Source organism: Lactobacillus sp. UMNPBX6 (assembly GCF_002553975.1).
Lineage (GTDB): Bacteria > Bacillota > Bacilli > Lactobacillales > Lactobacillaceae > Lactobacillus > Lactobacillus gallinarum.
In genome coordinates this window covers 1-57,171 of sequence record NZ_PCZD01000004.1, presented here as the reverse complement: position 1 = coordinate 57,171, position 57,171 = coordinate 1, and the positions used below count along the sequence as shown (strand labels likewise).

Below are 57,171 nucleotides of genomic sequence, written 5' to 3'. Positions count from 1 at the left end.
CATAAAAATCCTCCTTAGGATTTAAAACATACAACGTTGCTTATATTCCTATGATAGCGGATACATATAAATTAGTAAACTGATATGTTTTATAAATTTAATTCAAAAGCAATTCTTTCGGGATCGATCGGATCATCTACTTTTATCGTTCCTCTGATAGTAAAGCCGTTACTTTTAGCTAAATGCTGCATAACTGCATTTTTCTTAAAAGTATCAATCCTAAAGTTAGATATATTGTTTGTCACTTGTAATGAAATTAAATTAGAGAAAAAGTAATTTGCTAGATGCATCCCGCGATATTTGCTGCTAATAGCCATTCGGTGGATGGTTGCGTATTCATCTTGATCATTATGCCATTGACCATCTATTACTTGATAAGTGGGTTCAATTCCAGCAATCACAGCTGCATAACCTGCTATCTGGTGATCAACAACTAAAACCCACCCAACATTATTTTCTATGTCTTGAGTGATAGTTTGCTTATTAGGATATCCGCTTTGCCACTGCGTGCTACCAGCTTTCTTTAAAAATGCCTTAGCGTCATCGATGATTGGCATAATACTATCAATATCATTTATATTAGCTTTTCTGGAGTAAATAAGTGTCATATCTTTTCTTCCCCCTTTTTGCATATATTTTTAACAAACTATACAAAAATAAAATATGAAAGGCAAATTCACTACATAATCTCAAATCTGTCCATTATCTGAATCTGACATTTTGCCGTGAATGTGCTTAACTGCCTAACCCCTTTACCATATGATGTTTACATCAAGTTCTATACAGCATGTATAAGAGTAAACAATCTAATAAAAAATGAGGTAAACATTATATGAATAAAATTGATGAATTAGTAAACCATGTGAAAAAGGCAGATGCCATTATTGTTGGAGCCGGAAGTGGAATGTCTAATGCGGCAGGAATGGATTTTTGGTATTCTGCTAGTCCTCTATTCATAAAGCGTATGAAATACTTTTATGATAAATATCATTTTGAAGGTATCTTCAATGGCTTTTATACTCAATTTAATTCCAAAGAAGAGCATCGGGCTTTTATGCTTGAATCTTTAAAAATGATTCTCAAAATTCCGCCGCAGAAACTAACTTATGAATATCTCAAACAATTAATTGGCGATAAACCAGTGCATTTTGTGACTACTAATCAAGATACGCTTTTTAAAAAGTTCTTTCCGAGGGTGAATTGTTGATACCTAGTAAAATTGCTGAAAAATCAATTGGATATTCCTCTTCGATTAGTGTAGTTTTAGGAATTATCAACTGGCAAAAGTTAGGGCGCCAAAACACAAGGCCCTACTACTCCTAAAGCTGAACCTCAATTAACGCTTGAGCAAAAAGCAAAGCAGGATGAAGTTATGCAGCTGTTTTATCCTAATTACATGGTAGATAATGGCATTAGACCAGGTAGTCAAATTGATAAAGACCATCCTTCCCTTTTGCATACAGTTCAATATGGTCAATCCTGGATGTATTCTATTGGGGATGCTGCAGTAATTCATTGCTTTACTCAAAATGGACAATATTATAAAGTTAGATTAGGACCTGATAAAAGCAAAAATGAAATTCGTGGTTTTTATGCTGATCCAGGAACTTTTATTGCAATTGAAACTGCTGAAAATAATGGTGTAGGATTTTCATAAATATCTACCGAACTACCAGATGGTAGTGATGGCGCAATATATGTGCCAAGAAAAGATAAATTGCTGCAGCTATTCCCTGATCAAGGTGATATTATTGAACGATTTAGTATTAAAGAATAAGATTGTGAGTTAATAAGCTATGGTAGAAATCAAAAGAAGAAAAACAGATCGTAGAACACTTTATACAATTAGAGTAATTAAAGATACTTTTATTAAATTAGTTAAAGAAAAATCATATTCTAAAGTTACTATTACTCAAATTTGTCGTGAAGCTGATATTACTCGTTCTACTTTCTATTTACATTTCACATCAATAACTGTGTGTTAAATGCCGTTCTCAATGATGTCCTATTTTTAGTTCAGGAATCAGCTACAGGATTAGATACAGAGGACCACTATTCTTTTGATTATCTTAATAAAAATGAATCCTTAGTACCTGCTTGTCAACGGATCGGAGATTCAGATAAATATCAAAGTCTATTAATGGATCCTGATTTAAGTGAATACATTCTTGGTCGGATAGTTGCTCATGAGCGAGGTAAAGTCTTGCCTTTAATTATTAAGAAAACCGGGTTAAGTAAAGAAGATGCCGAAACATTATTTACGTATATTATTCATGGCTCTTTCGCTGTTAATCGTGCCAATCATTTCCAAAAGAATGAAAAATGGGCCCATGGTGTGCAAATGTTAAATCGTTTTACTAAAGCTGGATATGAGAAATTAGCTAAGAATGATTAAGTCAAATATATTTATTAAGACTTAAATAAAATAGACCAGTATCCTAATGTTAAGCAAAAAAAGAGACCGTAAAATAGTTTGTGTAAGGATGAATGATTCTTTAAATTAATTTCTTAAACTATTAGAAAAAGGAGTTCCTTTCTCGTATGATTGGTTTGAACAAAAAAACATACAGAAAGAAGAACTCCTTCATGAATGATTTTACCAAAAATATGGCACAAGCTCTATTCAATCAAGACATAATTCTTGTTGATGTAATTCTTTTACTAATTGATCACGATCAGTTTCATGATTATTGAGCTTAGCGCCCGTAATTTGCTTAGTAAATGAATCAATCCGGCGATTACTATCACGTAAATCATAGTAAGTAGTCACGACTTGATCGTAGTCCTTTAAATCTTTAACATCAAAATCTTTTGGATATGAATCTTCAAAACATATGAATTTAAGTGGCAAACGTAGCTTTAATTGTGGCTCTTGATCGGGCACGCCAACTTGCATCCCTAAAACAGGAAAAGTTAACTTAGGTAGATCAAGAGTTTTTAGCATTTGCAAAGGATGATCATTGATTGTACCAAGAGGCACATAACCTAAATCCATGCTTTCAACGGCATTAGCCACATTTTGAAAAGCAAGCAATGTATCTTCCATTGCTTGGAAGAAAATATCGGTTGTATGTACTCTACCGTCATCTTTGTTTAGTTGCTTTCTAATTTGCTGATTGCGGTAAAGATCGACAATAAAAATAAATAGGTCTCCTTCAGCACCAACATATTTTTGACCGCAAAGTTCCTGGATCTTTTGTTTTTTGGCTTCATCGGTGATGTGCAGTAGGGATGCGTTTTGCATGAACATGCTAGTAGCTGTGCGGCTGAAGACGGTGTATAAAGTTTCTAGTTGTTCATGATTTAAGGTGATATCCTTAAATTTTCGAATAGACTTGTGATTGAGTTGAGTATCAATGGTGGAGTTATGAATCATAATTAAGCTTCTTTATAACTAATTGTAAGTCTACTATATTGTAACAGAAGACAAAGAAAAACGAGCAACGACTTTCATTATTATTAATGATTATCGTTACTCGTTTTTTCGCAGTTATGGAATTATATAATATGTTGGTTAATTAAAGATTTTCTTTAAAGAATTCATCAAATTTATCAAATGGGATTTTATCCATTTGGTCATATAAGTCAACGTGAGTTGCATTAGGCACAATGACCAGTTCTTTTGGATCCTTTAATCGGTTATAAGCTTCTTCAGCCATGTAACGTGAGTGGGCTTTTTCACCAGTTACGATTAACTTAGGTTACTTGATAGTTTCAATTCTTTGCTGTAGTGGGAAGTTGTAGTAGCCCCATGGAGTAAGAGCATCCCAAGCACCATTTGAGTTAACTGAACGTGGGTGAAATGCACGGCCAACATAGTAGTCAAAGAATCGCAATTGCTAGAGCATTTTTATGCAATCCTAAGATTTTAATGTTAGACGAAGCTACAGCTAGCTTGGATTCTGAATCAGAAGCAATGGTCCAAAAGGCGCTGAGTGGATTAATGAAAAATCGGATGACTTTGGTCATAGCACACCGGTTAAGCACGATTGTTGATGCAGATCGTATCTACTTTATCGATCATGGCACTGTTTCGGGATATGGTAAGCATGATGATTTAATCAAATCTACCCCACTCTATGCGGAATATGTTAAAAATCAATTTAAGAAATAAATAAAAGCAATCAAATCTCTTTTTTAAGTGAGACTTGATTGCTTTTTTTATCTTTAATTATGTTTACGCTTCTTAAACCCAAGACTAGACAATATACCGGTGCCTAAGCTTAAAAGAATTCCAACAATTAAATTAGTATTTCTGTTCTCTGAATTACCAGTTTGTGGCAATTCAATTTTGGTATTAGTTGCTATAATTTTATTCTTTTCAGGCGTATTAATTGCTGAATTTACCTTGTAATGCTTTTTAGGTGCAGTAGGTTGCTTTTCAGATTTTGGCTGAATAGTCTTACGGGTAGATTTTTCGTTATTGGACTTACCTTTTGGTTTTGATTCAGCATCAGGCTTAACTGTTATGTCAGAATCTTCGGTGTTTAATTCGGGTTTTGGTGGAATAGTTTCATCAGGCTCATCTGTGTCAGGAGTATCTGGCACTTCAGGAACATTCGGTTCTTCTGGAATCTTAAATTTTGGCTTGCCCGTAGTAATGGGATCGCCGCTGATACCAATCGGAAATTCAGGTTTATCAGAAGTGATAGGATCACCACTTACGCCAATGTATCCTTCCGGTTTATCAGTAGTAGAAGGCGTACCACTTTGGCTTATTCTTTGCTTTTTCGTCCTGTCTTGATTCTTACGTTGTTGTAGTAATCGATGTATTTGTGAATAGCTTTCTCAAGCTCATTTAAGTCCTTGTATTTATGTTCTTGGCCGTAGAACATCTCCCGCTTAAGAATGCCGAAGAAGCCTTCTATTAAACCGTCATCGAGAGAATTACCCAACCTGGACATACTCTGATCGATCCCTCTGTTAGCCAGAGCAGCTCGATATGCTTGGTGCTGATATTGTCAGCCACGGTCTGAGTGGAAAATAAGCCCGTTAAGAGCCGGGTGCTTCTCAAATGCGTCATTTAGCATGGTCATCACTTGCTTAAGGTCTGGGTGCCTAGAAATGTTGTAGGAGATGATTTCTTGGGTACAACCATCGATAATTGGAGAAAGGTAGAGCTTTTGATCTCTAAGATGGAATTCAGTCACGTCGGTAAACCAATGTCTGTTGGGAATAATTGCGTAGAAATTGCGCTTGATTAAGTGTCTGGCTTGATTTTGCCTTGAACGCCGTAATAGCTGCTGTATTTACGTTTCTTGCGGATTGAGATAGCGAATAAGCCCATCTTTTGCATGAGCCTCTGCACCTTCTTATGGTTGACCTCATAGTCTTCCCGGCGAAGCTGTCCGTAGATTCGCCGGTACCCATAGCGCTGGCTGTGTTCTAGAAAGATCTCTTTGATTCTATCCATCAGCTTCTGGTTACCAGAATCCTTATCAAGCTTATGGGTTTGGTAGTAGTAGTTACTTCTTGAGATATGAGGCAATCCAGGGTTGGCATTGATAACGTCGATAATGTACTTAACGCTAAGCCGCAATTCTTGCCTTAATTCATTGATTGCACGAGCTAATTCTTCTTTTCTTGGCTCTTACGTTTTTGAATTAAGGCCTCCAATTTTTTATGTATGCAAGCTCGACTGTAAGCCTCTTTACCTGTTCTTCCAGTTCTTTGATCCATTGTTTGTCCTTGCTTTTGGGCATTCTTGGGTTGATCTACCTTTCTTCTTGGTAATGACAGTATACCCGTTTTCTTTAAAAGAGCGAAGCCAATTCGCAAGAATGCCTGTATTTGTAAGTCCTAAGTCTAGAGAAACCTGTCTAAGTGCTTCACCACCTAGCAGAACTCTATCAATGGCAGCAAGCTTGAAATCAGCAGTATATTTCTGTTGAGGGCGATCCAGAATATCTTCACCATGTTTTTGAATCAAGCCCACTAAATACTGGATTCCTCCACGCCCCATCCCATATTTCCGGCTAAGGTAGGTGCCTCTTCTGTAATCATTTACCCATTCGTGGTAGATAGCAAGTTTGATTTCTTTAGTGTATTTAGTCATGAAAATAACCCCCGAAATTAGAACACTAATTTCGGGGGTCATATCATTTAAGGGGCTTTTTTATCTATAAAATAAAGTTTAGAAAAGTCTCTATCGTGCCACTTTCATACATGATGTATAGTCCAAGTGGAATGAATACTAAGGGCACAATGATTCGCGTGTATTTTTCAATTGTCTCGGATATTAACGGAATAGAGGATAGCACCTGACTAAGCTTGCAAAAGATAATTACGCCGATTGCGAACACAAGCAACGCCACGAGGGTCTGTGCCCAATCTAACGAAGCAAAATAAGGTATATAGATACCTAAATTATCTCCGCCAGACGCAATTGTCAGCAATGTAACTGTCCAAAACAGTTGATTTGCCTTACTTTGTTCTAATCTTTCAATAGTTTCTTCCTCTTCTTCTTCCTCACCTTCTCCAACAATTGCAAAGCGAATCCCTAAATAGATAGGGATTCGCTTTGCAATCCAACCATCCATGCTTTAGGCACGAAATTGACGACATAAGCAGCAACTAAACTCACCCCTACAAGTAAGCCCGTGCCTAGATATTGCCCCGCATAAATATGCTATTTCTGTTTATTCTGTGATAGCTGTGCAAATAAAATAATCAAAACAATTAAATAATCTATACTGGTGGAAATATAAACACCAATAGCAGATATGATTGTCTGTCCCATAAAAAAACTCCTGTATTAGTCAGTAATAAATCAGCAGATTTTAGGGGAGCACAGACACATTAATTTAGCTATCGCTAGTGGGTAATGCCGCACGTAAGAAAGCATTTTATCCTCCTCAAAACGTAGTTACAAAATAGTTTCTAACTGGAATTCGGTGATTACTTCCAAGTAAAGTATAACCCACTATACTTTGCAAGGTAAAGTGTGGGCTCTACGAGGTAGTAGCGTTCTCCCTTCCTACTGGGGAGAACTGCTATTTTTCTGCGCCTATTACCCGGCTAGAAGAACCTCCGACGGGCTATTGCATAGCGAGCGCATCTCATGCAGAACTCTACCCGAGCGGGGCAGGCTAGTGTTAGCTTAACCACAAGAAAATGAATTAACTATTTAGAATGCATTTTTTTCAAGAGAAAAAAGACCAAACTACCAGCTGGTCTTTCTCCTCTATTTTTTTGAAATACACTTTATTAAAACAGTCATATGTGTCGTAAATATGGAGAAGCCAGCATATATAAAAAAGAGTGCCATGTGACACTCTTTTTGAGCTATTTAATATCAACAACACCGACAAATTCAACATCATCAATTGCAGTTAAGTAAAAACTATCAGTTGGTCCAAGTATTGCAAGTTGACCATTTTTGATTGTACATTCTTGATCTGGTGTGGTCAGTTTCACCGTCCCTTTTAAGGGAATGAGAACTATATTTCCAGGTACAGGGTGAAATTCTCCGTTGTTTGTCACTGTATTTTTCTTTAGTATACGAGGACCAACCCGTCTTTGACCATTTTCGTAAAGGTGTTCACGGACCTCATCACCGCGACTACCAGTTAATATTTTTATATAATATATACCCACAAGTTAATTGACTTTTTTACGTGGCTTTTCAGTATTATTGGAATTTTGTTGAGTGTTGTTTCCACAGCAGCCCATACTACCAGAGCCACCGTGCATACCCTTGTGCATAAATAGCATCATGAGTGGGTGTGCTAGAAGAAGAAGGGCTATCAGAATCCATTGTGACATAGTTTCACTTCCTTTCGCTTTGTTTCTATAATAAGTTTTTGTCATCACTTAATTATACGTTTTTTATCTTTTTACCAGTCAATCCCATCGCATTAATTGCCACGATAATTGACGACATCGCCATGGCCACAGCACCAACGGCTGGGTCTAGAGTGATTCCCATAAATGACAACACACCGGCAGCGAGTGGAATTGCGACAATATTGTAGCCTGCTCCCCACCAGAGATTTTGAACCATTTTCCGATTTGTGATTTTAGCCAAATCAAGAAAATGTAAAATATCGCTGGGTTCTGATTTAACCAACACAACATCAGCGGAATCAATGGCAACATCGGTTCCGGCACCAATTGCAATTCCAATATCGGCTGCGGAAAGACTTGGTGCGTCATTTACGCCGTCACCAACCATGATGACGTGATTGCCCTTTGCTTGATAATCAGCAATAATCTTTTGCTTATCATCTGGTAATAGGCCTGCATGGAATTCAGTCAATCCTAGTAAGTTAGCAACGTGTTCCGCGGCTTTTGGATTATCGCCAGTGAGCATTACGGGGGTAATTCCTCGCCTCTGAAGACCACTAATTAATTCCATAGCACTCGCTTTGATGGTGTCGCCTTCAGCAACCATTCCTTGAACTTGGGTGCCCTGCAATAGGAAGCTGACGGAATTACCCTTAGCAGCCCATTTATCAGCAGCGGCTTTGTCAAACCTGATCCCTTGCTTCGTTAAATAGTTACCATTAACAATCATATAGTCAGTGCCATCAATATTACCGGAAATACCAACACCCGGAATATTTTGAGACTTTTCAGCCGCAACGACTTCAATGTCCTTCGCTTGGGCTTCAGCAATGATTGCTTGGGCCAGCGGATGAGTCGAATTATTTTCAAGGGCGGCCAGTCGGCTTAATAACGTTGTTTCGTCAATCCCATTATTTGGAATCAATGCATTCACCGTAAATTTACCTTCTGTTAACGTGCCAGTTTTATCCAAGAGAACGTGGCTAACATGTTGACTTGCTTCAATGGCTTGGCGATTTCGAACTAATAGCCCATTTTGAGCGCCAATCGTAGTAGAACGAGAAACCACTAATGGAATCGCTAATCCTAATGCATGCGGGCAAGCAATCACGAAGACGGTCACCATGATCGTCATTGCAGTCGCCAATCCCTGGGGTAACCAGGCAAAGAAAGCAATAATCCCAACACTAAGTGCCGCGTAAAATAGATACTTGGCAACTAAATCAGCTTTATCTTCTGCTTTAGATTTAGCTTGCTGGGCATTTCGAACCATTTTCATTACTTGAGAAAGATAGCCGGAGTCACCAGTACCACTAATTTTAACCGTTAGCGTCCCGTTATTGTTGATTGTACCACCAATGACCTTATCGCCAACGTTCTTGGTAACGGCAGCAGATTCACCGGTTACCAGTGCTTCATTCACGGTCGACTCCCCAGCCGTAATAACACCATCGGCTGGAATACTCTCACCTGAACGCACTTGGAAAGCTTGACCAACTTTTAAATCAGATACTGGCACTTCTTTTGTTTCACCATTATCTGTAACTAGATGAGCCGTCTTAGGCAACAGAGCCGCCATCTTTTGTAATGCATTCCCAGCCCCCATCAATGCATTCATTTCAATCCAGTGTCCTAGAAGCATAATTAAAATCAGGGTTGCAAGTTCGAACGAAAAATCCATTACAGGATTTGCCGGGTTCAAGAAGTTGTTGGCAATAAATGCGTACAAACTGTAGAAATACGAAACGGAAATTCCAAGGGTTACTAGCGTCATCATTTCAGGAGATTTATTCTGAATTTCCGCTTTAGCTCCCTTTAAAAAGGGCATTCCGCCATAAAAGTAAAGTGCCGTATCAAACAAAACGATGATAATGCCAACAATTAGCGGTGAACTGAAACTAAGGATGGAAACGTTTAAACCCATGATTGGTGCTAACAGTAAAACTGGAATCGCTAAGACAACGGAGACCCAAAATTTAACTTTCAAATTCCCCATATGCATCATTGAGCCACCGTGCATCATCATGTCGGTCCCAGCCATATCCATATCACCGTGATTCATGTTCATTTGGCTGTGATCCGTTTCGGTCATATCGTGATCCATATGACTCATATTTGATTCATTATTTTCCATATTCTTAGCACTCATGTTTTTCATGTTCATATGTTCCTCTTTATTTTCCATGATTATCGACCCTCCTAAAAATAAGTGTGCGTAGCAAAGCGGTTAGAAGCCTAAATATAAGTTCCTTGTGTGGAAATCCCCGGGCTCGGGATTTTTGTGCAGCAATCCTAAACGTAAACAGAACACCACAGTCTTAACACGTTTGATCACCTGGCAAGCAGTTACACTGAACTTCCTCGGACGCTGTTTTGGCCTTTTCAGCTAGAATCGCCTGTAAGTTCGCAATATCCGCCCGTGAGAGTTCCCTTGACTGAATAACGCCGGCAATTGTTGAACCAGCCCGCATCGCACACATATGGTCAAACAAATCATCTGCCGCTACGGCCATTGATTCCTTCTCGCCAACAACCGGCTTATACGTGAATGGTCGACTGCCGCCATGCTGCGCAACCGCCCGTTTTTGAATCAACCTGTGAAGTAGCGTTTTGGTTGTTGAAGCTGACCAGCCTTCTAATTCGTTCATAGTATCAATTAGTTCACGACTAGTCGCGTGTCCCATTGTCCAAATTACTTTCATAACCATCCATTCAGAATCGGTGATGGTTACATTCTTTGCATCCTTCAATTGGCTTCCTCCATTAATTGAATTCTAAGTTTACGTTTGTAGACTCCTAACATTTATTAGTTTACAATTGTAGTCACAATAATGCAACCTTTCTGCCAGAAAATACTAGGAATTTTTCACTATAATGAATACTTGCTAGAAAATAGTTCTTTATATCAAGAACTTAAAAGATATTACCGTGGGAAAGATTAACATATTTTGTATTCATAAATTGAAAGTAATGATGTAGAATATAAAGCTTTAATGTCATTAGGTACATTAACAGGAGCCGTCATTGTGAAATTGAAGTTATTGTCGGCCTCGTCGTTAATATTAATGACCGCCACTCCGTTATTAACTTTTTGCAAATTGTTGTCGATTCTCAAGTCATATTCTAATGCCCCAGGATTTTTATCATCAGCAATAGTATTATCAACTGCAAATGCATCGCTTGCTCCCTTAATACCTGATGCAATGTGGACTTGTTGAGCAGTACTAATGGTCCAGTTACCATTACCTAAGACATAAACATTGTCAGATTTTCCTTCAGTTTGAGTGCTCTTCCAATCTGAATAATCTTTGGCTGGTGTCTCAAGCATCTTAATATGAGGACTGTACATGTAAATCGCCCATTTATGAGACAGCCAAAGGTAAGTTATTAATATGAACATCATTGTTATGAACAGCGGTAGTATCAAAGATATAGCCTGTACCAGTGTAATCAAGCTTCACTACTTCTTGGTCATCAACCGTAAAGTGAGTAATCTTTGGTTGTTGTTCCGCAGGTTGTTTCCAACTACGATCAAAATTACCATTATAAACGGTACCTTCTGGCAAAACATAATAGAAAATTGGTTCAAGCACGCTATGAGAAGTGGCATTTCTATCTGCATTACTGTAAACTGAAAGAAATCCTGCATCGTTATCACCAGGCATGCGCTTATGTTATTCATAATAAGTTCCCACACTAGTTTTAGGCTCTGCTAAATTTTGTCTAGCATATAAAGGACTTGCAAATACCCAACTATTTTCATTGCCTTTAATTAGGCCACTATAAACAAAACCAATTTTGGAATCGAATTCGTAACCGTCTTTGATTGGTGTGCCAGCCTTTAATGTCTTATTAACTGTACCGTAGGCTTTAATTCGATTATCACCGTTAAAAATAGCACCAGCAGAAATCACGTTAGGTGTAATGACAACCTTGGCAATACTTTGATTATCCGTGGCTTCAATACTTTGACCGGCTTGAATAGTCTCAGAGTTTGTTTGACCATCGGTATAAGTTATTGTATAGGCATGGTGTCAGGTAAATTAACTGGATCGTATGGAGTATCTAAGTGATTAATATTTAAACCATCAGGAAAAGTAAGCGTAATTTTAGCAGTAGTAATATCTTGATTGGTTGTATTTTAAAAACCAAAAAAGTTAACCAGCTTGGAAGGGTCAACATCTTGTGGAATTTGATGTGAGTCCGCATAAACATCCGCAGATAGTGTGATTTCTGGTACTTCATTGTTTGGCTTACTACCTAGTAAAGTTTCAGTCCAAGGTTGATCTAAATCTCTAATAAGAAACCGTCTGCCTTTATGATAGTTTGATCGATATGAATTGTTTTATCTGCCTTGATTACAGTATCGTCAACTGACTGAGCAACAGCATAGTGACCTACAATTCTATAACCAAAACTACCATTGTTCCAATGTTGACGACCACTACGCTTTGGCACATGAATAACAATAGTGCCACCGGGTCCAACAGCTTGAGTAATAGTTGTTTGATCGCCAAAATCATTAATCGTGTAAGTTTTATCTTGGTTCAACACAAAACTATCAGGTACAGGAATTGTAATAATGGTATTAGTGTTCACTGTAGAATTAACTTTTTTGCTAGAATAATCAAGACCTTTGGCTACGCCGTCTGTTTCATTAATGTCAAGTTCATAGGTATAGTCAGTATTTGGCAAAGCTCGTACAGAATCAGCTATAGGACTTGTACGCTTAAATGTAGGATTCATTTCTGGACTAACAACTTGTGTCAAGTTCAATTCTTTAGTTTCGGAATTTCCAGCTTCATCTTTTTTAGTGATGGTTATTTTCTTGAGTACATCACCAATAAATTCCATTGGTGTATCCTGACTGCCATAATTATTACTTGGATTTAAAGTAAATTGTTGGTGAATTGTACCGGCATTATCATCAGTAAATGTGTTAGTGATGATGCATTTATCTTCATCATTAGCGATCGTAGTTGTACCACCAGACTGAATATTTTGTCCATCAGTACCAATACCATAAGTTCCTTTAGGAATTACAATTTGATATTGATCGCCCTTTTTTGGATTAGAAACGTTGAAATCAACAGCAATTGCTGTGGTATCACCAGTCGCACCTATTGTATTGCGACTAATTGATAATGTAGCACCGCCATTTCTGAAAGTTACTGATTTAGCGGTTGACTCAGTTTTTGATTCTAATAATTGTTTAGTTGCATCTACTGATGATGCCTTTGAAGTAGTGATCGTTTCTTGTTTAGGATCTTTTTCTACATTAATCTTGGCAGTATCATTTTGGCTAATTTGTGTTGGTTGAGTAGTAGTCTCTTCCTTGTCAGTAGTTTGTGTAACCTGTTCTGCTTCTGTATTATTTGTTTCTTTTTTAATAATTTGATTATCGTATGTAAGAGTATTATCTAATGTCTTATCAGAACTGTGACTGTCAGTATTTACATCTAAATTATCTGTTGAAGTTTGAGAGCTTGTTTCTTTAACAGTTACTTGAGTAGCATTATTGTCTACAGCAGCTGAAACTGTTTCAGTTTTAATCCCTATGAAAAACGCACCAATAATTGCGGAAACCAACGCACCTGATGCTAATTTTCTAAAGCTGTAGTGTTGTTCAATTTCTTGGTTTAAGTGTAAGTTCTTCTTTTTCAGTCTCATTGTTATCAATCCCTTAATACAAATAAAACATCATTTATTTTTTTGATGATGGTATTAAAAAAGAGAACCTCGTTTTCGAAGTTCTCTTTTAACTTATTTCAAAATAATGTCGGTTGGCTTAATATCCTTTCCAAAGTATGGTGCAAGTTCTGTTTGATAATCTTTTACAAAGAAGCCTTCCTGAGTTAACTTAGTTATTTCTTGATTGGTCCATTTTAATAATGAGAGATTGCCCTTCTTTACAGCTGGAGACACATACTGGCGTGACCCAATACTTTTAATGCCGACTACATACTTCGGATTTTTCTTAACCCAAGCATAAAGATATGAATTATCATCAGCTAAGGCTGCACCACGGCCATTTTTTAGCGCGTTGAACTGCTGCGTCTTAGAGTCAAATTTTAATAAGTCAACACCAGATTGTTTAGCAAAATAGTTTTCGGCTGTCGTACCCTTAGTGACAATCAATTTTTTACCCTTTAATTCTTGGGCACTTTTGATTGGCGCGTTTTTAGGCGAAATTACACCCACTGACACCTTCATATAAGGCTTGGCAAAATCAACTACATCCTTACGTTCAGGCGTTACTGTAAAGTTAGCTAAAACTATATCCGCTTTGTTTGAATTCAAAGTATCTACACGATTATTGGCATTTACTTGAATAAAACGAATTTTAACGTTTAAATCTTTAGCTATTCTACGCGCTAAGTAAACATCATACCCTACTCTTTTGCCTTGGTCATTTACCCAACCGTATGGTGGTAAGTCTCCAAAAACTGCAACTCTGATATAGCCACGGCGTTTAATTTCTGAAATACCGTTTTCATTGCTCCAACGGCTGCCAGCAGTACCGCTATTTAAATTAGGTTGTGTGAAGCCAAAATAAGCAGCACTCACTACCACTATCAGAGCAACGATGCCCATAATAATATTAAAAATATTTTTCTTTTTCATTGGCTTTATCCTTAATAATCCATACTGTCTAGGAAATCTTTTGCTCTTTGCGTTTGAGGATGATTAAAGAATTCTTTTCCTGGTGTATCTTCTAAAATATGGCCATCTTCCAAAAAGAGTACTTCATCTGCAATTCGGGAAGCAAAATTCATTTGGTGAGTAACGATAATCATTGTCATGTGATCACGTTTAGAAAGGAGCTCAACGATTTCCTCAATTCCGCGTACCATTTCGGGATCGAGGGATGCGGTGATTTCATCCAAAAGCATGATTTCAGGTTTCATTGCCAATGCACGAACTATGGCTACTCGTTGTTTTTGACCACCTGATAATTCTCTAGGATAAGCATTTAGATATTGCTCTAATCCAACTTGCTTTAGTAATTTAATTGCTTCTTCTTTAACTTCATTTTCATCACGTTTTTGTACCTTTACTGGAGCAAGTAAGACGTTTTCTATCACGGTTAGATTTGGAAAGAGATCGTAACTTTGGAAAACCATACCGATTTTTTGTCGCAAGATTTGCCATTCTTTAGGACTAGGATCAATCTTCTTCTCGTGGAAATAGATTGATCCATTTTTATAATCTTCTAATCCATTCAAAGTTCTAAGTAAGGTACTTTTACCAGAACCAGATGGTCCAAGTAATGTTAATACTTCACCCTTTTTCAGTGAAAAATTAATGTTATGTAAAACTTGTCGTTCATCATAAAACTTATTTAAATGCTCAACTTTTAAAATTTCTTCAGTCATAATAGTCACCTATTTTCTTTCATTAGTTAATTTCTTAGCCCAAGCTGATAATGGGTAATCGAGAACGAAATATAAAATAAAGATCAAACCGTAAACCCAGAAAACTCCAGTTGGATATTGTTGGTTATTTGCTTCGATAATTTGCTGGGCAACATTGATTACTTCCATAGTGCTGATAACCAGTAAAAGTGAAGTTGTCTTAATTACTCTCGTTGCTAAATTAATCGTAGCGGGTAGTTCAAGTTTAATTGCCTGAGGAAGCAGAACATATCTAAACAGCTGAATTTTACTTAAACCTAGTGCTAAACCAGATTCTCGTTGACTCTTAGGAACTGATTCAATTGCTCCGCGAACAATATCGCTAAATTCGGCAGCTACCCATAGTGAAAATGCTAAAACTGCCATCCAGGTTGCTGGCCAATTAACATGAAAAGTTCGCGGCAAAATATAGTAAACCAGGTAAAGTAAAACGATCGTAGGTACTATTCGGAAGAATTCTAGATAAACTCGCAGAATAAAACGAATGAATTTATTAGATAAAGTTCGCAGAATACCGAAAATAATACCAATTGCTAAACCGATTATTAATGAAATAGCTGCGATCCAAATTGAGGTCCAAAGACCAGCCATTAAACGGGCGAAGTTACTTCCTTCAAATAAAACATTAATTCCCGAATGCACCATAACGAACTCTCCTTTCAAGCCAAGTTAATAAAAGAATTACTGGGATCAAGATAATTGCGTATGCAATAACCAGCATTAATAAATATTCATTAGAACGGTAATACATTCCAATTAAATCTAAGGCCGTGTTGGTTAATTCAGGAATCGCAATTACTGAGAAAATTGATGTTTCTTTAATTAAAAAGATAATATTAGCTGTTAAGGCAGGCATGCTTAAGGCAAAGCCTTGCGGAAAAACAACATAGCGAGCTAATTGAAAACGACTCATCCCCAATGCTTTTCCGCTATTAATTTGACTCGTAGAAATTCCATTAAAGCCACCGGTAAATCCCTCAGCCATGTATGCTCCACCTAAGAAAATTAAACCGATAATGCCGCAAGCTTCTGCGGACATTTTTATTTCGATAACTGGAAAAGCGTAGTACAGGAAAAATAATTGAATTAAAAGTGGTGTGTTTCGTGCTAGTTCAACATATGCTGTCATGACTTGACTGAGTACTGGTACTTTAAAATATTGCGTTAGGCTAGCAATTATTCCAACAATAATTGAACCTATTATTCCAATTAGCGATAGCCAAATTGTGAGTCCAAATGCATGGACAAATACTGGCAACGCTTGTTGTATGATTGACCAATTCATAAGATCTTACCCTCCCAAAGACCAAACAAAAAAGGATCCACGAACCAATTCAGTTCGTAGATCCTTAAAATAGCTAAATTAAAAAACCAAGTTAACTATAAATATATCGAAGTACGTCATGCTGAATTAGCGTATGCAAAAAAGTATTGTCTTTTGGACAACATACACAGTTATGACATATAGCTTGTAAATTCAACATGTTGGTACTCCTTTCTTACTTTTAGTAACTTCCATTGACTATTAGTGTAAACTCATGCTTATTTATTGTCAATTGATTTTTTAAATAATAGTTGGATTTGTCTCAATTTTCTTTTTAAGACTCCTCGTTTTTCGAGTAAAATAAATTTACGGGATAAAGTTTCTGGTGTAGTTCCTAAATAAAGTGCTAAATCTTTCATTTTTAATGGTAGTATAAATGATTTATGTCCTACTTTTTTGGCATAAGTCTGCAAATAATTAAGTAGTTTATCCTCTACTTTAGGAAGACTTAATAATTGTATTTGTTTCTGCAAGGCACGTACTTTAATGATGTTTTGTTCTAGGAGCTTTATGCTTAATTCCGGTTGTTTTTTCATCAAAGCTAAAAAGTCATTGCGATTCAGTAAACAAATTTCACTATCTTCTGTGGCTTCAACGTAGGTATTGGTATTAGCCTCACCAAATAACCAATTTTCACCAGCATAATCTCCAGTTTTCAAGACTTGAATAACATTCTCATGTCCCTCTTTGTTCAAGGTATAAAGACGAGCGCTACCATGAGCAAGAATTATTAAATTACTATTTGAAGTGGGATCCAAGACTAACTCATTTTTTCGATAATTTTGGTGATGAACTAGCTCTTCTATTTGCATTTGTTCATCTATAGGCAATGCATTAAATAGTGGGACTAACTGAACACATAACTCTGCCATTTAAAGACTTCCTTTATTTAAAAATCGTCATCATCATCGTCTTCTTCAGTATACAATCCTTCACGCAAATCGTGATTCAAAAAGTTTTGTGATTGGCGAATTTGTTCTTTAATCCATGATAATAATTCTACTAAGTTCGCACTTAATTCTGGCCAATTTTCATTTTGGGCTAGAGTAATAGCCTTAGTAATAAAAAGAATTTGCGTATCAAAGTCTTTTACTAATGTAAATAATTGATCGTTACCCTTTTCGTATTTTGTAGCTCCATTTTCTTCGAGCATAGTATATTCTTTAAATTGGTCGATGGTTGTAGGAATACTTTCGCCATTATTTACCAAAATTTGGTTTAATTTGTTGAACTCTGTTTGTTCGTATTCAATCCATTTAGGAGCATATTGACATAAAAATAAACTAGCATTACCTTTGGTAAAGAATTTAGCTTGGCTAATTTTTAAGGAGTGAATTAATAAGTTAGCAATGATATAACCATTGCTCCGACCGTGGGAGTGTGATGGTCTATTTAACTTTGCTTTAGTTCTGATTGGTATGCTTCTTCTGAATTCATTTAATTAATCTCCTTTTCTTTAATGTCCATAACTTCATAACCCATTTTTTCGATAGCATTCTTCACATCATCTGTGTTGGTCTTGTTTGAATCCATTACAAACTTTAATTTGCCAGCGTTGAACAAAACCTTAATTTGATCAGTGCCATTAACGTTTTCAACAGCTTTTTCAATTTTGGTTAAACAAGATGGACAAGTCATGCCACCTAACTTCATCATTACTTTTTGCATAAATATCTTCCTTTCATCATTACATATTAAATTCTAAATCTTTTTTCTTCTTAGAAACTTGACGGTCATCAAATTTTTAATAATTTTTAATTAAGCGCATCCCATTTAAGATAACGACTAAAATACTAAATTCATGGATAAACATGCCACTAGCCATTTCAACATAACCCGCAAACAATCCAACGAACAATAGCAGTACGGTTAATAATGCAATTGCAATGTTTTCATTCATGTTCAAGACAGTTCGCTTAGAAATTGCTAAGGCATAGTCAATTTTACGTAAGTCATTTTTCACCAAAACAATATCTGCCACGTCAATTGCTACATCGGTACCACTACCGATAGCAATAGCAACGTCAGCATTAGCTAGGGCAGGACTATCATTGACTCCGTCACCAATAAAAGCTATATGATGACCATTTGCTTGTTCGTTTTTAATAAATTGCGCTTTATCTGCAGGTAACATTTGTCCATGTACTTCATCAATTGGCAACTCTGCCGCAATTTGTTTTGCTGTTTCTTGATTATCGCCTAAGAGCATCACTAGTTTTTTAATCCCAAGTTGTTTTAATTTAAGCAATGCAGCTTTAGATTCTGGTCGAAGTCGGTCCTTAATGCCAAAGACTGCTAACATACTTTGATCAGTGTTAGAAAAAATGACAATAGAGTTACCTAAATTGCTTAATTTATTAACTACTTTAGTTAGTTTTGCATTAACAAAAGTATGCTCTTCAATTAATGCTAAATTACCTAAATAGTATTTATCGTTTTCTAAAGTAGTAGAAATTCCTTTTCCTTTAATTGTATTAGTAGTAATATGATCTATCTTTTCATCAGCTAATTTAGCAATTGCTTTTGCTAATGGGTGGTTACTTCGAGCTTCAATACTTACAGCTAAATTAATAATTTCTCTTCTATCACCATTTAGAATATGAATTTCATGTTTTCCTCCTATTCCAGCTTAAGCCCAGCGCTTTCAACGGCCTTTTGTAAAACTTGCATTACTTCGTCACTATGGTTGAGCATTTTTTTGCATTTGGACATGTCATGTTTTTCTATCATCCGGTTAAATTCTTTAAACTCCTCAAACATTCGATGAGGATATACTTTCTTATCAATATGTTGTAGTTTTTCACTGTTATGGTAAATATCAAATGAATCCATGACATTAGCTGGTCCATTAACTACAATTGTTTCATTTTCTCCTTCGATAGTTGAAGTTACAGGTGCTCCTGAATCTTTTGCTGCAATTGATAAAATCACCATAATCCAGTAGCAAAATACCAGATGTATCAACATCACGTTGAATATTGGCTAAATATTCAACTGATTTTGGCATCCCGAAAAGTCCCACTATAAAGTGAATATTATAAATGTTCAGATCCATCAGAGCACCACCACCCTTTTTAGGGTCAAATACTGGTAAAATTTTTCCCTCTTTAAAAGCATTGTAACGGTGAAAATTATTGTGAGTAATTCATGGACACAATTCTAATTAGACCTAGAATCAGGCAATCTATCTTTTAATCCTTGATAGTTTGTTAAATATTGATTGGTAATTGCTTCAGCTAGAATTAGATCTTTTTCTAATGCCAACTGTTTTAATTTCTTAAATTCATCGTATTTAACAGTGAATGGCTTTTCACAAATCACATTTTTATTAGCTAATAATGCTTGTTTGACAAATGAGTAGTGCAGGAAGTTAGGTACGGCTACATATACTGTATCAGCATTTGTTTCCCTTAAAGCAGTTGCATAATCAGTATAAATATTTTGAATATTATATTGTTTAGCTAATTCTTTCATAGTAGTTAAATCGTTTTCTGTACCAGCAATTCCAGTTAATTCCACTTTTGACAAATCCTTAGTTATTTGAAGCCAATCTTGTACAATAAAGCCGGCACCAGCAATTAAAAGTTTCATTTTTAGTATGATCAATATTCAAAAATTAAGCAAACAAAAAACTACAGAACCTATCTGCATAAGTCTGTAGTTCTATTATTTTAAAGCATATTATGTTTTTTCATTCTTTCCTCGAAAATGCCGTTAACAAGTTTAGTCATTTTTTGCTTTTGTTCATCACTAGGATCCTTTTCAAAAGCAGCATATAAATCAGGATATTCTTTAGCGATTAATTTACAAGTATTATTAGTTGCATGTTTACGAAAAATAGCAGGAATTTTTTTTAAGTATTCAGGTTTCACTAAAGTAATGATTTTTTCGTTAGTTGTCATTTCTTTCAACTCCTATAATTTAACTAAAGCTATTTTAGCTGAAGAAATTAGCTTTTACAAGCTTACTAAAAGTTAGTTTACATAATTTTAAATATTATTAGTTCTTGTAATCTTCACCATAGATATATCGATGCAATTTTAAATATTGCTCACTTAGTCTTTTTTCATTGGCGTTATCTTTAGGATAGTAATATCTTTTTCCTTCCAAACCTTGAGGCATGTAATTTTGCTTTGCAATCTGATGTGGTTCAGCAAATGGGCTTTTAATCAAACCACCACCGGTAATTTCTTCAGAATGCTTATAATGCATGTCACGTAACCCTCGAGGCATGGGGTGTTGACTAGGATGTTCAGTGTCTTTGTCTAACTTATCCCAAATTTCATCAAAAGAACCAGACTTTGGTGAAATGCACATCAACATAGTGGCAAATATCAAAGGATACTTCGCTTTAGGCATCCCCACCTTTTCCGCCTGATTAGCAGCCGTGACTATTTGAGTAACCTGTTGCGGATTGGCCAAACCAATATAAGTATATGGAATTTCTCTTAACCGGCGGACAACAGATGGCAAGTCTCCATTTTTCAATAAAACTGCTAAATAATAAAGTGCAGCATCTGTATCTGAACCAGCCATAGAGTCTGAATAGGCAGCTAAATAGTCGTAATGTTTAGTTGCCTTTTTGTCATAGCTAAAATTCTGTCCTTTAGCAAAGTTTTTAACATCTTGAACAGTTAATTCTTCAGGATTAATTGCATGAACTGTTTCTAATATATTTAACGCAACACGTAGATCACCATCTGCTGCAATAGCCATTAATTTCAATGCATCCGTTTCAATCTGTTCATCTTTCAATTTGAGAACTTCTGTTGTGGCACGTTTTAAAACTATCTCAATATCTTGATCGCTTAATGCTTTAAATTCAAAAATCTGACAACGAGAACGTACAGCTGGAACTATTGACATAATCGGATTTTCAGTTGTAGCGCCGACAAGCAGAATATGACCATTTTCTAAATATGGCAAAAGAAAATCCTGTAGGTTTTTAGTCATTCGATGAATCTCGTCAATAAGCAAAACAAAGGGCTGATAAGGATAAGTTTTGATAAATTGATCTAATTTAGCTTTATTGTCGATTGAGGCATTAAATTTTGCTAAAGGATAATCAAATTGCTTAGCTATGATTTGGGCTAAACTAGATTTTCCAGTACCTGGTGGTCCCCATAAAATTAGAGAAATATTGACTTTTTGTTCAATAATTCGACGAAGAGGTTTTCCTTTACCAAGAAAATCTTGTTGGCCTACCATATCATTCAGTGTTTGCGGTCGCATTTTATCTGCCAGAGGTGTTCTGAAAGACATTATTTCCACCACAATTTAATTAAAGCTTGTGTGCCATCATTACCTAGTTTTTTGTCATCAACTAAAACTTCATATAAATGTTTTGCCTCTTTGGTTGAAGGTAAGTCTAAGTTCATCTTTTCTGCTTCTTCGAGAGCAATACGTAAGTCTTTCAAAAAATGTTTGGCAAAAAAGCCAGGGGTATAGTCACCTTTTAGTATACGTGGACCATAAGATCCTAGACTAAAGTTTTCTGCAGCACCAGATTGTAGTGTTTGACAAACCTGTTCCAAGTTAAGTCCAGCAGCTTTTGCATAAACAAGCATCTCCGTCATACCAGTCATAGTTCCGGCAATCATAATTTGGTTAGCCATCTTAGCATGTTGACCGCTACCGTAGGGACCGAAGTAATTCAATTTACTTGAAAAGGTCATGAAGATATCACGTAATTGATCAAGATCTTCTTCATGTCCACCAATCATGACTGTTAATGTCCCCTTTTTGGCGCCAATATCACCACCAGAAACAGGTGCATCAAAAATATGAATCCTCTTATCTTCACCAGTTTGACCAATCTTTTGGGCTAAGCTTGGTTTACTGGTGGTCATGTCAATGATGTACTGCCCTGCTTGGGCTGTTTCGAAAATCCCATTTTCTCCAAAATAAATGTTCTCAACATCTTGTGGAAAGCCTACCATCGTGAATAAAACATCTACCTGATTAGTTAATTCGGCAGGATTGTCTGCCCACTTGGCTCCATTATCCAAGACAGGTTGAGCGTGAGCCTTAGTTCTGTTGTAAACTGTGACGTCATAATTATTCTTTAGCAAATTATTAATAATGCCAGTCACCATTACGCCAGTACCAATAAATCCAATTTTCATTACTGTATTCTCCTTTAATTTTTATAATAATTAACTAACCAAATAATGAAGTTAATAATAATCGTTAATATCCAAATTGATGATAAAACTGCTCCAATAATAATTAAAACAAAGGCCAATTGCTCATTTCCGTTTTTAGAATATAGAATAACTCCCCAAGCTGAAAAAGCCACACTAGCAATAATTATGATCCATTCAAGAATATGATACGATGTAGAATCTGTCTTCATCTGGACATAATCATCACGTTCATCATCATCGTCAATAGTACCAATATCTTTCATTAGATAGTAATTACCCAAGGTTACCAAAATCAAAATTACTAACCAAACTAAATCTTTGATAGTGTGACCTCGCCCATTAAAAATATCATTATATAAATCAACCATGTCTATAATAGTTATGATCAGAAAGAATACTGTATTTATAGCGTATTTATTTTTTCTCTTTTTATCATTCTTCTTCATTTTCAACAAACTCCTTCAAGCAAAATAAAGTTTCAATATCTGTCCCAAATAATTTAGCCAGTTTATAAGCTAAAACAATGGAAGGCTTATATTTCCCTTTCTCCACTGAAATAATTGTGCGCTCTGTCACGCGCACCTTTTCGGCAACCTCCCGTTGTGTCATTTTATTTTCTTTTCGATATTGTTTAACTAGATTTGGAATTTTGATCCCTCCCTAAAACATGAAACCTACTTCATGTAGTTTACTTCACATTGTAACAATTTTTGCCCAATTTGCAATAAAATAGAAGTAACGAAATGAGGTTTTATGATGACAAAAATTAATTTAATGAAAAACGCCCGAAAATCTCCGTATTTTAATGCGGGGATGGATAGGGCTTGCCGCCAGAAATGGCATTGTAGATCTGGTCATTAATGTATTTTTCTACTACTTCTTTAGACATATTCCCCACCGTGCCAAAGTAATAGCTGGGTGACCATAAATGTCCGCCCCACATCTTGTTTTGCTTAATTTCAGGATGATTCTTGAAGAATAAAAAAGCACTTCTTCCTTTGAGTGCTTTGACTACGCTTGAACCTGATTTTGATGGTCTAAAGCTGATAAGCAAATGAATATGTTCAGGCATTATTTCCATTTTTTCAATTTTGATTTGATTATCTTCAGCTATTTGCTTGAGCAAGTCTCGCATTTCTTGAGCCAAGTCTTGGTTAGTAAAGATTTGATTGCGGTATTTAGTACACCAAATTAGATGATAGTGTGCATTATAGACGTAGTGTTTTTCATAGCCTGCGTCTTTTATTTTGTCTCTTTTATAATTCATAGTCCAATATCCTTTTATCTATTACATATCTGTTTACTATGGATTATAAGATATACATAGGCTATAATCAAATTACAATAATACGAGGAGGTGAAATCATGAAGAGAATGAGCAGCTTAGCCTATCATTTTGGCGTTAAGCTTCGCTTTTATCCTAGTTCTAAGCAAAAGAAAATCATTAAGTTGAACTATGATGCGCAGCGCTTTGTCTACAACTCTTATATAGGACGCAATCGAAGTAATTATCATGCTAAGCACTATTTAGCTGTTAGACAATATCAAGCAATGCCTTTTGCCTTTTCTACTCTTAATAGCTATGAAGCCCAACTGGCAGAAAAAGTAGTCGCCAATAACGAGTTATTGGCTAAGCCAAGGAATATCCGCGATACTTATAGCTTTTTACGCGTTAAAGAAATTGATAGCCTCGCTATTGCCAACGCTATTCAGAACTACCAGAAAGCTTGGAATAACTATCGCAAGATTGGTCATGGAATTCCGACTTTTCACAAAAAACGCAGTGGCTGGTCATACCAAACCAACTGTCAGTATCCTAAGCAAAAAGAAGCTTTTCTTGATAATGGGACGGCTAGGTTTATTGATGCTAAGCATATTAAATTGCCTAAGCTAGGCGTTGTCCGCATTGCTGGCTTAAGAAAACTAATCAAAGAGCGTCTGGTTAATCATATCCCAACTAGAATCGGCACAGTGACGATAAAAAAGACCGCTGATGACCAATTCTACTTGTCTATGCAGTTAGGCAGCGATATTGCCTTTGTCAAGGAATTGCCTAAATCACAAAGTCAAATTGGCATTGACCTTAACCTTGATAATTTCTTAACAGCATCTAACGGAGCAATGGTTGCTAATCCACGATTTTATTGCAAAACCAAAAAGAAGCTTGCCCATGCCCAACGCGTCTTGTCTCGCAGACAGCGCCGGGCTAAAAAAGAAGGACGCAATTTGCGGCTAGCAAAAAACTATCAAAAGCAGCGTTTAGTTGTAGCTAAACTGCACGACAAGATCAGAAGACAGCGTAATGACTTCTTGCAAGTACTCTCAACTGCACTAATCAAAAACCACGATTTAGTAGTTGCCGAGGAACTAAGAAGCAGAAATCTGTTAAAGAATCATGCCTTATCTCAAGCTATTTCAGATGTTGGTTGGCGTAGTTTCCTGAACATGCTGGCTTATAAATCCAAGCTATATGGCAAAGAGTTCATTACTATCGACCCCAAGTACACTACGCAGAGATGCCATCAATGTGGCACGATCATGGGGCATAATGGCTATCGCAAACTTAAGCTGGCTGATCGTGAATGGGTTTGCCCAATGTGTCAGACTCACCATATTCGTGATTGGAATGCAGCGATCAATATTATTGAGAAGGCACAAGGCATTTGGAGCAATCCAATAATCAAAAAGAAAAAAGTAGCCTAAAAAGGCAGTAGTCCGTTGGCAACTCACGGACTCAAAAGGCTTTGGTAATTAGGCGACCTCTATCGCTAATAGTTGCGAGATTATTAGTGACAAGCCGAGCCTGTATCTAAGCAAGTTTGTGTTCTGGTTAGTGCAAGCTAACGAGCCACCAAGCCCCAGAATTTATTCTGGGGTAGTTGACATCGTAATAAATTGTGCGTTTTAACCGAGAACTTAATTCTCCGAACGTATCATTTTCTTGTTTAACAAAGATATATTGTTTTGCAATTCTTTTTAGTAAAACAGTAGTATCTTTAAACGTCGCAGTATTTTGATCAAACCAGCTGCTTAAATAATCGTTGGCTAAAGTTCGATCATTTTCATAATCAGTCTTAGATAATAGTTCTTCTAGGAAATGTTTAACTTGATCAGGTACACTCTCAAACAGTAGAATTCTGCTTTCAAATTCAGGTAACTTTTCCTTTAAATCATGGAAAAATTCATTTCTAGTTTCAATTCCAGAAGTAACCACAAAAATCTTGGGTTTTAACTCAAGGTCTGGACTTTTTTGTAAAATCTCAGCGATTTTTTGAATCACTGCATGTGTTTTACCTAATCCAGTTGTTTGTTCAATTACTGATAGATACGTCCCTTCTTTTTGAGATAAAAGATAGTCTAATGCCTTTTTAGTAGAATTGGATTCGACTTTCATTTTTTCTTCTCCTTAATTTAAATATATAAATTGGAGGTCCTCCTTGTTTAATCGCACATGTGTTCACGTGCCATTATATCAAACACCTGTTCAAATGCAAAAATTTTTATAAAAAAACGATTATGTGATATACCACATAATCGCTATTGCTATAAATACTTCGATCCTTCTGTAATCGATAGTTTAGCCATTCTATCATAATTTTCAGCAATAAATTGTCTTACCCATTCTGAATTTGTCTTAGAGTAATCACGTAAGGCCCATCCTATTGCTTTGTTAATGAAAAACTCTTGACTGTTCAAATTATTTTCGATGATCTGAGCAAGTAAGTCAGTGTTCATTTTCTTTTTACGTAACAATTGATGTTCTATTGCTACACGTCTTACCCAAAAATCAGAATCTGTTGACCACTCAAGCATCAGTTCATTAATTCTTGCATCTCGTAAGCCAAGATCACCAATAGGCTTAATTAGACTATCGACTGTATCCCACCATTGTTTAGTTCTGACAAAACGTTCAATTCTATCAATATCGTTATAAGTAAGATATTTTTTCATTGCAATTAAATAATCACAAACAAAATATTGCATCTCTCGATATTGATCTTCCCAAGCTCGATTTAATAGATTCCAGTCTATTTTCTTCTTTTTCTTTTCTCGCAATAAAAAATCGTGATAGATCTTTCGTCGCTCGGGTGTATGCAAACCATAAAATTTAAACTGATTTCGCATATAACCTGCTAATTGTTGTGCTTGTTCAGGATTAGCTTTTTCTTCAAAATTCGTTTTTAGTTCTTGATAAAACAATTTGAACAATCCTTTGTTCTACTACCATAAAAATTCAACAATTTTATTAATTACTTGATCATTATTAGGCAAACTGCCATGATCAGCTTTTACTCCAGTAAACTTGATTGCTTGATATTTACTACCAGAAGTTAAATATTTCAATGATAAGGCAGAAGCTATTTCAACTACTCCATCCCCGCCATTGCCGATATCTCCATAAATATTAAGAATCTTCACTTTATTTGTTTTGTAAGCTGGACGAGCTTTTAACATTTGCTTGTATGTTTGATTCATTTTATTTGGTTTGCCATTTTTATCTAGTTTTAACCCTTTGGGTTGACGGAAGCTTGGCGGCAATTCTTGGAAATATGCTCCATCATAATGCCCTGCTATGCTCACTTGTTTAACTAACCGTGGCATATTTTTCTTTTGACCATTTTGAATCATGTAGTAAATTATCGCAATATTGCCTAAAGAGTAGCCAATCATATTAACTTTATTGATATGGTATTTCTTCTGCAAGGCTTTGACTACGTTGCTAGCATAAATTCCATTACGTGAAAAGTCAGGTTGTGTATTGTCCTTGAAATTGACTTCAACGATTGGATTTTTAGCATCCTTTTTAATCCTGCCTTTTAATTTAATTTTTCCCGTCTCATCTACATTTGCACGAATTACACTATTTGTTTTACCAGCTTCTTTAGCAGCATCGACTAACGGCTTTTCATTCTTATAACTACCCATTAATCCGTGAAAATATAATGTAGGAGTATCTTTAAATCTCGGTTTAGGCTTAACCATAGTGGTTTTGCTTTTATGTACTTGCTTTTCTTTTGAACTATTATTGCAAGCTGCCAGTAAAGGTATCGACAATAACAACATGATAAACAGATGATTTATTTTTCTCATTTTTGACTCGATTCTATTTTGCTTTATTGACTAAATAATCTCAGATTTGTGTTAAAAAAGTCAATTTTTCGATTTTTTCTTTTATTTTGATCATATGTTTGGTATATTTTATACGAACGCAAGTTTTTTCAGGAGGAGACGAATGAGTAATTTAATTAAAAAGCTATATCATCAACTTGTGCTTATAAAGAGCAATGTTCGACCTTTATTATTTTTGTTGATGAGAGTATTTCATACAAGAAGCAAGATGATCAGATGACTACTGATAGGTTTATTGCTGCCTTTTATATGATAGATGCTCAAAGAATGCAGGCATTAAATCAGCTTTATAAGGAGATTTACCCTAACAATAATAAACGAGAGAAAAAGAGTAATTCCGTTTCTGATAGAATCAATCGGAAAGCCTTAGAAGTGGCTAAGCCCTTTTTAACATCAGCTTTGATATTAGAACGTCCAGCTTGTGATCTTAATCAATTTACAGATATTAAAGAACTGATGTTTTTGTCACTAGAACTTCTATCATATATTCATCCAATTAAGACGCTTTTACTGGAACTTAAAAAATGCATCAATTCTTCACAAATTAAAGTATATGTTGTAATTGATGAGACCTCACAAAATCATGTTGATCCATGTCTTTTATTAAATTGAACTCTGCTACAGGATATTGCCAAGAACATTAGTGATGAGGAGGTTAAGTTTGAGGTTAATTATTATACTGAAAACAGTCGAAAAAGTTATGGTATCCAAGTTGCTGACATGTTGGCTGGAGCCTATCGTAAAGAAATGGTATATCAAAATCAAATTGATGCAAATCTCATTCCCTTTCCTTATCATCGTTTGACCTTAACTTCTGATTTAAAAGAAAACTCAAAGTTCTTAGAAACATTAGGCTATGTTGTTTATAATAATCAACTGGCAAAAACACAAATTATTGAGCCAAATAGTAAACGTAATTCACTAATTATAGTCCAAAGCGTAATTAACTCAATAAAGAAATTAGTTAAGAAAAGAAAACAAATCAGACAGGCTAAACAAGTTGATCATTTTAAAAGATCGAATCAGCTACTCTTAAATCTAAGCACACTTGATAATAAGAAAAAGCGGCAAAAAGTTATCGCTCTTTGTAGTAAAATGAACAAAAAATTGTGCCACTATGCTAAAAAATCAAGCTTAAAGCCCACAACTATGTGGTAACATTGAGCAAAAAAGTAGATTCTAAACATTACCAAAAGACTTTAAAAAACTTACGCAATAACATCAAGCAATTGAACAAAATATGTCGAGAGTCAAAGTCACGTAATAATATCATTCTTGAATTAAAAGTGTTTAACAAAGAGATTAGTAAATACTGTTAAGATAAAATTTGAACAGATAGCAAATATTAAGGAGATAAAAATGACAAAAATTGGAGTAATTGGTGTAGGACAAATGGGTAGTGCTATTATTAAAGGACTAAAAAAAGATGCAACGAATAAAATAATTGGAGAAAATCCAGTTAATCCCCGTGTCAGTAGATTAGCAGAAAAACTAGATTTTAAATTAGTCCATGCAATACATGATTTAATCAACTTGGATCTAGATTATGTATTTTTAACTACTCCAGCTAAGATTACACTTCAAATCATCCCTGAACTAATTAATCTGGACGCCAAAACCACCATTATTTCTTCGGTAGCTGGTGTTGGGTATAATAATTTGGAAAACATTTTACCTAATCATTCAATTATTAGAATCATTCCTAATACTCCAGTAGCGATTAATGCTGGCACTATTGGATTGTTTATACCAGCTAATATCTCTAAAATTAATGCTGTGAAAATAACTCATTTTTTAGAACAACTAGGAGATGTAATTTCTGTTAAAGAAGATCAATTAAGCATTGTAGGGACTATTGGTGGCTGTGGTCCTGCCTTTGTGGATGTTTTTCTTGATGCGCTTGGGGATGCTGGCGTTCTGAATGGTCTTCCTCGTAATCTAGCTAATCAATTAGCTGCCAGCATGGTTAAGGGCTCTGCTACTTTGGCTAGTGATAGTAAAATAGCCCCTGCTTTATTGCGTGATCAAGTATGCTCACCCGGTGGAACTACTATTAAAGGTGTAACTAGCTTAGAGGCGAATGGCTTTCGTCATGCTGTAATCGAAGCTGTTAATCAAGCAAATCAAAATTAAAAAATGGGCGTAAAATTCTCCGTCCATTTTTAGTAAGTAATTATTTAGTTTTTACCTAACCAATGCATATTTTGATGATTCTTTTTACGCCAGATATATTCAATAATAAAACTAATCACTAATAAGAAGATGACTGCAATCCAAGTTAAAATTTCACCATTTATGATAGTTTGAGCAAAAAGCAATGCGAATAATACTAAGTTAAGAATAACAGCAATTACTAATAAAAAGCGGTTAGCTCCCGTTTGTTTTACCAAACGCAAATGTCCTACGTTAACCATAGCATATACAAGCAAAAATGCTAAACTTGCCATTTCTCCTACTGATGATAATGGGAAGATGACTACAAAAATACAAACTAATAAGCTAGTAAAAACTAGCCCCCGTGTTCCACCAAAGTGAGTCATTGCTCAAAATTTAGATGGAATTTAATCTACTTTAGCAATTCTTATGCCCAAATTTTCACAAAAGTTCAACAAATCTTAAAAGTAAGAAAGGAAGAATTTTCAGCTATAGATCTATATTGGGATAACTTTAACCCAGCATATGATGCGCGTGAACTTTCCTTATTTAAAGCTGGTAAAACCAGTGATCCTAACGTTAAAAAATATCAAAAGCTTTTGAAAGAAGCTAATCGCCGTATCTTTATCTTCCCAGTTTGGTGGAATGATACCCCTGCAATTATTAAGGGCTTCATCGATAAAGTCATGAAAAAACAATTTGCATATAATGTTGGTGCTACTGGTGTCATTGGGCATTTAAAGAATATTCAGCGTGTTGAAGTGATGACGACTCTACCTCACCCACCTGGTATTTGAAAATGTTCTGCGGTAGTGCCATTAAAAGTGTTTTCATCAATTCAACCTTGAAATAATTAGGGATGAAACATATCAAATGGTTAAGCTTTGGCAATATTGATAAAAGTTCTGCTCAAAGAAGAAAACAATATTTAGAATCATTAGTCCAAAAGATCTGAACAAAAGCACGTTACTAACTAACCAGTAACGTGCTTCTTTCTATTCTGCTATATCCAATCTCACTCTGTGATCCGTCACCTGCTCAATGAAGTATTCGTCATGTTCAATCAACAGCATGGCAGGTTTGACCTTTTTCAATAATTCAATCAGTTGATCTTGATTGAAAACGTCTAGATAATTTGCTGGTTCATCCCATAAATACAAGTCGGCTGGTTCAACTAGAGATTTAGCCAGTGCTACTCGTTTTTGCTGTCCCATACTCATCTCTTCAATCGGTGTCACAAAACTTGCTCGTGGAAAGCCCATCTTTTTCAAATTATTGAGTAATTCCTCATAAGAAATTTTATGTTCATATGCAAAATTGTGTAAAGTGCCATGATATTCTGTAAAATTTTGTGGCAAATATGAAATCGATAAACCATTTGCTAGTTCATACTTACCTTGATAAGTGACTGAAAATGTTTTATTTAACAACATTTTCAAGAAAGTCGATTTGCCAGAACCGTTCTTTCCTTCAAGAGAAACAATACCGTGATTTTTAACCACTAAATTTAGATCTTTAAATAAATTTTTACCATCTATTTGCAAATCAAGATGTTGCGCTTCAAGTAAAGTCGAATGGTAATTAGATTGAAAATTCATTGTCAGTTCTGGAATATCTTCAATGTTAGTCATCAAGCCTTGTTTTGCTTGAATATCATCGTTCATTCTTCGTTCAACATTTTTGGAGCGCTGCATTACTTTAGCAGCTTTATGACTGTAAAAGCCCTTATCAATATACGCATGAATTTCATTAGAGTGAGCCTTTGCGTTCTTTTGATTTTCAGATTTACTTGAATATCCCTTTAGACGTAAACGACTTTCATTCAATGTACGAATCTCGCCTTTCAGCTTCTGATTCTTCTCGCGGTTAAACTGATCTCTTTTCTGCTTCGTATCTTCATATGCAGTAAAGTTTCCCTGGTACAAATGAATCTCCGTATTTTCAATCGCCAAAATATGATCGGTTACTTGATTCAAAAAATCACGATCGTGACTAACCACGATATAGCCCTTTTCATGCTTACCTAGATAATTGCTAATCTCTTTTCTACTGTCTTCATCTAAATGATTTGTAGGTTCATCAATTAAGGCAAAAGAATCTTTATCTGTAAAAGACAATGCCAGTAAAACTTTAGTTTGCTCACCACCACTTAAAGTATTAAACGGCTGCCATAACAAGTTGGGGTCGACACTCATTAAATTCAACTCACGTTCTAATTCCCACTCTTCGAAAGCAACCTGCTTCTGTAACTCATATAAGGTAATATTCTTTTGATCCTCAACTTTAATTGGATAATATGAAAAACTTATCCGAGTTTGAATCTCGCCTAGACCATGTAATTTTCCACGCAGCAAGTTCAAAAATGTTGTCTTACCACGTCCATTTCTGCCCACAAGTCCTAGTTTCCAAGTACTATCTAAGTTTAAGTTCAATTTATTAAAAATATTTTCACTGCTATCATCATATCTGAATGATAAATTTGAAATTCTAATGTTGCTCATAAAATCGCCTCGTAAAAAAGAGCCTACACTTCCGACAAGTGCAGACTCTCCTTCAGTATTTTACGCATAGAAAAAGAAGGTATCGCCTATCCTTAATCTTGTCAAAAGTGCATAGTCTCTCCGTCATAAACCTGGAATAATTATTCAACTATGCTTGAATTTGCAAGATTAAAGACGCAATGGCGACCCTTCTTTCCATAAAATGAATTTCAATTGATAAAATTAGTATAACATGAAGATATTAGATTGGCAAGTTGTTTTGGATACTTTGATACTATTTATCCTTCTATCTTTTTACCATCTATATATTTTCTTTCGGCATTGATTTTCATCTTTTTTACAATATCTTCGCTCAAATCGCTGCCTAGCATTTCAGAAATTCCTAAGAGAAAAATTGCTACATCAGCTAATTCTTCATTTATGTTGTCATGATCGTCTTTTAACCATGCTTGAAATAATTCATTAACTTCACCATACAGTAAAAGCAACTCAAATTTTACATCGGTAGTATTGAAACCATGATTTTTCTTATTTTCGATAACTACTTTTTGTAATTTCTGCGTATCAATAATCGAACTAGCATTCCCCTTTATCTTTTTACTACGTCATTCATCACAACTTCTAGTTCATCTTCCAAACTCATGTCAATCGTGAATTTCTTTTCGGGAATAAAACCAATATAATCCTTCTGTAGCCACCATGAACGCATTTTTTCTTCGCCAAAAGAAGAAATATGCCGTTCTTGATGCCTTTTCATTGTTTCTTCAAAAGGAATGTCAAAATAATAGGCATTAATTCTGTCTCCAAATAATTCTTTTGCTTTCTTAAACACTGGAGCATACCACTTAACATTCAAGATTCCCTCTAAAATTACGTAGTCACAATGCTCATAACCATACCCCAATAAATCCATCAACAAAGAGATTGCTGGATTATCAGCTCCATCTTTTGCATTAAGCATTTCTCTTCTGACGGTATCCTGAGGGATGAGTAAGGTGTTTTTGCCTAATCGCTTTTGAATCCTTTTAGACAGAGTGGTCTTACCACTTCCTGAGTTACCTCTAAGAATTATTAAATTAGACATAGCGTTAACTCCTTAATTATAATTAATAGCATTTTTTGATACTATTATTTTTTCATTACTTATAGACACAGCAATTAGCTTTATTTATAAATCGTTGTCCATCAGTCAACTCCCATTCGTGAAAACAGGCATCTCCAGAGGTAAATTTAACATTTGAATTCATAGGTAATTTTAGAAAAGATTCATACAATCTCATGATCATTCCACCATGAGAGACAATAGCTATTGTACTTTTAGAATCATTCTCTGTTATAACTTTAGATAAAAATGATTCCGCCCGCATTCTAAAATGCAATTCGGTCTCCTGTTCATAATTCGAGGTATGAATAGGTGTCGGAACATTAGGATACTTAGCGTAAGCTTCATTATATGGTAACTTTGCTCTAAGACCATTGTTAAATTCCTTAAGTTCATCGGTTTTATTCAAAGAAAGATGTGTATTTGCCGCTAAATACTCAGCAGTTTGAATTGCCCGATTTAAAGTACTGACATAAATTTTGTCAAAAATATAATTTTCAGCGAGATAATTACAAGTGACTCGAGCCTGCTTACAACCTAACTCCGTTAGATTATAATTTGCCCAACCTTCACACACTTTTAAAATATCCGCTTCACTTTGACCATGACGTAGCAGTATTAATTTCATTCATATCACCTTTATCTCAACATCCCTAAACTAAATATTTTTTCATTCTGATCGTTAATTCAAAATGAAAGTTACAGGAACTAGTAAGATCCTTTTATATTCCTTAATTTACTAATTAACTGTGTCCTCGACAGTTGCATCCCTATCAAATTCATATTCAAATCCTCGGATAGTCACTATCGGAACCATATTGCCTCTTTGTCCCATCAGCAATCCAGCGGAAGCAGCATGCATATCACAGATAGTTTCAACATTAATTTTTCCGTTACTCTGAGTTTTTCGAAGACCATTTATTCCATAAAGCCCAACTTTGAACACGTTCAAATTAGTGCTGTTTCTACAACTAGTTTATCACAAGCAATTAAAAGCAAAAAGTTTGATGTAACTCAAGTACTTAATATGCAATATGATGAAGTAAAACATACTAAAGGTGTCAACTTTGTTGGAGAAAAGGGCATGACTTATAGTTTTATTGCCTTTAAAGTTGGAAAATGGGATGAAAAACTAGGTAAAAATGTTCAAAATCCACATGCTAAGATGAATAATCTGTCCTTACGAAAAGCTATGCTTCATGCAATGAATATCGATCAAGTTAACCAGAGATTCTTCCGTGGATTAGACTACCGCGTTAATTCATTAATTCCTGCTCAATTTGGTAAATTTCATGATGCTAAGGTTCCGGTTTATTCCTCTAATTTAGAAAAAGCAAATAAATTATTAGATCAAGCTGGCTATAAAAAAGATAAGCAAACAGGATATCGTCTACAACCTAATGGAAAAAAGTTAACTATTAATTTAGCTGTTCACGTTTCAGATATTAATGTAGAAGCTTTATGGACAAACTATATTCAGGAATGGAAAAAGATTGGTTTGAAGGTTAAGTTTTTAACAGGACGTCCAATGGGGTTTAATAATTGGATTAATGCAATTAAATCAAGTGATCCTAGAATTGATGTTTTATCTAATGCTTGGGATCCATCAGGTGATTCCTCTCCTGCTGTATTCTATGAAGAAAAAATGCCTTATAATTTTGCCCTCTTTGTTTCACCAATGAATAAATAAATTATTAGATGAAATTGATTCTAAAAAAGCATTTAATGAAAAATACCGCGTGCAGAAAATGCATGAATGGCAACATTGGATGTATAAAAATGCATATGTCGTACCAACAACTGGTACTTATTCAATCACTGCAGTAAATTTAAAAATTACTGGATGGTCGCTTAAACCTTCAGCTGATGTTTGGTATGAAGCTGGTTTTAGCAAGAATTAATAAACCTACATTATAATCCAATTATAAATATTCTTCCCACCGGAGAACAGACTTGTAAGAGCAATTGATACACTTCATTAGGTCTTTGAAGAAGTGTATTGGTTTGCTTTTTTTAGTTTTAGAAAGGAAAGAAGATGACGTGAATTTACTTAATATTAGCAGGATTATGTGAAGTTTGGTGAGCAACAGCAATGAAACTTAGCGATGGAGTTCATCAGATTGGCTGGGCTATTATCACTATCATTGGCATGATAGCTAGTTTTGCAGGCTTAATTATTGCTTCGAAGCATTTACCTATTGGAATCGCCTATCCTGTTTGAACGGGTATTGGTGCAGTGGGATCTGTAATTGTAGGAGCTGTTCTTGTTCATGACCAGATGAATTGGCTTACCTAGATATTTGTAATTTTGCTTATTATTTCTATTATCGTAATAAAGATTTCTACATGAAAATAGCATAAAAATACTCTGCAACTAACAGCTTTTGCTTAATAGTTACAGAGTATTTTTTATTCAATTTAATTTATTAAACAATCTTATCGTAGCCTAATGCTTTTTGTGCAACTAAGTTTACCATGTTCCATTGACGATCGAAACTTGGTGAGAAGAAGAAATCAGCTTCAGCTAAATCTTCTAACGTCAATTTTTCTCTAATTGCAAGAGACAATACGTTAGCTTGACCTGTAATGTCATATGTCGACAAAGTGGAGCCACCTAAAACTTGATGGCTGTTCTTGTCATAGACCAATGAAATGTAAATTTCTGGATTCTTGTCTGCTGGAATGTAATCTGGTCTCAAGGTATCCTTCAATGTAATTTCTGCCACATCCATACCAGCCTTTTCTGCATTCTTCTTGTTTAAACCAGTAGTTACAGCATGCATGCCAAATGCTTCTAGCACTTGTGCACCAACAATTCCAGTAAATGGTCTGGATGGTGTTAATTCAAATAAGTGCTCAACAACATATTGTGCTTCATGACGAGCAGCAATGGCAGATGGGATTGGAACCCGACGGTTAGCTGGAATACTATATGGGAATACGGCATCCCCAATTGCATAAATATTTGGTACATTGGTTCTAAAGTATTCATCAGTCTTGATATAACCATTGTCATAAAGATCAATAGTGCCATCAAGCCAATCTGTGTTTGGCTTAACTCCAATTGCTTCAATTACTAAATCAGTTGGAATATCACCATGATTAGTTTTAACTGCTTCAACACGTCCGTTACCAGAAAAGCCCTTAACCATAGTATCCATTGCTAGGTTAACGCCATTTTTAGTTAAAACTTTTTCAAAAACATCAGTGTAGGTATTGTTTAAATATTTCTCAAGTGGCTTCTTACCACCATCAATTAAAGTTACGTTCTTGCCAGCTTTGCGCATAACTTCTGCTGCAGCAATTCCATTACCAGCGCCGATGATTGCTACGTTTTTAATACTATCATCGTTTTTAGCTACTTCAATCTCTTTTGCCCAGTCGTAACCACGCATTAAAAGAACATTCTTTAAGTCACTGCCAGGTACTGAAAGCTTCGCTGGATTTACACCAGATGAAATAATCAATTTATCAAAATGAAAATCTTTCTTTTCTCCTGTTTTAACATTTTCGGCAGTTACAGTATTGGTGTAAGTATTAATTGCGGTGGCCTTAGTATTGTTATACATGTGGCCGCCTCTATTCTTTAAATCCTCGGCTCTGAAATTACGAACATCATTAATGCCAGTAGTTTCACCTTCAAGATAAAGCTTCATTCCACAAGACATGAATGAAATATAATCAGATTGTTCTAGAACGGTGACATCAACGTTGTCATAGTGATTCAAAATTTCAAAAGCGGCCTCATGACCACCATGAGAAGCTCCGATAATAACTATTTTTCTCTTATCCATAAAAATCCTCCTAACTTTTTAGATTGAATGTTGGCTTTGTAACACTTTTACCCTAACACTTACTGTTACCAAAGTTAATTGATATGACTTAGAGCTAGATAATTTATGTTCACAAAAGAATTCCATTATAATTGATTCTAAGAAGGTGATTTAATGGTTGCTAAATTTATTACAGATAAAGATCATGCAAAATTATTTATCATTTCAGATACTCACTTAATTGCCAATCAATTGCATGATAATGGATCAGCCTTTCAACGGATGAGAGATACGAGTGCTGGAAAAGATTTGGATTATCAAGAAATAGCTTTAACAGCTTTTACTCGCAAAATAATTGAAGATAAGTCTACTGCACTAATTATTACCGGCGATTTAACCTTTAACGGTGAATTAGCATCAGCTAAAAAACTACGATCTATTTTTTCTCCATTAAAAGCGGCTGGTGTTCATCTTTTTGTTGTACCTGGAAATCATGATATTTATGATGGTTGGGCCCGTAAGTTTGAAAATGAAAAGGAATTGTACGCACAACAAATTAGTCCTTTTGACTGGAAAGCAATTTTTCCAGACGGTTATAAAAATACTGATAGTGCAGAATTGTTTTATAGTGTGAATTTAAATAGCCAGTATCACTTAATCTTTTTAGATTCTAATATTTACAGTCATCAAGGACTTACTCCAATTACTAATGGAAGAATATCCTCCAAACAATTGCAATGGCTTGAAAATGACTTAGAAAAAGCTAAAAAGAACAATCAACGCAGTTTAATATTTATGCATCATAATTTATATGACCATAATCAGGTTATTCATGGTGGTTATACTCTGGATAATACGTCAGAGTTACAAAAATTATGCACTAAATATAAAGTGACCGCTGTTTTTTCTGGACATATTCATGCGCAGAATATCGTTCGCGGTAATTCCTGTTCAACTCCAGATATAGCTAGTTCTTGTTTTGCCATGACAGATCAAGGCTATGGTGTTGTTGGTCTCTCACCTGCTCGCTTTTCTTATCAGCGTCACAGTTTTAACATGACACATTATTTAACTGATAAGGAAAAAGCAGAATTACCAACCGAAAATTTTCATCAATATTTAGCTGGGCTATTTAATTTCACCAATCACACTCAAATGAGCTGGCTCTATAAAGCAGTAACTGATCGAGATGAACAAACAGCAATAACTCAATTTATTGATGAATTAAACTGGAATTTCTTTATTGGAAAAAGCAACTATTCTGAAAAACAAAAAGCTCAACTTAAAACTAATCATGCTTACCAGCTAATTGCTCAAAAATTACCGGAAATGAAAAACTATCTTGATTCACTACTGGCAGTAAATCAAGATAGTTGGCATTTAGATATTGATTTTTAGATTAATTCTGCCCATCAAAATAATTTTAAAGAGGTAAAAAATATATTGGATGTAGTCTTGGATTCATAGACATATGTATCAAAACTATTTATCTCGTTTTAAGTTTTTATTGTATCGCTTAAATAATACAGGATAATAATTATCAAAGTAATTCAATAAAGGATGATGAGATGAATAAAAAAATATTTAGTTTGGATGGTAATCAATTAAAGACAATAGCTGTTATTTTCATGATTTTCGACCATGTTAATACCTATTTATTCAATCCTAGAAGGTAACAATATCTTAGTCACTTTGACAATTTTTTTAGGATTAATTTGGAGTTTAGAATTATTTAGAGAAAATAAAAAGCGCGGTGCTATTTACTTCTAACAATTATCTTAGGAATTTTTAGCTTACCTTTTGAAGGTGGATTATATCTTTTACCAGTTTTATTGATCTTCTATTTTGCTTATCATAAGTTGACAGTCGAATCAATTGGCATTTTTATTTGGTGTTTTTTGATTTTAATTAAAGCAATTCATAATGCTCAAGTCGCTAACATTAGTTTATACTCTTCCCTAACCTTTGATAGTGAGTGGATGATGATTGCTGTCATCCCATTTATACTTCTTTACAATGGTAAGCGAGGCAAAAAGAGTTTGCTAACTAAATTTTTCTTCTATATTGTCTATCCAGCACATCTGTGGATTTTAATGATGCTTAAATATTGCTTATTAGGCTAAAAAATAGGATGATTGTAGTTTTTATATACAATCATCCTATTTTTAATTATTAATATAAAAATTCTATCCCGAATTACGAAGTCCTGAGGCCACACCATTAATAGTAATTGGAATGATACTTTGGAAGACACCTTGGATTTCGTCTTCACGATCACGTTTGATCATTTCTAGTTGAATGTAATTCAAAATATTAAAGTATGGCATTCTAGCTGCTAAACTGTTCTTCAAGTTTGGTGCATCATTAAGTAGATCATCGTGTCCTTCAATTTGAAGAATGATTTGTCTAGTCAATTTCCATTCTTGATAAATAATGTCAAAGACTGCCTTTGTTTTTTCATTTTGACATAGTTCAGCATATTGCTTGGCAATTTCCATATTAGATTTTGATAAAACCATATCCACATTAGAAAGTAATGAATGGAAGAATGGCCAGCCTTGATACATCATCTGTAATTCTTTTAAATTACTTGGATCAGCATCGATAAAGTGTTTAAAGGCAGAACCTACACCATACCAGCCTGGGAGCATTACCCTACTTTGTGACCAAGAAAATACCCATGGAATAGCTCTTAAGCTTGAGAAGTCAGACAGTTTCTTTCTCGAAGCTGGACGTGAACCAATATTAAGATTTGAAATCTCTTTAATTGGTGTTGCTTGCAAGAAGTAATTTAAGAAATTTGAATTCTCAAAGACTAATTTCTTATAAACTTCATTACTTTCAGTAACGATTTTATCCATTGATGAACGGAAATCTGCAATATGGTCTTCACTAACAATTTGTTTAGAAGTGATACGATCGACTGTGGCTGAAACTAGCATCTCTAAATTATAATATGCAGTATCTTTATTGCCGTACTTGTTTTGAATAATTTCGCCTTGTTCAGTCATTCTAATACGATCATTGATTGACTTAAATGGTTGTGCGGTAATTGCTTCATAAGATGGACCACCACCACGACCGACAGTACCACCACGGCCATGCATATAAGTAATCTTAATGCCTAATTCTTCACCGATAGCAGTTAAATCTTTTTGAGCCTTGTAAAGATTCCAGCATGAAGCTAAGTAGCCACCATCTTTGTTAGAATCTGAGTAGCCTAACATTATTTCTTGATAATTGTGTTGAGAAGCAAGCCATTTCTTAACAATGCCTAAATTCAAGTATTCTTTAATGATATCACGTGCATTGTTTAAATCTTCAACGGTTTCAAATAAAGGTACAACTTGAATTCGAGCATTTTCGTTGTCGCTCAAGTCATACTCCTTGAGCATGATTGCTTGTTCCAACATATCTGAAACACTTTCAGTATGAGAAATAATATGTTGCTTGATCACATCTTCGCCTAAACGATCCTTAAGATCACGAGCAGTTTTGTAAATCTTCAATTCTTTTTGCAATAATTCTGATTTAGGCTTGTTATTTGAGTGCAAATTACGAGGATCATTATTCAATTCGTTAAGTAAAAGACTTACCTTCTCCTTTTCGCTTAAGTCGCTATAATGATCACAAATTTCTGCACTCTTAAGTAGTTCTGCAACACATGCTTCATTAACACTAGAATCTTGTCGCATATCGATTGTAGCTAAATGGAAGCCAAAAACATCAATTGCTTCTAAAATTTCAGTGAAATAACTCTTGACTACTGCTTGATCGCGATTTTCCTCCAATGAACGCTTAATAACTTCTAGGTCTGCTTTAAATTCTTGCGCATCTTCATAAACAGGAATCTGATCTAAATGTTCAAGATCACGTTCTTTAAGGAAACTATGTTGATTAGTGATATTTAGTAATTTTTGTTCAGTACGAACCAAACGACTTTCAATATAGTAGAAAGCACGTCTGTATGGTTCATTAGTTCTGAATGGCGAATCATCATTCGATAATTCAGATAAATGCATCACTTCAGTTGAAGGCTTCATATAAGAAGTGGATAAAGAAATCGAACGATAAAGTTGATTGATTTGTTTGATGTAATATTCAAAAATGACTTGACTTTGAAGTGTTGCACTTAATTTCAAAGTATCTGCAGTAACATATGGATTACCATCTCGGTCGCCGCCGATCCACATCCCCATTGTAATAGGTGTAGCATTAGCAATATCCAAGCCATGCTTTTTAGCTAATTCCTTATAACGAGCAGTAAACTTAGTAATTGCAGGAATTAAGGACTTAGGATAGTAAGTCAATACGTTGGTAATTTCGTTGGATACCTTCAATTTATGGCCACGGATAATATCCGTTTGCATTAAAATTTCGATGCAAGCACGTAATTCTTCTGTCCATTCATCACGATTGATAATGCCATTTTTAACTTCACGATAACTACGCAAGAGAGTGTGAATCTTATCCGTTAATTCAAGCACAGTCTTTCTTTGAACTTGAGTTGGGTGTGCAGTTAAAACAGGGACTACATTTACCTTTTCCAAAATTTCTTTGGCATTCTTCTTTTGCGCAACAATATTAATAGTGTCGTTTAATTTCCCCAAGTAATCTTGATCAGTATTGTTCAATACATTAACTTTGCTGGCTAATTCCACGTCTTCTGAAATATTAATCAAAAGTGGTAATGTAGCAAAATAACGAGCAACGACGATCATTTCACGATTATCTAAACTGGCGATTTGATCTTCAAGTTCTTGATAATTTTTATTTGCAGAAATCTTAATTAAATTTTGAATCTTAGTAAAAAGTTCTTTACCAATTAATTGTTCTGTAGATTCGTTAAGCAAGTCGGTTAAAATCTTAACTTCTTCAGTCACTACATTTACATCGCTGCTATTCTCTAATTTTTTAACAGTCATGTCCGAAATTCCTTTCTACTTTTACTAAGACTAAAATACCATGAAAAGTGTAAAAAATGAATTAAAATAATCCTACGCCCATATAGTCATGGAGGATATGATCTGCGGCTCTCTTCAACTTAAAGTAATTAATATTATTAGAAAATAGCATAATCATTCGTTTAGTCTTGTAATTAGCGACAAAACAACAATTGTATCCAGGGATACTACCATCTGCGCGAATAACATTACCCTTGAAGTACACTCCACCGAAGTAAGCTACTTCCTGATGCTGGGCTTGACGAGAATATTTATTGATCATTTTAGGATCTTTAAGAACACGGTCATAAACAAATTTCCAGTAATCATTTGGTGACATAAATAAATTACCGGCACCAAAATCAGAAGAAGTCGTGATAGTTACTTTATGCCAATTGACATTATTAACCATAGGTTGAGGGACTTCTTTTTGAGACACTTCGGAAAAATCCTTAACCTTGTGAAGATGAAGCGGCTTTGCAAAATTATTTTGAACATAATTATTATGAGTTGTGTTGTTTATACGACTGATAATTGCTGCTAATAATTCATAATCTATGTCTTGATAATCCCAAGTATGAATATGATCATACTTGATGTATTTTAGCATATAAGCAATCTGTTCTTGCTGATTCTTAAGTGGAGATGATGGACGAGCATTATTAATCAAACCACTTGTATGATTCATTAATTCACGAATTGTAATATTCTTACTACCCGGTACTTGAGGAAAATATTTTGATAAAGGTGTATTCCGACTGAGCTGTTTTTGTTCCTCTAGCTGATTAATCGCAGTTCCTGTCATGATTTTTTGAAGAGAAGCAATCGGAAACAACTGATCTGCTTTTACTATCTGCTCTTCGTTAGTAGTTTCATTATTTTTAACGACAATTGGTCGACTTTTATCCTTTTTATCGTTGACTAACATTACACCATTAATATGATGAAACTTCATATATTCTTTAAGCTGCTTAGGTGAATCTCTGATACCACTATCCATCCTGTCGCCCAAAAGTATAACGAATAAAAATAGTAAAAAAGCGCAGATTCCTATCAAGCTGTATAAGAAGAATTTTTTTCGATGCATAGTTGCTCTTTACCTCATTTTTTTACTCCCGGTAACATTTCAAGATCAACTTTACATTTATGATAATCTATTTTGGTTTTAGAAAACAAATTTATTTGTACATTACGCATTTGAGTATAAAAAAAGAAGCAATCAAGCTTCTTCTCTAATCTATTGGCAATTGTTATCAATAAATATCTTTAATCTTTTCAAATCAGTTAATGAAAAATGACTTCTAACTTTTGTTATTTTTAAGTCATTAATATTGGCAATCAAGTATTCTTTTGTATCAATATATGAAGGTTTATCAAAATTATATTTTTCCCAATCAAAAATTGGATAATAGTACTTTCTTATATTTTCACTTTTCTCGGTGTACTTCGATGTAATCTTTAGTAGCCAAACTTTTGCATCGGTTAATTTTATTATTAAAACTAGTCTGCTTTTACCACCTGTTTTATCAGTATATGCTACAAAAACATCCACAATATCGTTAGTCCTCATTCAGCCAATCCTCGATATCTTTCGTTGATTTAGCCTCTTTATGAGGTAATTTTGAAATGGTTTGTACCAAATCTCTTGTTGCTTTTTGTTCTGGCGTTTCTTTCAATTCAAAAGGAATACCTCCCGTTGCAACTACTTTCTTTAAAAAAACATTTATAGCAGTAGTAGTATTGAGTCCAATATTTTTAAATATACCTTCAGCTTGTAAAGCTAAATTTGAATCTACGTTTGCTTGTATTTTTTTGTAAGATGCCATTGAAATCACAGTCTTTCCATGTCTATTATACCATCTATTTGGATCTGTTGTAATCATATGTACTACTGAGGTATCTTAAAGACTGTAGGAAGTAGTTAAATGATCCAATTTTTGTCTTATTTTTAGTAAGAATCAAATATTTCTGATAAAATATTATTAATCAATTTTAATTAAGGGAGAGAAAAATATGAACTTAGACTATAAGAAATTAGCTGCTGCTAAGAAAGATGATATTTTACGCGATTTAGGCGAATTAATTGCCATTGATTCTTCTGAAGATTTAGATAATACTTCTACAGAATACCCTGTTGGTCCTGGACCAGTTAAGGCAATGAAGAAGTTTTTATCATTTGCCGAAAGAGATGGCTTTCATATTAAGAACGTTGATAACTATGCTGGTCGCGTTGACTATGGTGATGGTGAAGAACGTCTTGGCATCATAGGTCACATGGATGTAGTTCCTGCAGGTGATGGTTGGAATACCGACCCATTCAAGATGCTGATTAAGGATGGAAAAATCATCGGTCGTGGTTCCGCAGATGATAAAGGTCCTGCCCTTGCCGCATACTACGGCATGCTTTTACTAAAAGAAGCTGGCTTTACTCCTAAGAAAAAGATCGACTTCATCGTTGGTACTAATGAGGAAACTAACTGGGTTGGTATTGATTACTACTTAAAGCACGAACCTACTCCAGATCAAGTATTCTCTCCTGATGCAGAGTACCCAATCATTAACGGTGAGCAAGGAATTTATACTTTGATACTTAACTTTAAAGATGATAATCAAACGGGCAATGCAAAACTTGAGAAGTTTACTGCCGGTATTGCTGAAAATGTTACTCCACAAAAAGCTTACGCTATTATTAGTAGCAGTGATTTAGCAAATATTAAGAAACAATTCACTAAGTTTTTAGTTGACAATGACTTAGAAGGTAAGTTCGAAATTAATGGCGATCAAGCTAAGATCGAACTTACTGGTCAAGGAGCTCATGCTTCTGCTCCTCAAGTTGGTCGCAATGCTGCCACTTTCTTAGGTAAGTTCCTCAATCAATTCGATTTCGCTGGACGCGACAAGAATTATCTTAACTTCTTAGCTGATGTTGAACATGAAGACTTTAAGGGTGAAAAGCTTGGCGTTGCTCATCATGATGATTTAATGGGTGATCTTTCAAGTGCACCAAGTATCTTTGAATATCAGGCTGATGGTGATGCTATCTTAAAGGATAATATCCGTTACCCACAGGGTACTGATCCAGACAAGATGGTTCAGCAAGTTGAAGAAAAATTTGGTGATATCCTAACTGCTTCATTCAACTCATTTGAAGAACCACACTACGTACCAGGTGATGATCCATTAGTTAAGACCTTACTCAAGGTTTATGAACATCAAACTGGTAAACCAGGCCACGAAGTTGTTATCGGTGGTGGTACTTATGGTCGTCTATTCAAGCATGGTGTAGCCTTCGGTGCTCAACCAGAAGATGCACCAATGGTTATGCACCAAGCTAACGAATACATGAAAGTTGATGACTTGATTGATTCAATTGCCATTTACGCCGAAGCAATTTATGAATTAACAAAAGAAGCTTAAAAACAAAAAGATGATCTTTTTCTCACAGGAAAATGACCATCTTTTTTGTTCTTTTATTCTATTGCTTTAGCTCATTACCAATTCGTTTACATAAGTTAAATTAGTCAACTTGCTATTATCTTGTAATGGGAAAATCTTGTCTGGGTTCAAAACAGAGTTTGGATCAAAGACCTTTTTAATCTTTCTTAATAAGTTAGTATAGTCTTCACCATAGTACCATTCGAACCATTCTAGCATAACCAATACCATGTTCACCAGACATGTTACCATCAAGGGCTTTAGCAGTCTTGTAAAGTTCTGTAATTACCTTATCGCTCTTTTCTTTGTATTCCTCATCACTCATATTGTCTGAACAGAGATAGATGTGCAAATTACCGTCACCGGCATGACCAAAGTTAGGAATTCTCATACCTATTTCTTTTTTCAAGCTCATCTACTGATCCAAAACATCAGGAATGTGATTGATTGGTACACAAATATCTACCTCATCCATCTTAGGCGTTGATTTTTGAATAGCTAACAACAAATCTTCACGACACTTCCAAATGGTCTTTGCTTCTTCTGAGTTAGCATCAAGCACAATTGGTGTTGCTGACTTAAATTGCTTGGTAGTGGCAACAGCTTGCTTTAATTCAGCTTGCAATTCTCCATCGGTGAAGGCGTCAAAACGAAATAAAATAAAGCCATCTCCTGTATCAACTGGGAATTTTTCATTATAGTATTTCTCCCAGAGATCGATAACTTTCCTACCCATAAATTCTACTGTAGTAGGTACTACGCCTGAAGCCAAAATTGCTGGTACTGACTTGATCGCATCATTTAATGTTGGAAATGGAATTAAAGCGTTAATTGATTTTTTTGGTGTTGGATAAAGCCACATCGTTACTTCGGTAACTACACCTAAAGTACCTTCTGATCCAATGATTAAATCTTTGAGTGAGTAACCTGATAAAGATTTAACAGCTTTAGCACCAAACTTGTATAATTTACCATCAGTCAAAACTACTTTCAATTGACGAATGTGTTCACGAGTTACGCCATATCTGACAGACTTTAAGCCACCAGCATCGGTGTCAACGTTACCACCAATTGAAGCCCAGTGCATCGCTGATGCTGGCATGTATGAAAATGGTTTATTTGCTAAGAACTTTTTCAATATCAATCAACCGCATCCCTGCCTGTACAGTCATAGTTAATGATGTTTGATCATATTCTAGCAACTTATTCATTTTAATCATGTCTAGTGAAATACCACCTTCAACTGTCAAGTTGGCTCCCATCAAGCCAGTTGAATTGCCTCTTGGCACGATCGGAATATTGTGATCACTAGCATATTTAACGACTTTTTGTACTTCTTCATTAGTAACCGGTTGAATGACCAAGTATGGCATAGCACGAACGGTCTTGAATTGATCGTGATCCCAGTGCGTAGTTGGATTAGTGATAAGGCGTGCAGGATCAGCAATATAAGAACTTCAAGCTTTCAAATCTTCTTGATTGATCTTATGATACTCCATTATTTTTGCTCTCCTTTTATATACTCTGTTGTTATGTTTAATTAAGTAACTATCGTTATTATAGTTGCTGATGAGTTCGCTTACAAAGTAAGATACACTTACTTTTTACTTAAATAAAAAACTGAATGGTATCCCATCCAGCTCCTTTTAGTCTATTTTACTTACGCCGCGATCTTCAGCATCTTTTTTATCTACTTGATCATTTAACTTCTTTCCAACTAATAAAGCAAATAAACTAACGACTGCGGCTCCTAAACCTAATTTACCAAATTTCTTCATATTATTACCTCGTTTCATATCCTTATATTATATTAATTTTTATTGGCAACACTATTTTTCTGCTTTTATTGGTAAAAGCTTTAATAATTTATAATTTTCATCTATGAAAGTACTTACATTTGCCTTCAAATGAGTTACTCTATTCATGAAGAATCGAGGAAAAATTATGCAAGCATTAGTTTTAACGGTAACTAAAAAATTAGAAGAAAAAGAAGTTCCCACCCCAGAGGTCAAAGATGATGAAGTTTTAATTCATACAGCCTATGCCGGTATTTGCGGCACAGATCGTGAACTTTACAATGGTTTACCAGGTTCTGCTCAAGCAAATCCACCTATTATTTTAGGTCATGAAAACTCAGGGATTGTTAAAGAGGTTGGCAAAAATGTCACCAATATTAAACCTGGTGATCGAGTAACTGTTGACCCTAATATTTACTGTGGTCAATGTTACTACTGTCGTACTTCTCGACCAGAACTTTGTGAACACCTTTCCGCTGTAGGTGTCACTCGTGATGGCGGTTTTGCGGAATACTTCACCGCGCCAGCTAAAGTTGTCTACCCTATTTCAGATAACCTTTCACTTAAGGCAGCTGCAGTCACCGAACCACTTTCATGTGCTATGCATGGTGTAAATTTGTTAAAATTGCATCCCTATCAAAAAGCATTAATCATCGGGGACGGCTTTATGGGTGAATTATTCGTTCAAACTTTAAAGGCAATGGGCGTTCATCAGGTGGATTTAGCTGGTATTTCTAAAGAGAAATTAAAGCTCAATCATGATCATTTTGATGTCACTACTTTTAATACCGCTCAAGGAGACAAGATTCCTAACAATGCTTACGACATTGTAGTAGAAGCTGTCGGTAATCCTATTACCCAAGAAGAAGCAATTGCTGCTACGCGGCGTGGTGCACAAGTATTAATGTTTGGCGTGGCCAACCCTAAGTCACAATTCAAGATTAATTCTTATGAAATCTATCAAAAGCAATTAACGATTCAAGGCTCATTTATCAATCCATACTGCTTTGAAGATGCCATTGGACTACTTGAATCACATAAAGTCGATGTCTTACCATTAATCTCACATGAATTATCTTTAGGTGAAGTTGAGCAATTTACTTCAGGTAAATTAAAGGATGTATCCAAAGCTGTTGTGAAGGTTAATAATTTGAAGTAATTAAAATTAATACTGAAAAAGCTTTTCTATTCACGTATTTTGCATGAGTAGAAAAGCTTTTATTTTTATTCAAATTCTTCTTGTGCAGTGACTAAGTTCTTTCTTCTAAAGACGTGGAATACTAATCCAACTGCCAAACCAACTAATGCAGGTACTAACCATGAAAGTCCCATACTTGCAAGTGGCAAAGAACTTCTAACTGAAGTAACCATTAAACCAAATTGGCTTTGACTAACAACTGCTGGAAATGCTACAACCATGTCACCTAATGCAGGTACTACCGTGAACAAGATTACAAAGAAGTAAACTACGCTATCACGTTTGAACAATGGTGAAAATACTGACAAAAGGATCAGGACCATTGATAATGGGTACAAGAACATCAACATTGGAGTTGACCAAGCGATGATTTGATCCAAACCAAAGTTAGCAGCAAAGAATGATGCTAAACAACTAAGAGCAAGCCATGCGTGATAACTAACCTTTGGGAAATGCTTATGGAAATCTTGTGCAAATGCGGCAACCAAACCAACAGCAGTAGTTAAACAAGTAACAGTTAACAAGAATGCAAGTAATGCTTGACCAAAAAGACCACCGTATTCATTAACGATTTGGTTAAATGCAACACCACCGTTATCTGATACCTTGAAGTGACCTAATGACATTGCACCCATCAAGATCAAAAGTAAGTAGACTAAAGCTACGGCACCCATAGCAACTACACCAGATTTGGCAACCACCTTTGAAACACTCTTTGGATCTTTTTGACCCATTGAACGAACAGCGGTAACAACAGTAACACCAAAAGCCAAACCAGCTAAGGCATCCATAGTGTTATAACCTTCAAGGAAGCCGTTAACTAATGCTGAATGCTTGTAAGCAGCAGTAACAGCAGCAGTTTGTGGATTTCCTAATGGATTAAAAAATGCTACAACGAAAACTAAGAATAAAAGTGCTAAAAATAATGGGTTTAAAACCTTACCAACATTAGACAAGATGTTGTTTTCATGATATGAAAATGCAAATGCTAATAAGAAAAACACAGCTGAAAATACTAACAATGCGACAGTTTGCATATCTTTAGGGATAAATGGTGCTACACCTACAGTAAATGAAACAGTTGCTGTTCTTGGTGTACCAAACAAAGGACCGATAGTCGCATGGATCAATACCATAAATACTACGGCAAAGCCGGCGCCTAATGGTTTACCGATGTCGTAAACACCACCTGCACGGGTGATGGCTACGGCAAGCACTGATAGTAAAGGCAATAACACACCAGTGATCAGAAATCCAACTGCGGCTGTCCCCCAATTCGCACCGGCAAGCTGTCCCAAGTGAAGTGGGAAAATCAGGTTACCAGCCCCAAAGAATAATCCAAATAGCAAAGAAGCAACGACTAAATATTGCTTCCAGGTCAACTTACGAGATTTTTCATCATTCATACACTCGTCCTCCTGAGAATTAAGAATTATCTGACCACAAAAAAGTCCCTCAACCAAAATTGCTTTGATTGAGGGACGCTTCTAGCGTGGTACCACCCTTTATTTATATTGTTATTACTAACAATACCTTTCGCGTGCGGCCGAAGAAACTTCAGCGATACGCAGGCACTATAACGGGTGCTCCCACCATTTCTTACTACAAGATTAAGAAATAGAACTCGAAAGTGATTTTCATTCAATTCTACCTTTATCTCCTCACACCTAACGAGATTCGCTGCAAATTCGAATTAAACTACTCTTCTTTCTCTTTGTTTTCAGATTAATTAAATTGTTAATAATTATTTTAAGCAAATTATCATCAATGTCAACACTTTTTTAATATTATTTTTCACGATCCGATGGCCTTTAACCTTAAAAATCTTTTCTTTCTTAAGTGTTAACTTTTTGATCAACTTGCCTTGACGATTATAGATGAAGAATCTATTACCTTTAAGGCCGTAATATTGTTTGACTAACTTCTTTAAAGCTGGCTTTTTTGTACTCTCTTCAGCAATTTCCTTAATATCTAATGGTTGCTTATTCTTTACATCTGAAGCCGCATATCCTAGCCAAAAATGACTATCTTTGCCGAAATTCCATACCGGACGATCAGTAATATATTGCCAATTATTCTTGCTGTTATAGATATTAGGTAGAACGTAACCCCGATGTTCAATTTTTACCAAGTTATAGCCAAGCGTAAAACTTTTTGTACTTCTTCCATTAATACGGTAATAATCATAAGGATCATGATCAAAATCGTCCAATTGACTTACAAAAGTTACTGCTTGGTCAAAGGTTAGCTTTTGCCCCTTCTTTAAGTACTTATCACTAGGTGCCATAGTAGAATCATTACTGTAGTCATTTGAATTGATGAAAGTTCTGACGTTATTGTTCTTAACTACTCCGGTCGTCTCACCAGTAGTCATTAAATAATTACCATTAACAGCAATTACATCAGCCACTTTCACATAACGATTGCGACCAAGCCTGTAATATTCGTGTCCTTTGATCTTGTAATAAGGGATGCGCTTTTTCTTATTATTTTCATAAAAGTAATATTTACCGTTTTTAGTTGATTTAACTTTGCCAGTATAAGCTAAACTTTGACCACGTTTATCTTAGTAGATAGTCGCTTCCCTTTTGCATTATACAAATAGCCATTGTTAATGACTGTGATCCAATTTTTGCCAGAAATTTGTTTAACATAGTCAGATGATAATAAGCCACTATTACCTAAATTGTATTGCAGTTCACCAAAATAATAGCTGCTTGGATCAAACGGTTTGTACTTAGGTGTACCATAATACTTTAAAACTTTCCCCTTTTTAACCGGGTGTCTCTTGCCGTTAGCAAAATAACTTACGTAAGCTTGAGTTACCTTGATTTTGCCACTAGCGGACTGTCTTGCAGCGTAAACTATATTAGTTTTAAGAAGACTAACTACGCCCGTTACTGGCGCAACAGCTAAAAGTGCTGCAGTAACACTGATTGTAAATTTTTTGTTTAATTTCATTTTGAGCTCCTTTCATAATCAAACAAATATTAACAATTTTGCTAGTTCATCTATTACAATAAGATCAACACACTTTTATGGAGGTATTAGATGAAATACGATTTTACAGAATTGATTGATCGTCATGGCAAAGACGCGATGGCCGTTGATGCAGTAGGAAAATTACCTGGTTTTGCACCATCAAAACCAAAAGAAGGCTTTGATACAATCCCGATGTGGGTGGCCGATATGAACTTTCCTACGGCTAAATCAATTCAAGAAGCAATTATTAAACGTGCCCAGCATCCCCTCTTTGGTTATTTCCAACCAAGCGACGCCTACTACCAGGCAATCATTGATTGGCACAAAAAACGCAAGGGCGTATCAGGTTTAACTAAAGAAGATATTGGCTACGAAAACGGTGTACTTGGCGGCGTCGTTTCTGCCTTAAAAGTCTTTGCAGCACCAGGCGACAAAGTTTTACTTCATTCACCAACTTATATGGGCTTTACTAACGCTGTATTAAGCAACGGTTATCAAATCGTTCACTCACCTTTAATTAAAGATGAAAATGGTACTTGGCGAATGGACTATGAGGATATGGATAAAAAGATTAAGGAAAATCAAATTCATGTTGCGATTTTCTGTAATCCTCATAATCCAACTGGTCGTGTCTGGACTAAAGAAGAAATCACTAAGGCAATGGAAGTTTACGAGAGAAACAATGTCTGGGTAATTTCTGACGAAATCTGGTCTGACCTAATGATGAATGATCATCATTACACTCCTACCCAATTAGTTAGCGAATGGGCCAAAGAGCACACTGCTGCTTTCTACGCTCCATCTAAGACTTTTAACCTTGCAGGTTTAATTGGCAGTTACAGCGTTATTTACAATAAGCCTATCCGTGAACGAATCCAAAGCGTGGGTAAAAAGACTGTTTACAATAGTATGAATGTCTTTTCAGAACATGCTTTAATTGGTGCTTACAGCGACGAAGGAAATAATTGGCTTAATCAACTTTTACCAGTTCTTTCTCAAAATGTAAATCTAGCTTACGATTATGTAACTAAGCATTTCGATGGAGTTTCAACCTTTAAGACCGAAGGAACTTACATGATGTTCCTCGAGTGCACGGATTGGCTAAAGAAACATGGCAAAACGCAAAAAGAATTATTGCAACGTGGTTGGGATTATGGCATCGGCTGGCAAGACGGTGGACTATTTCAAGGCCCAACTTCAATTAGATTAAACTTAGCTTCACCAACTTCTCGCATCGAAGATGCATTTAAACGCATGGACAAATATGCTTTTAATGCAGAATGGTAAAAGAAAAGAACAGAATCGCTTGATTCTGTTCTTTTTATATTTATATTCAATTTTTTAATTAACGATAGTCCTTAAGAAAGTCCATCATCTTATCATAATCTGCATCATGCTTAGCATCATATGCATCTTCAACTTTAACAACCTTGTTGTTTTCAGTAATGATGCGATATTCACGCAAGTCATTCTTTTCGTTAGCAACTACAGTAATTTCACCCTTACCTGGAGTTGAATACAAGGTTGGGTTAAGTACTTCATTTAATTTATCTGATAATTGTTGGTTAAAAGCAATTTGATTCATTTTAATATATCTCTTTTCTTAAAACATTTCCAACAACGTTAGTATAACATTAAGTAGCGTGCTTTACCATAAATAGTAAAGAAATTTACTAAATAAACGTATGTGTTTTACTTAGATTTCAGGTGCGGCCATTAGCCATAACCAATAGCAAGACATCATTATAATTCCTAAAAAAGCAATTAAAGTAATAAATTTTTCAAAAAATCCTCCTACTTTATAACGAAAGATTGAATGATGTCTTCTCTTTTTAACAAATGGAGCCCACCAATCTACTCCCTGCTTACTAAAACTATCTTCAACTAAATGCAAAAAATAGCCTAAAATCAAGCCTAGCCAAATACTGCCCCACCAATTTGGCAACTGCCAAGATCGAAATTCAATGGGAATAAAATGATTCATTAAGAAATACAAACCAATGGAGAAAACTAACCAGCCTAAAAATGAATGAGTCACACCACGATGGCGTAGAAACAAACTAAAATTGATTGGAGATTTACGACTAGTCGTGCTGTTATATTCATCAATATCAGGTAAAGACGCACCCACACCAGTAGCCAATAAAATTATTAAATTAGATGCTGGATCTGCGATAAATGTGTTGCTAGCAATTAATCCCAGCTCAACAAGCGCGATGCTGCATAAACGATGCGAGCGCGTCAGCATTTTAGTCACCTCTTCATTAGAACATATATTCATATTGTACCATACAAAAATAAGAGATGACAGCATTCAATCTGTAAGAAAAAACACACTATCATGGTAATAATGTGCTTAATTTTTTATTTATAAATTTCGCTTACTCTAAGCGGATATAGTCGATCACTATGTCCAGAAGGCATATTTTCCTCTAACAGTAAATTATGCTTGATCAATTCATTTTTCAATCGATTTACTGTAAAAGAATTACAATTCATTTTATCCATCAGATCTTGATCAGGATAAATAATATACATGTTTCCGTCGGAATCTACCCAGCCATTATTTGTGACTGAGTCATCTTCAGTGTAAAAATCATATATAAATAACGAGCATCGGTACTCAGCTTTTTATATTTTGGATTATGGAAGAAAGCTTGTGGAATACCATTTTACTGCTCTGGGTACTCGATTCCTTTTTTGAATTTTTGAATATCTTTATTCATTTTACTAACCTCTTTAGTTGATAAAACGTACCTTTACAATATGTATTATAGTCCTTTCTTAATTTTCATATAAGTAAAAACAACTGTTGTAATATAAAGTACTGTTAAAATCAACTATTTTTAAAATAGAGGTTACTTTTTTAAAAATTATGCATAAACTGCTTGCTTTAAGACCCCTACATAAGGAAGATTACGGTACCAACCGTTATAGTCAAGTCCATATCCTACTAAAAATGCATTAGGTGCTTTAAAGGCATAGTCATCAGCTTTGAAATCTACCACACGTGTCTCTGGCTTATCAAGCATTGAAACCACTTCTACACTCTTAGCGCCGCGCTTTCTCATTACTTCAGTAAGTGTCTTCAAAGTGCGACCAGTATCAATAATATCTTCCATAAAAATCACAGGATGATTAGTAACATCAGATTTAATATCTTGAACAATTTTGACATTACCAGTTGAAGAAGTTCCCGCATAACTTGAGGCCTTGATAGGATCAACCGTTAATTTGAATGTTAATCTTTTGATCATATCACTAGCAAAAAGCATTGCTCCATTTAAAACAGGAATAACAATTGGCTCTTGACCAGCATATTTTTTATTTAAACGTTCAGCCATTTCATCCATCCGTTTATTAAGTTGTTCCTGAGTAAATAATACTTTTTCAATATCGTTGTTCATTATAAATGTTTCCCCTCTTGTTCATCTAATGATCAGATTTTAGCATATATTTTTGACAGATTACAGTGTTTTCGTCTTAAAAATAGATAAAATGCTAAAAATGATATTGTTTTATATGATAATTGTTCGTGTTTTACTGAAACAAAAGCAAAATAAAAAATGGAAATGCATCATGCATCCCCATTTTTGTGTCAACAGATATTATCTTTCTTCCACAAAATCGCTAGTCTTCATCATCTTCGTAGAAATAACCTTATTATGATCTCTTTCGTTTTCAATGCTTAATTCAAACACGGATTCATCTGCTTCACTCATAGTCATCTGGCCATAAAGTGATTCAGTATCAGTTTCCTTAGAGTAAACATTTGAAACTAGTAATTCAATAGCCAGCCTTTCATTCTGCGTCAATTTATTAAGATTTCCTACTTTGACTTTGGCACCATCTAATTCATCTTTAGCTGTCTTAATATTCCAAATCAAATATTGAGCTTGCGCAGCTGACACACTATCCTTATTTAATACGGATTTTGCATCATCAATCGCTTGATCATAGTTATACCGTTTGTAAAAACTAGATAATTTGTACTTAATACTACCTTGTACTGCTATTTGCTTATTAATTAAATCCTTTAAATCTAATTCTTCGCTTTCAGACATAGCAATTTTTGCATTATCTTCAGCCTGACTAGCACTATTAATCGGCTTTAAAAATTTACCGTCAACATATTTTACATCGCTAGCCTTAATAAAAGCATCCCCTATCTTTACCGTATTAATTTTAACTACCTCAGGGAAACTAGGAGATGTCTTCAAATTAGCCATTTTTTGATAATGATTGGTTAAATGGTAATAAAGCTCAGCTTTGTTTTCCTGCTCGTTCCACAAATAGATAGCCCCATTAACCTTTATTGGTGCTAAACTCGTCCAAGCAAAACCTTTAGGCGTAATTACTTTTCCGTTAAATGCATATAATGGTGCTTTACTATTATCTCTTTTGACCTCAACAACGGTTGTATTACGAACATCATAGTTGATAGAGTCCATGTTTTGACGGGCAGTGACATCTCTAGCCCAGATATAATAATCCGTGCCTTTAATATGATAAGCATTAGGGAAACTATTGGCTAACACGTCCATGCCACCTAATTGATCGACAACTAGCTTTTGACCTTTTTTATAGTATTTTCCGGTAGTCAAAGCTCTATTCTTGCTGGCCATAAAAATTTGTGGCGCCTTCGTTTTAACTGTTACCGTAGTTTGATTAAATAAAAGCTTATTACCATCGATAGCATCAACATTTGCGGCTTTAATATATTGGTTTTTACCGATCTTAAAATAATCAGCACCCTTAATCTTGGTTATGGTTAATTGATATCTGTGTGCATTTGAATAATTTTGATAAAAGTACAAGTTATCCGCAAAATCATTTTGACTAATCTTGCCTTGATACTTAACTAATGTACCTTTACGCAAAAGCTTCTTAGTATGCTTACCTTTTTTATTATAAATATAGGCATTATGATTGAGCTTCAATTTATCTTTTTGACTAATTTGCCGTTTGTTAGTGGCTGCTAAAACCGTTTGTGACGGTTGAATCATTCCGACAGTAGGTGAAACTGCTAGTAAAGTGGCTACAGAAGTTAATACAATCTTTTGCTTTAATTTCATTTTTTTACCTCATCAAAATTCACTTATATTTTTAATTATAACACGCAAAAAGCTATAAGTATCACGGATATTCTTAGGCTTGGCCAATAATTCATTATTGATGACTACTGTTTCTGCCAGTTGGGCTTCATAGCTATTAAGAGTAGAAAAGGCAAAAGGCATTGTTTGATATTGTCTAACAGCTAAGTAGTGCTTAGCATGATAATTGCTTCGATTGCGTCCTACATAAGAGTTGTAGACAAAGCGTTGCGCATCATAGTTCAACTTAATGATTTTCTTTTGCTTAGAACTAGGATAAAAGCGTAGTTTGATACCAAAATGATAGGCTAAACTGCTCATTCTTTTCATGATTTCACCTCCTCGTATTATATAAATTAAATCTGTGTTGATTGTCTTTTTAGTTTGTTTATTC

General features: G+C 35.1%; 64 protein-coding genes, 9 pseudogenes and 1 other annotated feature (1 of these 74 only partly in view). Of the genes and pseudogenes, 18 read left to right on the top strand and 55 right to left on the bottom strand.

The window, feature by feature from the left end:
- Together CP357_RS01450 and CP357_RS01445 are read right to left on the bottom strand one after the other, a co-directional pair.
- A protein-coding gene (locus CP357_RS01450) for a DNA starvation/stationary phase protection protein (RefSeq protein WP_025006099.1) crosses the window boundary here: on the bottom strand, positions 1-3 show its 5' portion. Its footprint begins 465 nt before the window's first position; only the first 3 of its 468 coding nucleotides appear in the window; its start codon is at positions 1-3; its stop codon lies off the left edge, out of view.
- A gap of 86 nt (positions 4-89) precedes the next feature.
- Positions 90-608 (bottom strand): GNAT family N-acetyltransferase, encoded by a 519-nt coding sequence (locus tag CP357_RS01445; RefSeq protein WP_098036379.1) that lies wholly within the window; start codon positions 606-608, stop codon positions 90-92.
- A gap of 224 nt (positions 609-832) precedes the next feature.
- Between CP357_RS01445 and CP357_RS01440 the strand changes: the two genes are divergently transcribed.
- The 4 genes from CP357_RS01440 (at position 833) to CP357_RS01430 (ending at position 2,395) form a co-directional block, all read left to right on the top strand.
- A complete protein-coding gene (locus CP357_RS01440; protein ID WP_233185800.1) occupies positions 833-1,207 on the top strand; it encodes a hypothetical protein in 375 nt (124 codons plus the stop codon).
- A gap of 165 nt (positions 1,208-1,372) precedes the next feature.
- Positions 1,373-1,657, top strand: coding sequence for a cupin domain-containing protein (locus tag CP357_RS10430; RefSeq protein ID WP_233185801.1), 285 nt, complete (start codon positions 1,373-1,375; stop codon positions 1,655-1,657).
- A 139-nt stretch (positions 1,658-1,796) separates the two neighbouring features.
- On the top strand, positions 1,797-1,985 hold the full coding sequence (locus CP357_RS10695) for a TetR/AcrR family transcriptional regulator (protein WP_369822632.1): 189 nt from the start codon (positions 1,797-1,799) through the stop codon (positions 1,983-1,985).
- Complete coding sequence (locus CP357_RS01430) at positions 1,979-2,395, top strand: TetR/AcrR family transcriptional regulator (RefSeq protein ID WP_239464569.1); 417 nt, start codon at positions 1,979-1,981, stop codon at positions 2,393-2,395. The genes CP357_RS10695 and CP357_RS01430 overlap by 7 nt, the downstream gene beginning before the upstream one ends.
- Positions 2,396-2,623: 228 nt before the next feature.
- Here CP357_RS01430 and CP357_RS01425 read toward each other — a convergent pair whose 3' ends face one another.
- The 3 genes from CP357_RS01425 to CP357_RS10655 all read right to left on the bottom strand — a co-directional run bounded on the left by CP357_RS01425 (position 2,624) and on the right by CP357_RS10655 (position 3,836).
- A complete protein-coding gene (locus CP357_RS01425; protein ID WP_098036378.1) occupies positions 2,624-3,376 on the bottom strand; it encodes an NADPH-dependent oxidoreductase in 753 nt (250 codons plus the stop codon).
- Between the two features lie 142 nt (positions 3,377-3,518).
- Positions 3,519-3,659 (bottom strand): alpha/beta hydrolase, encoded by a 141-nt coding sequence (locus CP357_RS10275; RefSeq protein WP_233186984.1) that lies wholly within the window; start codon positions 3,657-3,659, stop codon positions 3,519-3,521.
- 42 nt (positions 3,660-3,701) lie between these two features.
- Positions 3,702-3,836: a hypothetical protein gene (locus tag CP357_RS10655; RefSeq protein ID WP_255404974.1), complete on the bottom strand. Its 135-nt coding sequence runs from the start codon at positions 3,834-3,836 to the stop codon at positions 3,702-3,704.
- Between CP357_RS10655 and CP357_RS01415 the strand changes: the two are divergent.
- Positions 3,824-4,114, top strand: a pseudogene (locus CP357_RS01415) (multidrug ABC transporter permease); the annotation flags it as partial. The gene CP357_RS10655 and the pseudogene CP357_RS01415 overlap by 13 nt on opposite strands.
- 53 nt (positions 4,115-4,167) lie before the next feature.
- Here CP357_RS01415 and CP357_RS10185 read toward each other — a convergent pair.
- The 26 genes and pseudogenes from CP357_RS10185 to tnpA form a co-directional block, all read right to left on the bottom strand.
- Positions 4,168-4,548 carry an LPXTG cell wall anchor domain-containing protein gene (locus CP357_RS10185; RefSeq protein WP_158227251.1) on the bottom strand — a complete coding sequence of 127 codons (381 nt, stop codon included), beginning with the start codon at positions 4,546-4,548 and terminating at the stop codon, positions 4,168-4,170.
- Between the two features lie 167 nt (positions 4,549-4,715).
- A pseudogene (locus CP357_RS01405) lies at positions 4,716-6,055 on the bottom strand (IS3 family transposase).
- 64 nt (positions 6,056-6,119) lie between these two features.
- Positions 6,120-6,739, bottom strand: a pseudogene (locus CP357_RS01400) (CadD family cadmium resistance transporter).
- 545 nt (positions 6,740-7,284) lie between these two features.
- Positions 7,285-7,416: a hypothetical protein gene (locus CP357_RS10650; protein WP_255404534.1), complete on the bottom strand. Its 132-nt coding sequence runs from the start codon at positions 7,414-7,416 to the stop codon at positions 7,285-7,287.
- A gap of 183 nt (positions 7,417-7,599) precedes the next feature.
- Complete coding sequence (locus CP357_RS01390) at positions 7,600-7,764, bottom strand: DUF2933 domain-containing protein (RefSeq protein WP_098036376.1); 165 nt, start codon at positions 7,762-7,764, stop codon at positions 7,600-7,602.
- A 52-nt stretch (positions 7,765-7,816) separates the two neighbouring features.
- Positions 7,817-9,970 carry a heavy metal translocating P-type ATPase gene (locus CP357_RS01385; RefSeq protein WP_089147960.1) on the bottom strand — a complete coding sequence of 718 codons (2,154 nt, stop codon included), beginning with the start codon at positions 9,968-9,970 and terminating at the stop codon, positions 7,817-7,819.
- A 133-nt stretch (positions 9,971-10,103) separates the two neighbouring features.
- Positions 10,104-10,535: a CopY/TcrY family copper transport repressor gene (locus CP357_RS01380; RefSeq protein ID WP_098036375.1), complete on the bottom strand. Its 432-nt coding sequence runs from the start codon at positions 10,533-10,535 to the stop codon at positions 10,104-10,106.
- Positions 10,536-10,723: 188 nt separating this feature from the next.
- Positions 10,724-11,134, bottom strand: a complete 411-nt coding sequence (locus CP357_RS01375; protein ID WP_098036374.1) for a hypothetical protein — start codon at positions 11,132-11,134, stop codon at positions 10,724-10,726.
- 13 nt (positions 11,135-11,147) lie between these two features.
- Entirely contained in the window at positions 11,148-11,450 is a 303-nt protein-coding gene (locus CP357_RS01370; RefSeq protein WP_098036373.1) for a hypothetical protein, read from the bottom strand.
- A gap of 9 nt (positions 11,451-11,459) precedes the next feature.
- Entirely contained in the window at positions 11,460-11,699 is a 240-nt protein-coding gene (locus tag CP357_RS01365; protein WP_098036372.1) for a hypothetical protein, read from the bottom strand.
- Between the two features lie 373 nt (positions 11,700-12,072).
- Positions 12,073-13,455, bottom strand: coding sequence for a YSIRK-type signal peptide-containing protein (locus CP357_RS01360; protein ID WP_098036371.1), 1,383 nt, complete (start codon positions 13,453-13,455; stop codon positions 12,073-12,075).
- A 93-nt stretch (positions 13,456-13,548) separates the two neighbouring features.
- Complete coding sequence (locus CP357_RS01355) at positions 13,549-14,409, bottom strand: transporter substrate-binding domain-containing protein (protein WP_098036370.1); 861 nt, start codon at positions 14,407-14,409, stop codon at positions 13,549-13,551.
- Positions 14,410-14,420: 11 nt separating this feature from the next.
- On the bottom strand, positions 14,421-15,161 hold the full coding sequence (locus tag CP357_RS01350; RefSeq protein ID WP_056945624.1) for an amino acid ABC transporter ATP-binding protein: 741 nt from the start codon (positions 15,159-15,161) through the stop codon (positions 14,421-14,423).
- 9 nt (positions 15,162-15,170) lie between these two features.
- Positions 15,171-15,845 carry an amino acid ABC transporter permease gene (locus tag CP357_RS01345; protein ID WP_098036369.1) on the bottom strand — a complete coding sequence of 225 codons (675 nt, stop codon included), beginning with the start codon at positions 15,843-15,845 and terminating at the stop codon, positions 15,171-15,173.
- Positions 15,826-16,485 (bottom strand): amino acid ABC transporter permease, encoded by a 660-nt coding sequence (locus tag CP357_RS01340; protein WP_098036368.1) that lies wholly within the window; start codon positions 16,483-16,485, stop codon positions 15,826-15,828. Before CP357_RS01340 ends, CP357_RS01345 begins: the two co-directional genes overlap by 20 nt.
- A gap of 257 nt (positions 16,486-16,742) precedes the next feature.
- Positions 16,743-17,396: a Crp/Fnr family transcriptional regulator gene (locus tag CP357_RS01335; RefSeq protein ID WP_098036367.1), complete on the bottom strand. Its 654-nt coding sequence runs from the start codon at positions 17,394-17,396 to the stop codon at positions 16,743-16,745.
- Positions 17,397-17,413: 17 nt separating this feature from the next.
- Positions 17,414-17,916: pseudogene (locus CP357_RS01330) on the bottom strand (DNA-binding protein).
- Positions 17,917-17,961: 45 nt separating this feature from the next.
- Complete coding sequence (locus tag CP357_RS01325) at positions 17,962-18,192, bottom strand: heavy-metal-associated domain-containing protein (RefSeq protein WP_025006081.1); 231 nt, start codon at positions 18,190-18,192, stop codon at positions 17,962-17,964.
- A 76-nt stretch (positions 18,193-18,268) separates the two neighbouring features.
- Positions 18,269-19,129, bottom strand: a pseudogene (locus CP357_RS01320) (HAD-IC family P-type ATPase); the annotation flags it as partial.
- A gap of 14 nt (positions 19,130-19,143) precedes the next feature.
- A pseudogene (locus CP357_RS01315) lies at positions 19,144-20,115 on the bottom strand (Gfo/Idh/MocA family protein).
- An 80-nt stretch (positions 20,116-20,195) separates the two neighbouring features.
- Positions 20,196-20,426: a hypothetical protein gene (locus tag CP357_RS01310; RefSeq protein WP_087176336.1), complete on the bottom strand. Its 231-nt coding sequence runs from the start codon at positions 20,424-20,426 to the stop codon at positions 20,196-20,198.
- 97 nt (positions 20,427-20,523) lie between these two features.
- Positions 20,524-21,786: a replication-associated recombination protein A gene (locus tag CP357_RS01305; protein WP_098036366.1), complete on the bottom strand. Its 1,263-nt coding sequence runs from the start codon at positions 21,784-21,786 to the stop codon at positions 20,524-20,526.
- The gene (locus CP357_RS01300; RefSeq protein ID WP_098036365.1) at positions 21,786-22,649 is read right to left on the bottom strand and encodes an NAD(P)-dependent oxidoreductase; all 864 of its coding nucleotides are present in this window, start codon (positions 22,647-22,649) and stop codon (positions 21,786-21,788) included. The genes CP357_RS01305 and CP357_RS01300 overlap by 1 nt, the downstream gene beginning before the upstream one ends.
- A 14-nt stretch (positions 22,650-22,663) precedes the next feature.
- Positions 22,664-23,116 (bottom strand): hypothetical protein, encoded by a 453-nt coding sequence (locus CP357_RS01295; RefSeq protein WP_098036364.1) that lies wholly within the window; start codon positions 23,114-23,116, stop codon positions 22,664-22,666.
- Positions 23,103-23,318 (bottom strand): helix-turn-helix transcriptional regulator, encoded by a 216-nt coding sequence (locus tag CP357_RS01290; RefSeq protein ID WP_025006076.1) that lies wholly within the window; start codon positions 23,316-23,318, stop codon positions 23,103-23,105. Before CP357_RS01290 ends, CP357_RS01295 begins: the two co-directional genes overlap by 14 nt.
- A 154-nt stretch (positions 23,319-23,472) precedes the next feature.
- Positions 23,473-23,937: an IS200/IS605 family transposase gene (gene tnpA, locus CP357_RS01285; protein ID WP_098036363.1), complete on the bottom strand. Its 465-nt coding sequence runs from the start codon at positions 23,935-23,937 to the stop codon at positions 23,473-23,475.
- 98 nt (positions 23,938-24,035) lie between these two features.
- Here tnpA and CP357_RS01280 point away from each other — a divergent pair, with 98 nt between their 5' ends.
- The gene (locus tag CP357_RS01280) at positions 24,036-25,373 is read left to right on the top strand and encodes an RNA-guided endonuclease TnpB family protein (protein WP_098036362.1); all 1,338 of its coding nucleotides are present in this window, start codon (positions 24,036-24,038) and stop codon (positions 25,371-25,373) included.
- A 127-nt stretch (positions 25,374-25,500) separates the two neighbouring features.
- Here the strand turns inward: CP357_RS01280 and CP357_RS01275 are convergent, their stop codons facing one another.
- The 3 genes from CP357_RS01275 to CP357_RS01265 form a co-directional block, all read right to left on the bottom strand.
- The gene (locus tag CP357_RS01275; RefSeq protein ID WP_098036361.1) at positions 25,501-26,064 is read right to left on the bottom strand and encodes a hypothetical protein; all 564 of its coding nucleotides are present in this window, start codon (positions 26,062-26,064) and stop codon (positions 25,501-25,503) included.
- A gap of 149 nt (positions 26,065-26,213) precedes the next feature.
- A complete protein-coding gene (locus CP357_RS01270; RefSeq protein ID WP_098036360.1) occupies positions 26,214-26,870 on the bottom strand; it encodes a DNA alkylation repair protein in 657 nt (218 codons plus the stop codon).
- 21 nt (positions 26,871-26,891) lie between these two features.
- A complete protein-coding gene (locus tag CP357_RS01265) occupies positions 26,892-27,761 on the bottom strand; it encodes an alpha/beta hydrolase (protein WP_098036359.1) in 870 nt (289 codons plus the stop codon).
- A gap of 255 nt (positions 27,762-28,016) precedes the next feature.
- On the opposite strand from CP357_RS01265, the gene CP357_RS01260 reads away from it, so the two are divergent.
- From CP357_RS01260 to proC, 3 genes are all read left to right on the top strand, one after another.
- Positions 28,017-28,412, top strand: a complete 396-nt coding sequence (locus CP357_RS01260) for a hypothetical protein (protein WP_025006376.1) — start codon at positions 28,017-28,019, stop codon at positions 28,410-28,412.
- Between the two features lie 108 nt (positions 28,413-28,520).
- Positions 28,521-28,958, top strand: a complete 438-nt coding sequence (locus CP357_RS01255) for a hypothetical protein (RefSeq protein WP_098042065.1) — start codon at positions 28,521-28,523, stop codon at positions 28,956-28,958.
- 201 nt (positions 28,959-29,159) lie between these two features.
- Positions 29,160-29,933 carry a pyrroline-5-carboxylate reductase gene (gene proC, locus CP357_RS01250; RefSeq protein ID WP_025006378.1) on the top strand — a complete coding sequence of 258 codons (774 nt, stop codon included), beginning with the start codon at positions 29,160-29,162 and terminating at the stop codon, positions 29,931-29,933.
- A 44-nt stretch (positions 29,934-29,977) separates the two neighbouring features.
- Here proC and CP357_RS01245 read toward each other — a convergent pair whose 3' ends face one another.
- Positions 29,978-30,247, bottom strand: coding sequence for a hypothetical protein (locus CP357_RS01245; RefSeq protein ID WP_233187188.1), 270 nt, complete (start codon positions 30,245-30,247; stop codon positions 29,978-29,980).
- Positions 30,248-30,331: 84 nt separating this feature from the next.
- Between CP357_RS01245 and CP357_RS01240 the strand changes: the two genes are divergently transcribed.
- Positions 30,332-30,751, top strand: a complete 420-nt coding sequence (locus tag CP357_RS01240; RefSeq protein WP_233187187.1) for an NAD(P)H-dependent oxidoreductase — start codon at positions 30,332-30,334, stop codon at positions 30,749-30,751.
- 198 nt (positions 30,752-30,949) lie between these two features.
- Here the strand turns inward: CP357_RS01240 and abc-f are convergent, their stop codons facing one another.
- The 4 genes from abc-f to CP357_RS01220 form a co-directional block, all read right to left on the bottom strand.
- The gene (gene abc-f, locus CP357_RS01235; RefSeq protein WP_098036357.1) at positions 30,950-32,455 is read right to left on the bottom strand and encodes a ribosomal protection-like ABC-F family protein; all 1,506 of its coding nucleotides are present in this window, start codon (positions 32,453-32,455) and stop codon (positions 30,950-30,952) included.
- A 278-nt stretch (positions 32,456-32,733) separates the two neighbouring features.
- Positions 32,734-33,027 (bottom strand): MazG-like family protein, encoded by a 294-nt coding sequence (locus CP357_RS01230; RefSeq protein WP_098036356.1) that lies wholly within the window; start codon positions 33,025-33,027, stop codon positions 32,734-32,736.
- Positions 33,028-33,044: 17 nt separating this feature from the next.
- Positions 33,045-33,539: a kinase gene (locus tag CP357_RS01225; RefSeq protein WP_098036355.1), complete on the bottom strand. Its 495-nt coding sequence runs from the start codon at positions 33,537-33,539 to the stop codon at positions 33,045-33,047.
- Between the two features lie 55 nt (positions 33,540-33,594).
- Positions 33,595-34,185 (bottom strand): histidine phosphatase family protein, encoded by a 591-nt coding sequence (locus CP357_RS01220; protein WP_098036354.1) that lies wholly within the window; start codon positions 34,183-34,185, stop codon positions 33,595-33,597.
- Between the two features lie 228 nt (positions 34,186-34,413).
- Here CP357_RS01220 and CP357_RS01210 point away from each other — a divergent pair, with 228 nt between their 5' ends.
- The 3 genes and pseudogenes from CP357_RS01210 to CP357_RS01205 all read left to right on the top strand — a co-directional run bounded on the left by CP357_RS01210 (position 34,414) and on the right by CP357_RS01205 (position 35,853).
- Positions 34,414-35,247 carry an ABC transporter substrate-binding protein gene (locus CP357_RS01210; RefSeq protein WP_233187186.1) on the top strand — a complete coding sequence of 278 codons (834 nt, stop codon included), beginning with the start codon at positions 34,414-34,416 and terminating at the stop codon, positions 35,245-35,247.
- 58 nt (positions 35,248-35,305) lie between these two features.
- Complete coding sequence (locus CP357_RS10425; protein WP_233187185.1) at positions 35,306-35,458, top strand: hypothetical protein; 153 nt, start codon at positions 35,306-35,308, stop codon at positions 35,456-35,458.
- 191 nt (positions 35,459-35,649) lie between these two features.
- Positions 35,650-35,853 (top strand): annotated as a pseudogene (locus CP357_RS01205) (multidrug efflux SMR transporter).
- Positions 35,854-35,983: 130 nt separating this feature from the next.
- On the opposite strand, the gene CP357_RS01200 reads toward CP357_RS01205, so the two are convergent.
- On the bottom strand, positions 35,984-37,351 hold the full coding sequence (locus CP357_RS01200) for an FAD-dependent oxidoreductase (RefSeq protein ID WP_087235826.1): 1,368 nt from the start codon (positions 37,349-37,351) through the stop codon (positions 35,984-35,986).
- A gap of 153 nt (positions 37,352-37,504) precedes the next feature.
- Between CP357_RS01200 and CP357_RS01195 the strand changes: the two genes are divergently transcribed.
- Complete coding sequence (locus CP357_RS01195; protein ID WP_098036353.1) at positions 37,505-38,728, top strand: metallophosphoesterase; 1,224 nt, start codon at positions 37,505-37,507, stop codon at positions 38,726-38,728.
- 374 nt (positions 38,729-39,102) lie between these two features.
- A complete protein-coding gene (locus tag CP357_RS01190) occupies positions 39,103-39,453 on the top strand; it encodes a TraX family protein (RefSeq protein WP_098036352.1) in 351 nt (116 codons plus the stop codon).
- 63 nt (positions 39,454-39,516) lie between these two features.
- On the opposite strand, the gene ppc is transcribed toward CP357_RS01190, so the two are convergent.
- The 4 genes from ppc to CP357_RS01170 form a co-directional block, all read right to left on the bottom strand.
- On the bottom strand, positions 39,517-42,255 hold the full coding sequence (gene ppc / locus CP357_RS01185) for a phosphoenolpyruvate carboxylase (protein ID WP_098036351.1): 2,739 nt from the start codon (positions 42,253-42,255) through the stop codon (positions 39,517-39,519).
- Positions 42,256-42,316: 61 nt separating this feature from the next.
- Entirely contained in the window at positions 42,317-43,360 is a 1,044-nt protein-coding gene (locus CP357_RS01180) for a serine hydrolase (protein WP_098036350.1), read from the bottom strand.
- Between the two features lie 150 nt (positions 43,361-43,510).
- Positions 43,511-43,843 (bottom strand): toxin MazF, encoded by a 333-nt coding sequence (locus CP357_RS01175; protein ID WP_098036349.1) that lies wholly within the window; start codon positions 43,841-43,843, stop codon positions 43,511-43,513.
- Positions 43,833-44,156, bottom strand: a complete 324-nt coding sequence (locus CP357_RS01170; RefSeq protein ID WP_233187183.1) for a type II toxin-antitoxin system RelB/DinJ family antitoxin — start codon at positions 44,154-44,156, stop codon at positions 43,833-43,835. The genes CP357_RS01175 and CP357_RS01170 overlap by 11 nt, the downstream gene beginning before the upstream one ends.
- A 130-nt stretch (positions 44,157-44,286) precedes the next feature.
- Between CP357_RS01170 and pepV the strand changes: the two genes are divergently transcribed.
- Positions 44,287-45,690, top strand: coding sequence for a dipeptidase PepV (pepV, locus tag CP357_RS01165; protein ID WP_098036347.1), 1,404 nt, complete (start codon positions 44,287-44,289; stop codon positions 45,688-45,690).
- Between the two features lie 66 nt (positions 45,691-45,756).
- Here the strand turns inward: pepV and CP357_RS01160 are convergent.
- A pseudogene (locus CP357_RS01160) lies at positions 45,757-47,156 on the bottom strand (FAD-binding oxidoreductase).
- A gap of 198 nt (positions 47,157-47,354) precedes the next feature.
- Positions 47,355-47,486 (bottom strand): hypothetical protein, encoded by a 132-nt coding sequence (locus CP357_RS10645; RefSeq protein ID WP_087363188.1) that lies wholly within the window; start codon positions 47,484-47,486, stop codon positions 47,355-47,357.
- A gap of 166 nt (positions 47,487-47,652) precedes the next feature.
- Here CP357_RS10645 and CP357_RS01150 point away from each other — a divergent pair, with 166 nt between their 5' ends.
- Positions 47,653-48,663, top strand: a complete 1,011-nt coding sequence (locus tag CP357_RS01150) for a zinc-dependent alcohol dehydrogenase family protein (protein WP_098036346.1) — start codon at positions 47,653-47,655, stop codon at positions 48,661-48,663.
- Between the two features lie 65 nt (positions 48,664-48,728).
- On the opposite strand, the gene brnQ is transcribed toward CP357_RS01150, so the two are convergent.
- From brnQ to CP357_RS01135, 3 genes are all read right to left on the bottom strand, one after another.
- Positions 48,729-50,108 (bottom strand): branched-chain amino acid transport system II carrier protein, encoded by a 1,380-nt coding sequence (gene brnQ / locus CP357_RS01145; RefSeq protein WP_098036345.1) that lies wholly within the window; start codon positions 50,106-50,108, stop codon positions 48,729-48,731.
- 68 nt (positions 50,109-50,176) lie between these two features.
- Positions 50,177-50,426, bottom strand: a binding site (T-box leader).
- Positions 50,427-50,446: 20 nt separating this feature from the next.
- Positions 50,447-51,118 (bottom strand): hypothetical protein, encoded by a 672-nt coding sequence (locus CP357_RS10420; RefSeq protein WP_233187182.1) that lies wholly within the window; start codon positions 51,116-51,118, stop codon positions 50,447-50,449.
- A 128-nt stretch (positions 51,119-51,246) separates the two neighbouring features.
- Positions 51,247-51,663, bottom strand: coding sequence for a hypothetical protein (locus CP357_RS01135; RefSeq protein ID WP_098036344.1), 417 nt, complete (start codon positions 51,661-51,663; stop codon positions 51,247-51,249).
- A 90-nt stretch (positions 51,664-51,753) separates the two neighbouring features.
- Here CP357_RS01135 and CP357_RS01130 point away from each other — a divergent pair, with 90 nt between their 5' ends.
- The gene (locus CP357_RS01130) at positions 51,754-52,971 is read left to right on the top strand and encodes a MalY/PatB family protein (RefSeq protein ID WP_098036343.1); all 1,218 of its coding nucleotides are present in this window, start codon (positions 51,754-51,756) and stop codon (positions 52,969-52,971) included.
- A gap of 58 nt (positions 52,972-53,029) precedes the next feature.
- On the opposite strand, the gene CP357_RS01125 is transcribed toward CP357_RS01130, so the two are convergent.
- The 6 genes and pseudogenes from CP357_RS01125 to CP357_RS01105 form a co-directional block, all read right to left on the bottom strand.
- Complete coding sequence (locus CP357_RS01125) at positions 53,030-53,269, bottom strand: hypothetical protein (protein ID WP_003626373.1); 240 nt, start codon at positions 53,267-53,269, stop codon at positions 53,030-53,032.
- Positions 53,270-53,380: 111 nt separating this feature from the next.
- On the bottom strand, positions 53,381-53,932 hold the full coding sequence (locus CP357_RS01120; RefSeq protein ID WP_025006403.1) for a metal-dependent hydrolase: 552 nt from the start codon (positions 53,930-53,932) through the stop codon (positions 53,381-53,383).
- Between the two features lie 116 nt (positions 53,933-54,048).
- Entirely contained in the window at positions 54,049-54,222 is a 174-nt protein-coding gene (locus tag CP357_RS10270; RefSeq protein ID WP_233187181.1) for a hypothetical protein, read from the bottom strand.
- 335 nt (positions 54,223-54,557) lie between these two features.
- Entirely contained in the window at positions 54,558-55,091 is a 534-nt protein-coding gene (gene hpt / locus CP357_RS01115) for a hypoxanthine phosphoribosyltransferase (protein WP_087176391.1), read from the bottom strand.
- A gap of 201 nt (positions 55,092-55,292) precedes the next feature.
- Positions 55,293-56,759, bottom strand: coding sequence for an SLAP domain-containing protein (locus CP357_RS01110; protein ID WP_098036342.1), 1,467 nt, complete (start codon positions 56,757-56,759; stop codon positions 55,293-55,295).
- A 39-nt stretch (positions 56,760-56,798) separates the two neighbouring features.
- Positions 56,799-57,107 (bottom strand): annotated as a pseudogene (locus CP357_RS01105) (helix-turn-helix domain-containing protein); the annotation flags it as partial.
- Positions 57,108-57,171 lie beyond the last annotated feature (64 nt).

Excerpts from the sequence above, each read along its gene's own strand:
- CP357_RS01445 (WP_098036379.1), bottom strand. The coding sequence starts at position 608 with ATGACACTTATTTACTCCAGAAAAGCTAATATAAATGATATTGATAGT.
- CP357_RS01440 (WP_233185800.1), top strand. The coding sequence starts at position 833 with ATGAATAAAATTGATGAATTAGTAAACCATGTGAAAAAGGCAGATGCC.
- CP357_RS10430 (WP_233185801.1), top strand. The coding sequence starts at position 1,373 with ATGCAGCTGTTTTATCCTAATTACATGGTAGATAATGGCATTAGACCA.
- CP357_RS10695 (WP_369822632.1), top strand. The coding sequence starts at position 1,797 with ATGGTAGAAATCAAAAGAAGAAAAACAGATCGTAGAACACTTTATACA.
- CP357_RS01425 (WP_098036378.1), bottom strand. The coding sequence starts at position 3,376 with ATGATTCATAACTCCACCATTGATACTCAACTCAATCACAAGTCTATT.
- CP357_RS10275 (WP_233186984.1), bottom strand. The coding sequence starts at position 3,659 with ATGGCTGAAGAAGCTTATAACCGATTAAAGGATCCAAAAGAACTGGTC.
- CP357_RS01390 (WP_098036376.1), bottom strand. The coding sequence starts at position 7,764 with ATGTCACAATGGATTCTGATAGCCCTTCTTCTTCTAGCACACCCACTC.
- CP357_RS01385 (WP_089147960.1), bottom strand. The coding sequence starts at position 9,970 with ATGGAAAATAAAGAGGAACATATGAACATGAAAAACATGAGTGCTAAG.
- CP357_RS01375 (WP_098036374.1), bottom strand. The coding sequence starts at position 11,134 with ATGTACAGTCCTCATATTAAGATGCTTGAGACACCAGCCAAAGATTAT.
- CP357_RS01370 (WP_098036373.1), bottom strand. The coding sequence starts at position 11,450 with ATGCCTGGTGATAACGATGCAGGATTTCTTTCAGTTTACAGTAATGCA.
- CP357_RS01360 (WP_098036371.1), bottom strand. The coding sequence starts at position 13,455 with ATGAGACTGAAAAAGAAGAACTTACACTTAAACCAAGAAATTGAACAA.
- CP357_RS01355 (WP_098036370.1), bottom strand. The coding sequence starts at position 14,409 with ATGAAAAAGAAAAATATTTTTAATATTATTATGGGCATCGTTGCTCTG.
- CP357_RS01350 (WP_056945624.1), bottom strand. The coding sequence starts at position 15,161 with ATGACTGAAGAAATTTTAAAAGTTGAGCATTTAAATAAGTTTTATGAT.
- CP357_RS01345 (WP_098036369.1), bottom strand. The coding sequence starts at position 15,845 with ATGGTGCATTCGGGAATTAATGTTTTATTTGAAGGAAGTAACTTCGCC.
- CP357_RS01340 (WP_098036368.1), bottom strand. The coding sequence starts at position 16,485 with ATGAATTGGTCAATCATACAACAAGCGTTGCCAGTATTTGTCCATGCA.
- CP357_RS01335 (WP_098036367.1), bottom strand. The coding sequence starts at position 17,396 with ATGGCAGAGTTATGTGTTCAGTTAGTCCCACTATTTAATGCATTGCCT.
- CP357_RS01325 (WP_025006081.1), bottom strand. The coding sequence starts at position 18,192 with ATGCAAAAAGTAATGATGAAGTTAGGTGGCATGACTTGTCCATCTTGT.
- CP357_RS01310 (WP_087176336.1), bottom strand. The coding sequence starts at position 20,426 with ATGACAACTAACGAAAAAATCATTACTTTAGTGAAACCTGAATACTTA.
- CP357_RS01305 (WP_098036366.1), bottom strand. The coding sequence starts at position 21,786 with ATGTCTTTCAGAACACCTCTGGCAGATAAAATGCGACCGCAAACACTG.
- CP357_RS01300 (WP_098036365.1), bottom strand. The coding sequence starts at position 22,649 with ATGAAAATTGGATTTATTGGTACTGGCGTAATGGTGACTGGCATTATT.
- CP357_RS01295 (WP_098036364.1), bottom strand. The coding sequence starts at position 23,116 with ATGAAGAAGAATGATAAAAAGAGAAAAAATAAATACGCTATAAATACA.
- tnpA (WP_098036363.1), bottom strand. The coding sequence starts at position 23,937 with ATGAATTATAAAAGAGACAAAATAAAAGACGCAGGCTATGAAAAACAC.
- CP357_RS01280 (WP_098036362.1), top strand. The coding sequence starts at position 24,036 with ATGAAGAGAATGAGCAGCTTAGCCTATCATTTTGGCGTTAAGCTTCGC.
- CP357_RS01275 (WP_098036361.1), bottom strand. The coding sequence starts at position 26,064 with ATGAAAGTCGAATCCAATTCTACTAAAAAGGCATTAGACTATCTTTTA.
- CP357_RS01265 (WP_098036359.1), bottom strand. The coding sequence starts at position 27,761 with ATGAGAAAAATAAATCATCTGTTTATCATGTTGTTATTGTCGATACCT.
- CP357_RS01260 (WP_025006376.1), top strand. The coding sequence starts at position 28,017 with ATGACTACTGATAGGTTTATTGCTGCCTTTTATATGATAGATGCTCAA.
- CP357_RS01255 (WP_098042065.1), top strand. The coding sequence starts at position 28,521 with ATGTTGGCTGGAGCCTATCGTAAAGAAATGGTATATCAAAATCAAATT.
- proC (WP_025006378.1), top strand. The coding sequence starts at position 29,160 with ATGACAAAAATTGGAGTAATTGGTGTAGGACAAATGGGTAGTGCTATT.
- CP357_RS01245 (WP_233187188.1), bottom strand. The coding sequence starts at position 30,247 with ATGGCAAGTTTAGCATTTTTGCTTGTATATGCTATGGTTAACGTAGGA.
- abc-f (WP_098036357.1), bottom strand. The coding sequence starts at position 32,455 with ATGAGCAACATTAGAATTTCAAATTTATCATTCAGATATGATGATAGC.
- CP357_RS01225 (WP_098036355.1), bottom strand. The coding sequence starts at position 33,539 with ATGTCTAATTTAATAATTCTTAGAGGTAACTCAGGAAGTGGTAAGACC.
- CP357_RS01220 (WP_098036354.1), bottom strand. The coding sequence starts at position 34,185 with ATGAAATTAATACTGCTACGTCATGGTCAAAGTGAAGCGGATATTTTA.
- CP357_RS01210 (WP_233187186.1), top strand. The coding sequence starts at position 34,414 with ATGCATATCACAGATAGTTTCAACATTAATTTTTCCGTTACTCTGAGT.
- CP357_RS10425 (WP_233187185.1), top strand. The coding sequence starts at position 35,306 with ATGCATGAATGGCAACATTGGATGTATAAAAATGCATATGTCGTACCA.
- CP357_RS01200 (WP_087235826.1), bottom strand. The coding sequence starts at position 37,351 with ATGGATAAGAGAAAAATAGTTATTATCGGAGCTTCTCATGGTGGTCAT.
- CP357_RS01195 (WP_098036353.1), top strand. The coding sequence starts at position 37,505 with ATGGTTGCTAAATTTATTACAGATAAAGATCATGCAAAATTATTTATC.
- ppc (WP_098036351.1), bottom strand. The coding sequence starts at position 42,255 with ATGACTGTTAAAAAATTAGAGAATAGCAGCGATGTAAATGTAGTGACT.
- CP357_RS01180 (WP_098036350.1), bottom strand. The coding sequence starts at position 43,360 with ATGCATCGAAAAAAATTCTTCTTATACAGCTTGATAGGAATCTGCGCT.
- CP357_RS01175 (WP_098036349.1), bottom strand. The coding sequence starts at position 43,843 with ATGAGGACTAACGATATTGTGGATGTTTTTGTAGCATATACTGATAAA.
- CP357_RS01170 (WP_233187183.1), bottom strand. The coding sequence starts at position 44,156 with ATGATTACAACAGATCCAAATAGATGGTATAATAGACATGGAAAGACT.
- pepV (WP_098036347.1), top strand. The coding sequence starts at position 44,287 with ATGAACTTAGACTATAAGAAATTAGCTGCTGCTAAGAAAGATGATATT.
- CP357_RS10645 (WP_087363188.1), bottom strand. The coding sequence starts at position 47,486 with ATGAAGAAATTTGGTAAATTAGGTTTAGGAGCCGCAGTCGTTAGTTTA.
- CP357_RS01150 (WP_098036346.1), top strand. The coding sequence starts at position 47,653 with ATGCAAGCATTAGTTTTAACGGTAACTAAAAAATTAGAAGAAAAAGAA.
- brnQ (WP_098036345.1), bottom strand. The coding sequence starts at position 50,108 with ATGAATGATGAAAAATCTCGTAAGTTGACCTGGAAGCAATATTTAGTC.
- CP357_RS01135 (WP_098036344.1), bottom strand. The coding sequence starts at position 51,663 with ATGAAATTAAACAAAAAATTTACAATCAGTGTTACTGCAGCACTTTTA.
- CP357_RS01130 (WP_098036343.1), top strand. The coding sequence starts at position 51,754 with ATGAAATACGATTTTACAGAATTGATTGATCGTCATGGCAAAGACGCG.
- CP357_RS01125 (WP_003626373.1), bottom strand. The coding sequence starts at position 53,269 with ATGAATCAAATTGCTTTTAACCAACAATTATCAGATAAATTAAATGAA.
- CP357_RS01120 (WP_025006403.1), bottom strand. The coding sequence starts at position 53,932 with ATGCTGACGCGCTCGCATCGTTTATGCAGCATCGCGCTTGTTGAGCTG.
- CP357_RS10270 (WP_233187181.1), bottom strand. The coding sequence starts at position 54,222 with ATGTATATTATTTATCCTGATCAAGATCTGATGGATAAAATGAATTGT.
- hpt (WP_087176391.1), bottom strand. The coding sequence starts at position 55,091 with ATGAACAACGATATTGAAAAAGTATTATTTACTCAGGAACAACTTAAT.
- CP357_RS01110 (WP_098036342.1), bottom strand. The coding sequence starts at position 56,759 with ATGAAATTAAAGCAAAAGATTGTATTAACTTCTGTAGCCACTTTACTA.